We start from the raw sequence: 43565 nt of genomic DNA, 5'->3' as shown, positions 1-43565 counted from the left end.
ACTGATCGAAGGCCATGCATGTCCCGGCTTGGCCGGGACATTCTCCGTGGCATGGGTCCGTCACATGTCCGCTATCACCGAGATGGGCCATACGAACGAAGGGCCGCGACGTCTCAAACTGGCCGTAGACGGGCGATCGTGGGTCGCCTGGCCGGCAGCGACCACGGATTTCCGCTTCCGACCCTTCTCGGCCGTTCGGCCCCGAGCAGTCCCAATGGCGGCTTCCGAGGTGCAACGGACATCTTTGCGGAAATGTTGGCCGGCAAGTGCTCGACCTTTGCGGACGGTCGCGAAGAGGTGCCCGCATTTCACCGATAGCCGCCTTGGGGCTATGCCTCAACTGGTGCTGTCGGCCAAGAGCTGCCATTCGATGCTTGGCTACCGAAGCCCGCATCACCGCAAGCGCAATGACTGCTCGCCGCGAAGCCTCCGGCTAGGGGGGGCGAGTATCTGGGGCGAAACGCTTGCGAAGCCGAAATCGGAATCGAGTGCTGTCGCATGCTGCCTCGCGCCCCTCTGGCGGGAAGCGCGTCCGAAGCCGCGCGGGGCTAGCGAGGCTGCGGATGTGCTAGGAAGAACCGCACCATTTCGGCACTGGCATCCGGTCCCTTGGCATCGGTGAACGAGCCGCGGCTGCTGCCTCCTGCCCAGGCATGGGGGGCGCCGTGGATGAGCCAGTATTCGGCATCGACGCCGTTTGCCGCCGTCACGAACTGGCGGGTATATGCGTGTCCACCCCCGTCGCTGCTTCGTTCAGTTCGCTTTAGCGCCTCGCCGACCTCGAAAGGCGCGATCATGCGACTACCGTTGGAAGGATGCACGGTGTGGTCCGTATCGCCGTGAAACACGATAACTGGCCGTTTCGGCTGGGCCATAAACGCTTGGGCGTCGACGCGCGATGCGCCCTTGCGCTTGCCACCTTTCATTGCCGCTAGCGCGGAGGGCAGGTCATGCGCACAGCCCTGCGGCAGGCCGGAGTGAATCCCCGCGGCGGCATACAGTTCGGGATAGCGATGGATCATCACCGCCGCCATGGCGCCGCCAGCGGACAGGCCCGCGATATATACGCGATCTGCATCGACATTGTGGGAGGCCATGACCTCGCGGGTGATGCCAGCGATCAGCGAAGGCTCGCCACGCCCGCTTTGCTGGTCGCCAGGCCGGAACCAGTTCCAGCACTTGGAAGGGTTCGCCTCGGTCGGCTGGATCGGGTAGAGGACCAAGAAGCCATGTAGCTCGGCGAGCGCGTTCATGCGGGTACCCGCCGCAAAATCGTCCGCGTCTTGGGTGCAACCGTGCAGCATCACGATGAGCGGCACCGGCTCGTTCCGGTAACTGGAGGGCACGTAGAGCTTGTAGGCGCGCTGGCCCGCGTGGTTGGCGAACGTCTTCAGGCTGAAATGGCCGCGGACCTCCACATCGGATGGCGAAGGAACCTTCCGCGCCTGGCCGGGCAGGGGAGACGCAAATGGCGTCTTTGCGAGCGGCACGTCGTTCCTGAACAGTGAGCCGCCCGCTGGCAGCAACGCTTCGACAACTTGCGCCGGCGCAGGGCTCCCTTCTTTACTGCCACAAGGCGAGCTGGTCCGGAGGGCTCGCTGGATCGCCTCCGTTGCCTCCAGCGGGCCGGCGGTGCGCAAGAGCTCCATGGCCTCGCGCATGGAGGCGAGGAACGCGTCGTTCATTTTCATGATGGGTTTCCGGATGGGGCAGGGGTTGCGTGAAATTGCGTGAATTACCTGATGCGCCCGGCCAGAGCGGCCTTGACGGCGGTGGAGGCGTGGAAGGCGCCCAGCACCACGACTGACTGAATCGTGGCAAGAGCGAGCTCTGGACTGACGTCGGATGCAATGCTGGCAAGACCCAGCACATGGATATCGAGAAGCTGGTTGGCCGCCTGCGCGGCCTCCAGGTCCTGCCTGGAAAAGTGCTGCAGCCCAAGAACGAGCGCGCGACGGGTCACGGTCTCATTGACCGCCCGCGCATGCACTGCCAGTTGATTGCGAATGGCCGTACGAATCAGATCCGTGCGATTCGAATAAAAACCCTCTTCCACCAGAAGATCGATCTGGCCCAGGTCGACGGGGCCCAGATTGATCGTGATTTTTTCGGTGTCACCGCCTTTCGATCGGGGCACCAGCACAAGTGCGCCTTTTCCGACTTTCATATGTTTGCCATCCTCATATCATCTCTACACCATCCACGTGGATGGTTATAGAATGTTGCGATGCAGCAGTCAAGGAACTTCAGCGGCGACATCGAGAGCAGCCTGGGACAGGAGCCCCAATCCGGCCAACAACAGCCGGAACGGGGCCAGGCGAGAAACAGGTGTAGGGCACAGACGAAAGTATTAAGCAGGCCGCCCACCAGGACGCTTGGCAGCAGCAAGGCCAGCAATGTCAAATTGGTGCGCTCTATAGAAAACAGGATTTACACGCCGTCGATGCGCGAGCGCCACGCAGATAGCGTTTTGGCGGCGTCGACCGCGACGGCCTTCACGGCCCCTTCACGGCCCATAGCAAGGGCCAACAACGGCCGTTAGAATGGGCCAGTTATGGTCTCGCTGTCACTCGTTCGTTTCTCATCCCACGAGCGCTCGAAAATGTGCGCGACCACGAGGTCGACACGCCCATACAACGCATAGTCAATATGCATCAGCTTGCGCTGGATGACATCGGGCTCGTCGAAAGGCGTGATGTGGAAAACCAGATCCGCCTCCCGACGCGCAAGGTTGTAACGGCGTGAATTGGTGACGAGCTCCACCTCTCCGTGCTTCGGCTTCCTACATTCGTTCGAGGAGGGCGAAGCTCCCGCGCGATGTATGGCTTGACCCCCAGGTCATTAGCGACAGCAAGACGGTCATCGACTTTGAGCTACTGTTCCTTGCCGAATGGCATGACCATCGATGAGCTGCATGGCAGCATCCAACGAAGAGCCGCTGTCAGCGGTAAAGACGACGTTCGAATGTCCGGGCGTGGGCCTGAACGAACGTCCGTCGGTGGCCGAATGCGGCCACCCGCCAGGCACGGACGCCGGTCGAGGGCGCGCACAATTCAGCGATTCTTTGCCAGGCCCTAACCAATCCGTCAAGTGACGAATCTGGTGTGAGCGATGTGACCGCCGCCCGCACCAAGCGGTCCAATGGTGTCCATAAACACCGTTTCTAGCGCACATGCTTTCGCTACATAGCGCCCCTCGGGCAGCCGCGATTGCTGCAATCTAATGGGCCTGCCCGGACCGCCTGCCGATGAAACGCACCACCACCATTCCCACGCCGCCGCCCGATGCCGCGCACCTCCTGGTGCCGGCCGACGCGCCGGCCGGCAATGGCTGCGCCGACGACCGCAACTTCGTCACGGCGCTGGCGCGCGGCATGGAGCTGTTGCGTGCATTTGGGCCGCAGGACGATTACCTGGGCAATGCCGAGCTGTCGCGGCGCACGGGCATTCCGCGCCCCACGGTGTCGCGGCTGACCTATACGCTGGCCACCCTGGGCTACCTGACCTATATCGAAGCGACCGAGAAATACCGGCTGGGGCAAGGCGCGATGGTGCTCGGGCACCGCTATGTCGGGGGCGCCGGCATCCGCGAGATTGCGCAGCCGCTGATGCAGTCGCTGGCGTTCGCGACGGATTGCACGGTTGCGCTGGCCATGCCGGACCGCCACGCCATGGTCTACCTGGAAAGCTGCCAGCCGCGCGGCGCGCTGGTGATCCGGCTGGCGCCGGGGGCACGCCTGCCGATGGCGACTTCGGCGATCGGGCGCGCGTGGCTGGCCGGCCTGGATGCCGATCACCGCGAGGCTGCGCTGGCGGAGCTGGCGCGCCACTACGGCGCGCGCTGGCCGGCCGTGCACGCAGGCGTGGAGCGCGCGCTGCGCGACCATGCGCAGCGCGGCTTCTGCGTGGCGCATGCCGAATGGGACCGCACCGTCAGTGGCGCCGCCGCGCCGCTGCGGCTGGCGGGCAGCAGCGAGGTGCTGGCACTGAATATCGGCGGCGCGGCGGTGCGGCTGTCGCCGGAAATCCTGGAAGCCAACCTGGGTCCGCGCGTGCGCGAGCTGGCGCAGACCCTGCAGGCACGGCTATGGCAGCCCGGCGGCGCGCGCGCGACCGCGCGCTTTGCCTCCGCGCAGCCTGAGCCCGACCCCGGTGCGGGGAACCCCGCCTGACATGCCTGGCCGCTGACGCCGGCATCCCAATTCAACGAGGAGACAACCCATGGAAGTACGCAACAAGACCGTCGTGGTGACCGGCGCGGCCACCGGCATCGGCCGTGCGCTGGCATTGGCCTTTGCGCAGGCCGGCGCACGCGGCGTGGCCGTGGCTGACCTAAACGCGGCCGGCGCGGCCGCGGTGGCCGCCGAGGTCCAGGCCGCCGCGCCCGAATGCCAGGTGTTTGCCCAGCCGGTCGACGTGGCCGACGCGGCCGCCGTGCAGGGGCTGGCCGATCTGGCCACGCAGCGCTTCGGACAGGTCGACATCTTCTGTTCCAACGCCGGCATCATCCTGCGCAAGGGCCTGGACGCCAGCGCCGGCGACTGGCAGCGCATCTGGGAAATCAACGTGATGGCGCACATCCATGCGGCGCGCGCGGTGCTGCCGCAGATGCTGGAGCGCGGCGACGGCTATTTCGTCAACACGGTATCGGCTGCGGGTCTGCTGTCGCAGATCGGCTCGGCACCCTATGCGGTGACCAAGCACGCCGCCATTGGCTTTGCCGAGTGGCTGTCGATCACCTACGGCGACCGCGGCATCAAGGTCAGCTGCATCTGTCCGCAAGGCGTGCAGACCAACATGCTGTTCGGCGAGAACGGCGAGCGCAAGGGCTTCCTGCAGGAAGGCTCGGTCACCGCCGAGCAGGTCGCGGCCGTGACGCTGGAAGGCGTGGCGGACGAGCGCTTCCTGATCTTGCCGCACCCCGAGGTGCTTGAGTACTATCGCCGCAAGGGCCAGGACTATGACCGCTGGCTGCGCGGCATGCGCCGCCTGCACGACAAGGTGATGCAGGAGTTCGGCGGCATCGCGGTCTGAAGCCGCGGGCCGTCTGGCAGGTTCCGGCGGCGGCATTGCCGCCGCCTTCACAATGCGCGCGGCCACGCAGCCGCGCGCAACCGGAGGAGCATCCCATGCGTTTCGGTACCGTTGCCGCGGCTACAGTGCTTGCCGCATCCATCCTGTCGAGCCCGCCCGCAGCGCAGGCACAGGGCTATCCCGCCAAGCCCATCCGCATCGTGGTGGGCTTTCCTACCGGCGGCGCGCCCGACACGCTGGCGCGCATCGTCTCGGAGAAGATCTCGCCCGCCTGGGGCCAGCCTGTGGTGGTCGACAACAAGCCGGGCGCAGGCGGCAATATCGGCGCCGAGGCGGTGGCCCACGCGCCGGCCGACGGTTATACGCTCGCGCTCGGCACCGTCGGCACGCATTCGATCAACGGCGCGCTCTACAGCAAGATGCCGTATGACATGGTCAAGGACTTCGCGCCGGTGGTCCTGATCGCGTCGACGCCCAACGTGCTGGTGGTCAACCCCGGCGTGCCGGCGAAGAACGTGGCGGAGCTGATCGCACTGGCCAAGGCAAAACCGGGCGGCCTGACCTTCGGCACGCCGGGCATCGGCACCTCGCCGCATGTGGCGGGGGAAATGTTCAATGCCATGGCGGGTGTCAAGATCACGCATGTGCCGTACAAGGGCCGCGCCATGGCCATCCCCGACCTGCTCGGCGGCCACATCACCATGATGTTCGACAACCTGCCCTCGGCCCTGCCAGTGGTGCGCGAGGGCAAGCTGCGCGCGCTGGGCATCACCAGCGCCAAGCGCTCGGCGTCGGCGCCGGATATCCCGACGCTGGCCGAGCAGGGCCTGCCGGGCTTCGAGGCGGATTCGTGGTTCGCGGTGTTCGCGCCGGCGAATACGCCGAAAGAGGTGGTCGGCAAGCTGAACGCCGAACTCAACCGCATCTTCACGCTGCCCGAGGTGCAGGCGAAGCTGAAGACGCTGGGACTCGATCCGGTGCTGGGCACGCCGGAAAAACTGGCCGCGTACCAGCGGCAGGAAATCGCCAAATGGGCGAGGGTGGTGAAGGAGTCGGGGGCGAAGGCGGAGTAGTCGCAGCGCTGGCGCGCCGTGTTGGCGCGCCGGCTGTTTGCGCTCTCTCCCGCAAGCGGGAGAGAGCACCCAAGCGGTATCAGATAGTCAACAGTGCCGCTGGCCCTCGCCTGCACGCCGCGTGATCAGGCATCCGGCTCCACCGCTCCCCGCACCGACGTCTCGCCACTGGTCTCACGCAGCCGGCTCAGGCTGATCATCGCCCCCAGCGCCGCCACGCCCGCCGCCACATACAACGCCATGCGCGCCGCACCGGCCGGAGACAAGCTGAACAGCAGCGCCACCAGGGCAGTGCCGGTGGTCTGACCCAGCAGCCGCGTGGTGGCCTGCGCGCCGCTGGCGCCGCCGCTGCGTTCCGGCGGGGTGGCGCCGATCATGGCGCGGTTGTTGGGGGACTGGAAGAAGCCGAAGCCGGTGCCGCACATGGCCATGCGCCAGGCGATGTCGAAGCTGCCGGCATCGGGCCCCAGGGTGGCCAGGCCGACCAGCCCGCCGCCCAGCATGGCCAGGCCGATGCCGGCCAGGATGCTGGCCGGGTAGCGGTCCGACAGACGCCCCGACACTGCCGCCATCACCGCCACCATCAACGGCCACGGCGTGATCAGCAAGCCGGTCTCCTGCAGCGAGCGGCCGAGCTGGTATTCGAGATAGAACGGCAGCGCGATGAAGGACAGCATCTGCGTCATGAACGAGCAGAACGACGTGCCCACCGCCAGCGTAAAGGCGCGGCTGGCGAACAGGTCCACCGGCACCAGCGGCGCGACGCGCCCGCGCTGGCGCCGCACCAGCAGCCAGCCGAGCCCCACCGCGAGGGCCACGCCCGCGATGCCGGCGAGGCGCCAGCCGGCGTGGCCGAGGCTGTCGACGCTAAGAATAAACATGCCGAATACCAGCGCCGACAGCAGCGCGCTGGGGTAGTCGAAACCGCGCGGCTGCGGCGGCGTTGCCGGCAGCGCGGTGCGGCTCAGCGCCAGCGCGGCGATGGCCACCGGCACGTTGACCGCGAACAGCCAGGGCCAGCTGGCCACGGCCAGGATCAGCGCGCCCAGCGACGGTCCCACGGCAATGGTCACGCCCACCACCAGGGCATTGAGGCCGATGCCGCGGCCCAGGCGCGTGGGCGGGTAGATAAAGCGCACCAGCGCCGTGTTGACGCTCATGATGCCGGCGCCGCCGATGCCCTGCAGCACGCGCGCCGCCACCAGCATCGGCAGGTTGACCGCCAGCGCGCACAGCAGCGATCCCACCAGGAACGTGGCAAGCCCGGCGCGGTAGACCCGCTTGTAGCCCAGGATGTCTCCCAGCGACGACAGCGGCAGCAGGCACACGGTCACCGTCAGCTGGTAAGCGTTGACGACCCAGATGGTGCTGGCCGGATCAGCCTGCAGTTCGCGCGAGATCGACGGCAGCGCGATGTTGGCAATCGAGCCGTCAAGCACGGCCATGATCAGGCCGAAGAAAACGGTGAGGATCGCCCAGGTGCGCTGGGGCTGGGGAAGGCCTTGTTCTGGCTGCATGGGGGAGACATTGGAGACAATGCCGCGCCCGGAGCGGAGCGGATCGGCCCTGGCCAGGCAGGCTACGGCGCGGCGTTGCCATTATGGTCGCGCGTGGGGCTGCTCGCAAATCCGCCAATTGTGGTAAGGCAGCTGCTAGGGTACGGCCGCGGCACCCGGTGCGTAGCGCTGCAGCCGCCGGTACAGGGCGTTGGCGGCCTCGGTCATGGCCGGGGTCCAGGCAGGTGCCGCTTCGCACAGTGCCTCCAGCGTCCGGCATTCCCTGACCATGGACTGGCGCCGCACGATCATGAAGGCGCCCGCCGCGGCGTGCGCCCAGTGCCGCAGGCCTGGCAGGTCCTGGTGCGCGACGATGCGCGCCAGCCCTGGCAGGTCTTCCCGCAGTTGCTGGCGCAACATGTCTTCGTAGCGGCGGCGCGGGCTGGCCTCCACTGCGGTGGCCGGCGCGCCATGATGCGCGGCTGGGGCGGCGCGGTTGCCGCGGCGGGGCAGGTCGCGCAGGCAGGCTTGCAGGTCCTGCAGCGACGCGGGCTTGGCGAGGTAGCCGGTGAAGCCGCGCAGGCGCCAGTCCTGCTCGGGCTCGCTGCAGGCCACGGCGCTGAAGGCCAGCACCGGCAGGCCCGGGTGCTTTGCCTGCACGGCGCGCAGCAACGCGTGGCCGTCCATTCCCGGCATATGCAGATCGGTCAGCAGCGCGTCGACGCGCGTGCGCTCCAGCACCGCCAGTGCCTGCCTGCCGTTGCCCGTGACGATGGGGTGGCAGCCGAGCGCCTGCAGTTGCTCGGCGATCAGGGACTGGTTCAGCGGGTTGTCCTCGGCGACAAGGATGGTCAGGGGCGACGCCGCGGGCGCAGGCAGCGCAGGCGTTGCGGCGGGCGGCACAGGCATCGGCGCCTGCCGCGGCGCGCCGGTGGCGGCCGCCACGGCGTCAAGCAGCGCGCGATGGCTGAACGCCGAGGTCTCCACCATGCCAGGGCCGCGCTGGCGCGGGCGATGCGGGCCGTCGGCCGTCAGCCACACCACCGCAAGCGGCGTGGGGCGGCGCAGCGCATCCAGCGCCGTCGGCGGAAAGTCTTCGGTGGCGACTACGGCTGCAGGCGCGTCGCGCTGCACGGTGTCCTGCGCCGCTGCCAGGGACGCCACCCCATCCGTGCGCCAGCCCGCGGTCTTGAGCCACGCTTCGATCGAGGTGCCGGTGCGTTGGTCCTGGGACAGCACCAGCACATGACCGCTGCGCGCCACGCTGGCCGCCGTGGGCGCCTGCCAGTCTGCATCGGCCGCCGGCAGCAGCGGCACCGATACCGTGAACGCGCTGCCCACTTCGGGCACGCTGTCCACCACGATGCTGCCGCCCATCAGTTCGCACAGCCGTGCGCAGATCGACAGTCCCAAGCCGGTGCCGCCATAGCGGCTGGCGGCAGCGGCATCGCCCTGGACGAACGGCTGGAACACGCGCGCCGCCAGCGCTGGCGCCATGCCGATGCCGGAATCGCTGACGCGGCACACCAGCCGCGGCATGCCCTGGGCATCGGCCCGCAGTTCACCGCTCAGCGTGATGCGGCCGCTGGCGGTGAACTTGAAGGCGTTGTTGAGCAGGTTATTGAAGACCTGCACCAGCCGCGAGCGATCCCCCGCGACTTCCGTGTCCAGCGTTGGCGACAGCTGCAGGCAGAAGCGGATCGGGCGGCCCGCCACCATGGGCGCATAGGCCAGCGCCAGGCTTTCCAGGGCCTCGACGGGACGGAACGGCGCATTGACCAGCGCCAGCTGGCCCGCATCGACCTTGGAGAAGTCCAGCACATCGTTGACGATGCGCCGCAGTGACCCGGCCGCGGTCTCCAACGCGCGCAGCCGCGCCGCATGCGGCGCCATGCCGCTACTGTGCGCCAGCAGTTCCAGGTTGCCCAGCAGCGCGTTCAAGGGGGTGCGGATCTCGTGGCTCATCGCGGCAAAGAAGGTGGAGCGCACCCGCAGCATCGCTTCGGTGGCCTGCTGGGCGGAGCGCAGCTGCCGCTGCAGCGCCTCTTGCGCGGTGCAATCCTGGACCGCGCAGAACAGCACGGCTTCATCGCGGTAGCGCGCGGCGGCATAGGTGACCTGCAGGAAGCGTGGTGCCGCTTCGGCAAGACCGGTCGGCTCAGGGGCCGCGACGGTGACGCTGGAGACGGATGCGGGCCCGCTGCCGGTGCCGCACGGCGGCCGCTCCAGCGCCTCGGCCACCGCCGCGGGCAGCGGTTGGTGCTGCCGCGCTGGCAGCAGCGCTGCTGCCAGCGGATTGCACGCCAGTACGCCGTAGTCGCGCTGGCGCACGATGCACAGGCCAACCGGCGTGGCACTGACCAGCACCTGGTTCATCAGCTCGCTTTCCAGCGCACGCCGGGCTTCGGCATGCGAGCGCCGCAGCAGCTGCCGGCTCCAGTAGCGCGCGGCCAGCACGATGGCGCCGGTCAGCAGCAGCATGGCGCCGCCGATCACTGCCAGTTCGGCCGCCAGCGCGGTTCCCAGCAGCCGGTATGGCAGGTGGTAGACCAGCAGGCCGAAGCCGGGCTGCATCGGCTGCGCCAGCACGACGCCCGAGGGCGTCACGCGCAGCGCGTGGTGCGGCAGCCCGCGCACCCCTGCGGCGATGTCGCGGGCGCTGGCCGCGGTGAAGCTGCCGGCATGCGGCCACACGTCGATCACGCGATCCGCGTCGTTCAGCAACGCCAGGCCGGCGTCGTCAGTTGGCGGCGGCAGCGCGGCCAGGAACGCCTGCACCGGCACGCAGGCGGCCACCAGCATGGTGGGGGTATCGCCGGCATAGGCGGCGCCGGCCAAGACCATGATCGGGGTGTCATCGACGGGGTCGCGCAGCGGGCCTAGCCAGACTTGCTGGTCGCGCGCCGGCACCGCGTGGCCGGTGCGGTCCAGCAGCGCGCCGGTCAGCTGCGTGCGCAAGCGCGGGATCAGCGTCGGCTCGAGCGCCAGCGGCGCGCGCGCGCCGGCGTCCGGCTGGCGGATTACGATCGCGCTGTCCTCGTCCAGCGAGACCGCGTAGGCGCCATGGTCCAGGTCGAAGGCCTGCTGCGCCGCCACCGCGGCCAGTGCGATCTGCCGCAGCCGCGCATACTGCGCCGGCAACCTCGCGCCCCAGTCATGGCGGGTGGCGCCGGCGGCCAGCAGGTGGTAGTCCTTGCCCACCGCCTCGACATGGGCGCTGGCCGCGCCGGTACGGCGCAAGGCAGCGAGGCCGCTGTCGCGCGACGGGTCCCCGGCGGCGTCCTGCGGATAGCGGATGCTCAGCGCGGTCCGGCGCAGGAACGACGCTTCGTTATGCAACAGCTGTGACACCGTGCTGACGTAGTGCGAGACCAGGCTGCGGCGATAGTGCAGGTGCTGGTCCGCGGCCAGCCCCGCCAGCAGTGTGCCGGCGCACAGCACCAGGACGATCAGGGCCGCGATGGTGGCCGCGTACAGGCGTTGCTGGCGGCGCGCGTGGTCGGCGAGCGCATCGAAGGTGCTGGCCAGGGTATCGCGGGTGTAGTCGAGCGCTTGCTGCATGGTGCCCGGGCGGTCAGATCAACCCGTTTTCATAGGCGTAGCGGATCAGGCCGGTGTTGGTCTGCACCCCCAGCTTGCGCATGGCCACGGTCTTCTGGCTGGAGATGGTACTGACCGAGCGGCCCAGCTTGGCGGCAATCTCGGTCAGCTGCGCGCCCTGCGCATAGAGGCGGATGACCTCGAGTTCGCGCTGGGTCGGCTCCCGGGCTGGCGTGCCGGCCAGCGCCGCGCGCTGCAGCGCCGCCTGCACCGCGGGGGAGCAGAAGCAGCCCCGGCCGAACGCAGCGTGGGCGCAGGCGCGCACCACTTCCTCAAGCGGATCTTCCTTGCTGACAAAGCCGCGCACGCCCAGCTTCATGGCGCGGCGGACGATGGCGGCGTTGGAGCGGGCGCTGATCACCACCACCCGCGTGGCGGGATGGCGCCGCGCCAGGCGGCTGAGCAGATTGAAGCCGTCCAGCGACGCATCGCCGTGGCCCATGCAGAAATCGGTGATGGCGATATCGGCGGGATGCCGCGCCAGCGTGCCCAGCAACTCGGTGCCGTTGCGGCATTCGCCGCTGATCTGGACGCGCGCGCTGCGCTGCAGGCAGTCGCGCAGCGCGGCCACCACCAGCGGGTGGTCGTCGGCCAGGGCAACGCGCAGGATGGGTTCGTTCATGGGCAATCTCCGGGTAAGACGGCAACCGGGTGCGTGCCGGTGGCGCCGCGCGGTGGCGTTATCACAAGACTCGGATTCTGGCGAGATTCGGCGCCTCGCTGAATCGGAATTCCGCTAGTTCCTGGAACCCAGCGAGGCGCACAGGTGGCCGGTTATGGCCAATGTCATGACATGTCTGGAAGATCGGCGGCATGCCGCACCGGCTTGACCCTGGTTTGTGCAGGAAACCTGCGCTTGTCTTGCGATACACCCATTGCGGGAGATCAATGCAGGGTAAAGTGCGGCTGCGACGACATCGGCGGCCGCATGCTGGTGGACCGGAATCTTGGCGCTTGGCGGACCATGCCGCTGTCCTAGAATGAAGCTGACACGCGCCCCGCGGCGTGTGCACCGCGTGGGGGAAAACCATGCCCGTCTATCAATACCGCTGCGAGAAGTGCGGCCATGTGTTCGAAAGATCCGAACATCTCGCAGAACACGCCTCTGCCCATCCACCGTGCCCGAATTGCGGCAGCCAGTCCGTCCAGCACGCGCCGGCCCCGTTCGTGGCGGTGACCCAGCGCAAGAGCTGAGTTTCGAACAATAAGATCCCAGGAAGGTACGGACGCGCCGCCGGCCGGATACCGGGGCGCGTCCTGCTTGATGCGTGGCGCCTGCGGTGCCACGCACGTTCGCGCTGCGCGCAAGCGGCGATCTCAACCTTGACGGAGGATGCCATGGCAACGAGACCGTTCACTGAATTTCCCGCCGACGAGCAGCAGCAGGTCGTGGACGCATGCAGGCATGTCGGGCTGGCGGCGGAGATGTTCGACATTACCGACGAGCGCGACGGCGACGACGCGCGGCGCGTCAGCGTGCGCCGCGTCGGCACCGACAAGACCAGCGTCTATGAGGCCGGCACCGGAACGGCCTGGATGGAAGAGTTCGAGAGCGACCTGGAGTGCGGTCTGTACGGGCCGGTCACGGTCTAGCGGTGCGCCGGCGCGGCTCAGTGCCGTCCGCGCTCGCCGGTGCGCGACACCACCGACGCGCCGGCGATCAGCTCCTTGAGCAGCGCCAGCGAGGCCGCGCCGCCGGTGCGGAAGGGGTCCAGCTCGGCGCGCGCCGAGAACTTCAGCAGGGTGGCGGTATTGAGCCGCGCCGCATTGACCTGCCCCATGGCCCAGCCGGCAAAATCGCGCGAGCAGGTTTCCTCGAAATGCAGCAGGGTCACGTCGTGATGGCGTGGGTCGCGTGCAATCGACTGGAACAGCTGCGACACCTCCAGCCGGTCGCCTTCCAGCGCCTGCAGGAAGATGCCGTTGCCATGGCACAGCAACCCGGTGATGCCGTGGCGCGGATTGCGTTCCAGGCTGGTAACCAGGATGGCATCGAGCAGGGCGGCATCGATGGCCTGGCGGGCACGGCTGGCATAGAGCAGGCGGACAAGCATGGTCTTGGCGCTCCGTGGTGGCGGCCGGCTCAGGCGGCTAGCCGCGGTTATGGTTCAGCAGCGTGAGGAATTCACGGCGCAGGCTGTCGTCCTTCAGGAAGGAGCCGCGCATCACGCTGTTGGTCATCTTGGCGTCGGTGTCGCGCACGCCGCGCCAGTGCATGCAGAAGTGCTCGGCCTCCATCACGATGGCCAGGCCGTCGGGGCTCATCTTTTCCTGCAGCAGGTCGGCCACCTGCGCCACCGCCTCTTCCTGGATCTGCGGGCGGCACATGATCCATTCGGCCAGCCGCGCGTACTTGGACAGCCCGATCAGGTTGGAATGCTGGTTCGGCATGACCCCGATCCAGAGCTTGCCGATGATGGGGCACAGGTGGTGCGAACAGGCGCTGCGCACGCGCAGCGGGCCCACGATCATCAGTTCGTTGAGCTGGCCGATGTTGGGGAATTCCGTCACCGGCGGAGCCTTGGCATAGCGGCCGGCAAAGATTTCCTTCAGGTACATCTTGGCCACGCGGCGCGCGGTTTCCTGCGTGTTGTGGTCGTTGTCGACGTCGATCACCAGCGCCCGCAGCACATCCTGCAGCCGGGCCTGGACTTCGGCCTGCAGTTGCTCCATTTCGCCGGGCTCGATGTAGCGGGCGATATTGTCGTTGGCGTGGAAGCGCTCCTGCGCGGCTTCCAGCCGCGCGCGGATGCGGGCGGAGACGCTGCCGGCGGGATGGCTGGCTGCTGCGCCGGCGTTACTGTCCTGGGTGCGGTGCGCGGCGTCCTTGCTGGTCATGGATGGGCGTGGTGATGGCGTGAATGGCGGCGCAGCGGGAGTGTGCCGGATTCACTATATGGCAGATGCCGGGGCCTCACAACCCGCACTGGCGCTGGAAGCCAGCTTCGCGGTAGGCCGGATACGCCACAACCGACGCGCCTTCCATGAAGAGTTCATGACATCGCTCAAGCCCGCAACGCACGGCGCCGACAAGCCCACATAATGTCTGCACAACGCCAGGCAGCCCGTTGCAGGCTGCCGGCACCCGGCCGCGGCATGCGCGGCCTGACGCTTTGTCGGGGACCCACCTCATCATGCCGATCGCCTTTCCGTGCAGCAGCCTGATGTTGCTCCCTGTGGTGACAGTGCCGGTGCCGGCTACGCCGGTGGAAACCGGCGTGGCGGAACACCACGCCAGCGCCGTGCGCCAGGGCGCGCTCGGATTGCGACGGCCCCTGTCACCGGCGCCGCGCAGCGCCGCGGCCCAGGTTCCCGCCAGCGGCTGAAGGCCGCGTCTAAAGCAGCAGCAGCGCCAGCGCCGGCAGCATTGCCGCCGGCATGACCACCGCGCCCACGCGCAGGAACTGGCCGGCGCTGACCATATGCCCCTCGCGCCGCAGCGCCGTGAGCCACAGCAGCGTGGCGAGCGAGCCGGTGACGGACAGGTTGGGGCCCAGGTCGATGCCGACCAGCACCGCGCCGCTGACCGCGTGCGAGGCCTGCCCGGCCGCCAGCGCCGAGGCCGCGATCAGCCCGGCCGGGAGGTTGTTGGCGACATTGCCCGCCAGCGCCACCACTGCGCCCACGCCCAGCAGTGCCAGCGCGCCGCCATCGCGCGAGGCGGCCGCGACCGCGTCGGCAAGGTGCCCGATCGCCGCGGTCTGCTCCAGCGCCGCCACCAGTACGAACAGGCCCGCCACCATCGGCAGCACACTCCATGAGACCTCGCGCAGCGTCGGCAGCAGCAGTTCGCGCCGGGTGGCGCAAACCAGCAGCAGCGTGGCCACGCCCGCGGCGCAGGTGGGCCAGCCCAGCGCGTTGCCGCGCAGCGAGGCCACCAGCAGCACCAGCCCGGTCAGCACGATGCCCAGTGCGCTGAGCCACGCCTGCCGCGACAGCGGCGGCACCGGCACGTCATCGGCGATGGGCTCGGCCAGCGCCGCGCGCTGGGTCCACCACAGCGCCGCCAGCGTGGCCAGGATCGCGGCCAGCGACGGCAGCGCGAAGCTCGCCAGCCAGCCGGCCAGCGGCGGCATGCGCTCGCCAAAGATCACCAGGTTGGCGGGGTTGGAGATCGGCAGCACGAAGCTGGCGGCGTTGGCGATAAACGCGCAGGCGTACAGGTAGGGCAGCGGCTGGCGCACGCGCGCGGCGCGGGTGGCGGCCAGCACCGCGGGTGTCAGCACCACGGCGGTAGCGTCGTTGGACATGAACGCCGTCACCAGCGTGCCAAAGCCGTACACCAGCAGAAACAGCCGCGGCGCCGAGCCGCGCGCCTGCCGCACCGCAAGCGCGGCTACATGGTCGAACAGGCCGGTTTTGCGCGCCAGTTCCGAGATCAGCATCATGCCGGCCAGGAACAGGTACACGTCGTAGCCGCGCAGCACCGCGGCGAACGCGTCGGGCAGCGCCATCAGGCCGGTGGCACACAGCAGCAGGGCGCCGGCGGCAGCCCAGAAGGCTTCAGGCAGGCGGAACGGGCGGAACAGGACGCCCGCGGTGGTCAGCGCGGCGACCGACCAGATCAGCAGCGGGCTGTGGCTGGACAACATTGGATTCAGCAGGGAAATCGTGGAAGCGGCAGTCTACAGCGGCGCGTCGGCCGGCGCTGCCGGCGTGGCGGCGCCTGGCGCGTTGCTGGTAACGGGGGTTGGCGCGGCCGCGTCCGCAGCCGTCGGGGCTGGGCCGCCCAGGTTGCTGGCGACCGGATCACTCGGTGGCGGGCTGGCTGGCGCAGGCGCGGCCGGCGGCGGGAAGCCGATCGCGGCGATGCCGTGGCTGCCATCGGCATGCTCGGCGTAGATCCAGTCGCCGCCCGCCTGCACCACGCCGGCGGGCGCGTGCGCGTCGGCCACCGGCACGCCGGCCAGGCGGCCCTCCATGTAGGCGGCCCACACTGGCAGCGCGGTGGTCGCGCCGAACTCATGCTCGCCCAGGCTGCGGCTGTCGTCATAGCCCATCCACGCCACCGTGACCACGCCGCCGGCATAGCCGGCGAACCAGCCGTCGACCGAGTCGTTGGTGGTGCCGGTCTTGCCGGCCACGTCGTCGCGGCGCAGGTAGCGGCGCACGCCGGCGCCGGTGCCGGTGTCGACCACGCTGCGCAGCAAGCTGTCCATGACGAAGGCATTGCGCGCGCTGATCACCGACGGTGGCGCGGGACGATCCCCCGCCTCCTGATCGGCGGTGAAAAGCACGTTGCCTTCGCTGTCGGTGATGCGCGCGATCAGGTAGGGCTCGATGCGGTGGCCGCCGTTGGCAAACACGCCGTAGGCCGCGGCCAGGCGCAGCGGCGAGGTGGTGCCACTGCCCAGCGCCAGCGGCAGGTAGCGCGGCAACCGTCGGGGCGAGAAGCCGAAGCGGCTGGCGAATTCCACCGCATAGGGGATGCCGATCGCCTGCAGCGTGCGGATCGCCGGTAGGTTGCGCGATTCGGCCAGTGCCTGGCGCACGGTGATGGGGCCGACGAAGCGGCCGTCGTCGTTGGACGGCTGCCAGCGCGATCCATTGGGCAGCGGCGCGTCGTTGACCAGCGTGCCGGGCGACACGCCGCGCTCCAGCGCCGCGGCATAGATGAAGGGCTTGAAGGTCGAGCCGGGCTGGCGCTGCGCCTGGGTGGCGTGGTTGAAGCGGCTGGCGGCGAAATCGGCGCCGCCGACCATGGCCTCGATTGCGCCGGTGCTGCTGTCGAGCGAGACCAGCGCGGCCTGCGGGCCCTGCGACAGGTCCTTGACGAACTTGCGGTGGCGGCGCGCATAGCCTTCCAGCCCACCGTGCACGGCATCGTAGGCCAGGGTCTGGCGCACCGACGACACCGTGGTATAGACGTTCAGGCCGCGCGTGTAGGCCTCGTCGCCAAAGCGCTCGCGCGCCAGCTGGCGCGCCAGTTCGGCCACATGCTCCGCATGGCCGGCAAAGCTGCCGGGGCTGTCGTCGGTGATGGCCAGGCGCGCGGCGCGGGCCTCGCGGTAATCGTCCTGGCTGATCATGCCCAGCGCCAGCATGCGTCCCAGCACATACTCCTGGCGCCGCTTGGCGCGCGCGAAATTGACCACCGGGTTCATTGCCGAGGGCGCCTTCGGCAGGCCCGCCAGCATCGCGGTCTCGGCCAGCGACAGCGAAGCCAGCGGCTTGCCGAAGTAGGCATGCGCGGCGCTGCCGAAGCCATAGGCATGCTCGCCCAGGTAGACCTGGTTCATGTACAGCTCGAGGATGCGGTCCTTGGATAGCGAGTGGTCGATGCGCCAGGCCAGCAGCATCTCATACCATTTGCGCGCCAGCGTCTTCTCGCGCGACAGGTAGAAGGCGCGCGCCACCTGCATGGTGAGGGTGGAAGCGCCCTGGGCGTAGCCCTGGCCGAGGTTGGCCAGCGCGGCGCGGAACACGCCGGGGATGTCGACCCCCTCGTGCTCGTAGAACTGGTCGTCCTCGGCCGCGAGCAGCGCCTGCACCATGCGCCGCGGCATCTGTTCGAAGGGGATGAACTCGCGGTGCTCGCTGCCGAACTCGCCGATCTGGACGTTGTCGCTGGTGTAGATGCGCAGCGGGACATCGGGCCGGTAGTCGCGCAGCGCATCGACGGGGGGAAGCTGCCGCAGGCTGACCACGGCGGCAAAGCCGGCCAGCAAGGCACCGGCGGCAGCCAGCGCCAGCACGGCGCCGCCTGCCTTGACTGCGAATTTTTTCATGGGCCGCATTTTACCCGCTGCGGCCGGCCGGATCAGCGGCTGGCAGCCAGCGGCAGCGGATTGCCCAGCTCATCATGGTCGACCGGCTGCGGTGCCGCGGCGGCTGGCGCTGCCGGCCGCGCCGCGGGCTGCGCGGGTGCCGGCTCGGGCTGGGCCGCCGCCACGCGCAAGCGCGCCTGGCTGTGCTGGCGGGCGAATTCGCAAAGCGCCAGCCAGGTTTCCTCGCGTTCGATGATGGTGAAGTGATCGGTATCCGGCACGGTCTGCAGCGCCACCGGGCCGGGCCAGGCCGCCATGAGCCGCTCCGAGCAGACGTGGGGCACCACTTCGTCGCTCGCGGCCAGCAGCACCTTGGTGCTTTGCACGACCTTTTTGCAATGCGAGATCGAGTCGAAGTGATGGCGCATCAACTGGCGCAGCGGCACCAGCGGAAAGCGCTTGCGCACCAGTTCGAGCAGCGAGTCGTAAGGCGTGATCAACTGCAGGCTCTCGAAATCCTGCAGGTCGGCCAGCTGGATCGCCACGCCGGTGCCCAGGCTGCGGCCCACCACGTGCACGCGGGTTTCGGGAAACACACGCCGCACGTGCAGCAGGAACTGGCTGGCGTCGGCGACCGCGGCGCCCTCGGACGGGCGGCCGTCGGAATGTCCCAGGCCGCGGTAATCGTAGGTGGCGAAGGCCATGCCGGCAGGCAGCCAGCGCGCGTATTGCAGCGTTTCCAGCACATCTTCGCCGCGGCCCGGCAGGTAGAACAACAGGTCGCGCACGGTATCGCCGGGGGCGTGGTAGATGTAGCCGCGCACCACGCCACCGGGGATCCGGTGCGAATAGCCGATGATGCCGTCGGGCAGGTCGCGCGGCGGACGCCGGCGCGCGTCAAACAGCAGCCGGTCCTGGTTCAGGGTCAGGTAGGTCCAGTAGCAGGCGAAGCCGCTGGCGGTCATCAGCGCGGCTGCCAGCGCGCGGCGGGTGTTCAATGGCATGGCGTTCATCAGTGGCCGCGGCCAGGCGTTGCGCGTGTGCGCAGGCCTTGCCGCCCAGCCGCGCAGCCTACCTTATTTTTGCCGGCGGCGTGGCCGCGGCGCAAGCCGGCCGGCGCAGTTCTTGTACGATATGCCTCATTCAGGCGTGCGCACCCCACCGAGACGACGCGCCTTCAGGGAGCCAACCGGCATGAACGAACAGAAGCATGAGCAGTACCGCGCCGAAGAGGCGCAGGCGATGGAGCGCGTGGTCGCTGCCACGCGGCAGGTGCAGGTCGCCTTCACGGCGCTGCAGGCCCACTATCCGCCGCAGGGCAGCGGCAAGCCGTCGAAGCTGGCGCTGCAGACCTTCGACGCGGCGCTGCAGGCGCTGGAGGATGCCCAGGGCGCGTTCGACGAAATCCTCAACGACCTGCTCGACGAGAAACGCTGAACCGCGGCGCTGAACCGCGGCGCTGAACCGCCCGGCATTACGGTTCCGGCTGTTCCGCCAGCCACGCGGCCTCTGTGTCGCTGAACAGCTCCGAGCGCGTCAGGAACCGCCTGCCGGTGCGTCCCTCCAGCGAAAACATGCCGCCCGCGCCCGGCACCACGTCGATCACCAGCCGCGTGTGGCGCCAGTATTCGAACTGCGCGCGCGTCATGTAGAACGCGGCGCCGCCGATCTCGCCCAGGCAGACATCGCCCGGGCCCACCAGCAACTCGCCGGCGGGATAGCACATCGGCGCGCTGCCGTCGCAGCAGCCGCCGGACTGGTGGAACATCAGTGGGCCGTGCCGCGCGGCCAGTTCGGCGATCAGCGCGAGCGCCGCCGGCGTTGCCACCACGCGCGCGACCGCCGCCGAAGCCCGCGCGGAGTCCGGGCCCGCCATGGTCAGAAGAACCCGAGCGCGTTGGGGCTGTAGCTCACCAGCAGGTTCTTGGTCTGCTGGTAGTGGTCGAGCATCATGCGATGGTTCTCGCGGCCGATGCCGGACTGCTTGTAGCCACCGAACGCGGCGTGGGCGGGATAGGCGTGATAGCAGTTGGTCCACACCCGCCCGGCCTGGATGCCGCGGCCCATGCGGAACGCGCGCGCGCCGTCACGGGTCCAGACCCCGGCGCCAAGGCCGTAGAGCGTGTCGTTGGCGATAGCCAGCGCCTCCTCCTCATCCTTGAAGGTGGTAACCGAGACCACCGGCCCGAAGATCTCTTCCTGGAAGATGCGCATCTTGTTGTGGCCGGCGAAGACGGTCGGCTTGACGTAGTAGCCGCCCGCCAGGTCGCCGTCCAGCACGTTACGCTCGCCGCCGGCAAGGCACTGCGCGCCTTCCTTGCGGCCCAGGTCGATGTACGACAGGATCTTTTCCAGCTGTTCGGCCGACGCCTGCGCGCCGATCATGGTGCCGGTGTCGAGCGGATGGCCCTGGCGGATCGCCGCGACGCGCTTGAGCGCGCGCTCCATGAAGCGGTCGTAGATCGATTCCTGGATCAGCGCGCGCGACGGGCAGGTGCAGACCTCGCCCTGGTTCAGCGCGAACATGGCAAAGCCTTCCAGCGCCTTGTCGAAGTAGGCGTCGTCGGCGGCGAGCACGTCTTCGAAGAAGATGTTGGGCGACTTGCCGCCCAGTTCCAGCGTGACCGGGATCAGGTTCTGCGAGGCGTACTGCATGATCAGCCGGCCGGTGGTGGTCTCGCCGGTGAATGCCACCTTGCTGATGCGCGGGCTCGATGCCAGCGGCTTGCCGGCCTCCAGCCCGAAGCCGTTGATCACGTTGACCACGCCCGGCGGCAGCAGGTCGCCGATCACTTCCATCAGCACCAGGATCGAAGCGGGGGTCTGCTCGGCGGGCTTCAGTACCACGCAATTGCCGGCGGCCAGCGCCGGCGCCAGCTTCCAGGTCGCCATCAGCAGCGGGAAGTTCCACGGGATGATCTGGCCGACCACGCCCAGCGGCTCATGGAAGTGGTAGGCGATGGTGTCGCCGTCGATCTCGGAGATGCCGCCTTCCTGCGCGCGGATGCAGCCCGCGAAGTAGCGGAAATGGTCCACCGCCAGCGGCAGGTCGGCGGCGCTGGTCTCGCGCACCGGCTTGCCGTTGTCGATGCTCTCGGCCACCGCCAGCAGCTTCAGGTTGGCCTCGATGCGGTCGGCAATGCGGTTCAGGATGTTGGCGCGCTCGGTGGTGGAAGTGCCCGCCCACGCGGCCTTGGCGGCGTGCGCGGCATCCAGCGCGGCGTCGACGTCCTGCTGGCCGGAGCGCGGCACGCGCGTGAACGGCTTGCCGGTGATCGGCGTGATCGACTCGAAGTACTCGCCGCCGGCGGGCGGCACCCACTGGCCGCCGATGTAGTTGTCGTACTGCTGCTTGTAGGGGTTGCTGACGCCCAGCTGGGCAATTTCCGCCATGTTCATGTCTCGCTCCGTTCGAGGGATCTGTGTGGTGTCGTCACGGCCCGGGCCGTGCGCACGGGAGCAGATCGCAAGAGGTGTGCCGGGGGGAGCGGGGGGCGGAAAAGCGGGATGAAGCGAGCATCGGCCGGGAAATCGGGCCGCAGGTGTGCCAGTGCGTGACAGTGGTTGTTCCATATTGGAACACTCGCTGTACTGCCGCCGCGATGCGATAGCGCATGCCATGGCCGCCCTCTCTCGCTAAGCGAGAGGGGCGGGATGGTTTGCGCGGCTGGCAGTACGCCTAATGCCCCCGCCCTGCCGCGCGCAGCGCCTTCACATCGCCTGGCTTTACATCGGCCGGCTGCCCGCCCCACGTAGCCCGCAGGTAATTGGCCAGTTGCGCGAGCTCCTCATCGCTCATGCGCGCGGCAAAGCCCGGCATGTCCTGCATCGCTTCCACGCCGGGAAAGCGCTGCGCCTCGATGCCATCGAGCATCGACACGATCAGGTTGCGTGCATCGGCGTTGCGCACCGTCGAATTGCCGGCCATCGACACCGCCACGTGCGGCTTGCCTTCGCCCTCGCGGCCATGGCAGCCGGCGCAGACCGCCACGTAATGGCGGCGCCCCGGGGCGAGCTGCGCGGCATCGGCGTGCACCGTCTTCACGGGTTGCGGCGCGGGCGGCTGGTCACCCAGCAGGTAGGTGCTCATCGCGGCCAGGTCGCCCGGGTTCAGGTACTGGCTGCTCAGATGCACCACCGGGTACATCTCGCCAAAGGCCGAGCCTTGCGGCGCGATGCCGGTGGCGAAGAACTGCTGCAGGTCGCTGGCGGTCCAGCCGCGCGCGGCCAGTCCGGCGGGCGTGATGTCGGGCGCGCCGACGCGCGCCAGCGCGGCCCCGGCCAGCGGCTTCGACAGGTCCAGGCGGCCGAAGGCCGCGCGCGGCGTGTGGCACTCGGCGCAATGGCCGAGCGCGTTGGACAGGTAGCGGCCGCGCTGCCATGACGCCGAATTGCCGGTGGAGGCGTCGGGCAGCTTGTCCTCGAGGAACAGCAGGTTCCAGCCCGCCAGCGCGAAACGCAGGTTGTAAGGGAACTGCAGGTCGTGCGGACGGTTGGCCACCGCGGCCGGCTTCACCTGCATCAGGTAGGCGTACATAGCATCGGCATCCGCGCGCGACAGGCCGCGGTACGAGGTGTATGGCATCGCCGGATAGAGCTGCTTGCCCGGCGCCTTGCCGTCATGCAGCGCCTGGTAGAAGTCGTCGGCGCTCCAGTTGCCGATGCCGTGGGTCTTGTCCGGCGTGATGTTGGTGCCGTAGAACTTGCCGAACGGCGAGGCCAGCTCGACGCCGCCGGCGAACGGCGCGCCTTGCGGCGCGGTATGGCACGCGGCGCAGTCCGCGGCGCGCACCAGATAGCGGCCGCGCGCGATCTGCTCGGTGGCGGAGAGTTGCGCCTTGGGCGCGTGGTCGGTGGCGGGAGGAATCGCTTCGGTGCGGCTGCCGCAACCGGCCATGATCGCGGCCGCGGCAATCGCTGCCAGCGCGGCGCGCGTTGCCATCATCAGGGGCGTGCGCTGCATCACTTGTCGCTCCCGCTGTCCCGGATCAGGCCAGGCGTGCTGGTGATCACGTCCTTCACCGCCTCGTAGTAGCGCACGTAGCCGGTGCAGCGGCAGATATGGCCGTCCAGGGCCTCGGTGATGGTGGCCTCGACCTGTTCTTTCGGCACCGGGTTGCGCTGGAGCTTTTCCACCAGGATGGTGGCGCCGTTGACGAAGCCCGGCGTGCAGTAGCCGCACTGGAAGCTGAAATGCTCCAGGAACTTCTGCTGCACCGGCGTCAGCTCGACCACCTCGCCTTGCGCGTTGCGCCTGCCGTGGCCTTCCACGGTGCGGACCTTGCGGCCCTGGAACCAGTGCGCGCCGGTGATGCAGCTGCGCACTTCCTCGCTGGTGCCGTCGGGCTTGTCGTGGATCACCACGCAGGCGTGGCAGATGCCCTGGCCGCAGCCCAGGCGCGAGCCGGTCAGGTCCAGGTACTCGTGCAGGAAATCGATCATCATCAGGCCTTCGGGCACGTCGACCGGGCCGACGTCCTTGCCATTGATGTTGAGCGTGATGGGTTGGGTGGCAATGCTCATGCCAGTACCTCCTGGATCTTGGCCGCCGTCACCGGCAGGTCGGTAAAGCGGTGGCCGATGGCATGCGCAATGCCGTTGACGATGGCGCCCACCACCGGGATCATCACCACCTCGGCGACGCCCTTGGGCGGGTCGGTTTCCGAGACCGGCGGCAGCACCGTGCCGGTCTGGGTCCACACCGCCACGTCGCTGGCGCGCGGCAGGTGGTAGCGGTTGAAGTTCCAGGTGCCGTTGCCGGGACCGTCCTCGTAGAGCGGCAGGTATTCATGCAGCGCGTGGCCGATGCCCATGGCAATGCCGCCCTGCAGCTGGCCGGACACCAGCTGCGGCGACAGCTGCGTGCCGCACTCCATGATCGAGTGGTGCGACAGGATGTCCACCTTGCCACTGGCCTCGTGCACCGACAGCTCGACGAAGGTGCCCACCGCGCTGTAGTAGGTCACCGCGGCGTTGTTGCGCTGTGTCGGGGCGATATAGACCTTGCTGCGATCCAGCACATGCCAGCCGCCCGGGGTGCGCATGCGCGCCTTGCGCGCGGCATCGGCACCGTCGCCGTAGCGCACCGAGAGGCCGTCCACCGGCAGGCGCGCGGCCTGCCCGTTGATGTCGAAATCGGCTTCACTCCACTGCCAGCGGTTGAACACGTGCACGGTGGCGCCGGTCACCAGGCCCAGCTCGTGCGCCTTGGCGGCGACCTGTTCGAACGGCAGCGCCTGCAGCCCGCCGGCGCTCAGCTTGCCGTCGACCCAGCGCGCGTCTTCCACGCGGACCACCAGCGAGGCCGCCTGGCCGCCGCCGATGCCCTGGCGCCAGATCGCCAGCGCCGCCGGCCACAGGCCGTGCATGAAGATGACGCGCGCGGCCTCGCGCGTGCTGTGCGTGAAGTAGTAGGCCGAGTTGGTGGCGCTGGCCGGCGACGCATAGGTCGGCGACCAGCGCGGGTTGGCCGACAGCTTGTCCTGCTCGGCCTGGCTCATCAGGTAGGGATCGCCCGAGGTGGTCACCGGCAGGTCGGCCCAGTCGGTGACGGAGGTGCGCACCTCGCCCGCCGGCTTGCCCAGCCAGCGCGCCACCGCGGCGGCCTGCGAGGTCGACATGCCGGTGCCGATCTCGGCGCCGGAGTGATGCAGCACGATGCTGCCGTCGGCCTTCAGCTCGACCTTGGCGAACGACGCTTCCGCGCCGGTGCCGAAGTCCTTCTGCACGCAGGCAAAGCCCACCCCATAGCGGCGGCCAGGGTTGGCGGACTCATATTCCGTCTTCTTGGTGGCGCGTTGCGTCCACAGCGGATAGGCCCGGGCCGCTTCGAGCACCTCGTCGACGCGGATCGCGCCGGCGGGAATCGCGCCTTGCGTATTCTTCATGCCCGAGCGCAGCGCGTTCTTCAGCCGGAACTCGATCGGGTCCAGCTTCAGCTGCTCGGCGAACTCGTCGACCATCATCTCGGTCGCGGCCATGCTCTGCAGCGTGCCGTAGCCGCGCGCCGAGCCTGCGTCGACGGCGCGCGAGGCGAGCGCCACGGCGGTCAGGTCGTTCTTCGGGAAGTAGTAGATCGATTGCGCCGCGGTGGCGCCGACCATCGCCACCGACGGCGAGAAGTTGGCGCGCCCGCCGCCGTTGGCCTCCAGGTCGCCCTGGAAGGCCTGGAACAGGCCGGTCTTCTTGTCGACCGCGATGCGGTAGCGCATCCTGAAGGCATGCCGCTTGATCGAAGTCTGGAACTGCTCGAAGCGGTCGTTGGCCAGCCGCACCGGCTTGCCGTCGGCGTAAAGCGCCGTGACCAGGCCGTAGAACGGGAAGTTGTAGTGGTCCTTGGAGCCGTAGCCGACCGTATAGCAGGGGTGCAGGAACACCTGCTTCACCGGGAACGCGCCCTTGGCCTTCGCCAGCATCTCGGCCGCGCTCTCGCCGACTTCGATCGGCGATTGCGTCGGCACCACCAGGTGCAGCGCCTGCGTGGACGGGTCGTACCAGCAGTTGGCGTTGTCGGGTTCCAGCGCGGCGGTGTCGACCGACTGCGACTGGTACTCGCGCTCCAGCACCAGCCAGTCATCGGACGGGCTGGCCAGTTGCGCGCGGATCTGGCCGGCGTGGTACATGCCCTGCTGGCCGAGCTGGCCGTGGTCCTTGCCGTCCGGCCATACCGGCTGGTGCTTGCGCATCATGCTGGGGAACACCGGCGCGTCTTTCAGGCTGGAAAACACGTCGTCCGCGTAGGGCGTGGCGCCGCCCACGCGCACGAATCGGAAGGTGCCCCACGGGTCGCGTTCCAGCGGGCCGGTTGGCTCGCCGTAGCGGATCACATCGTCGCGGAACTTGAGCTTGTCCTTGGCAAAGCGGAAGCGCGCGAAGTCGTGGTAGATCAGGATCGCCACCGCATGGCCGAGGTAGGCGGGCGTCTTGCCGGCGGGCAGCAGCATGTCGTCGCCGTAGAAGGCGGGGAAGGCGACGGCGTCGCGTGCCAGGTCGGCGGCGGTGACGACACGGTCTGGCCTGAGTTCGTCGCCCAGCACGCCGAGGTCGAAGCCTTCATAGCGGCGGTCGGCCCGGGTTGCGCGCAAGATGAAGGCGTGCGACTGCTGCTGGGGCCAGTGCGGCATGTCGCGCGAGCGGATATCGCGCGCGAACACCTTGGCGCCCGTGACCTTGGCGATGCCGTCGATACGGAATCTGGGGGCGCCGGCCTTGGCGTCCCACTGCACGGGGGTCAGGATCTTGTCTTCGAACAAGGCCGCGAAAGCCTTGCCGCCGAGGGGCGCGATATAGACCGACACCCCGGCCACGACGCTGGCTTTGATAAAGGTGCGTCGTGAAGGGTTGAAGCTGGGCATGGGTTTCCTTGGGGATTGCGCAAGATTGCGCGGCAAGGGCAGCCATCCGCGGGCCAGCCTGGGTGAGCTGGCGCGGATACGGTTCAGGTGTTCAGGGAGCGCGGCCGCGATGGTGCGGCCGCTGCAGGGCATGGCGTGCCGCCAGTCACTACGGCTGCGGCGCGGGTGAATCGGGGCGGGGCATGGTTGTCATGGTCCTGGCGCTGAACGGCTGCGCTGACCCCCGCGATTGTCGCCGTGGCCTAGGGTTTACCTCAAGGCGGGGCCTTGAATAATGGTTATCAGCCGGCGCGAATGTCTACCGCCCGGCCGCGGGTTCAGGCCTTCGGCCGCGCCGATGCCGGATCGTAGGGCGCGCGCAGGTGCACGCGCGCGGGCAGCAGGGCGCCGGCCAGGTCGACGTGATAGGTGCCGGCTTCCAGCCACGCCGCATCGGCCGGCCCGTCCTCGCGAGCCAGCAAGGCCATGCCGACGGGGCAGCCCAGGGTATGGCCGAACGCGGCGGAACTGAGCGATCCCACTGCGCGCGTGCTGCCATCGGGGCCGGTGCGCAGCACGGCTTCGCCGCCCCACAGCATGGCATCGCTGGCGCCGTCCACCGTTACCACCACCATGCGCCGCGCGGGCGCGCCCGCCTGGCGCAGCCGCAGCAGCGCCTCGCGGCCGCGGAAATCGATGCCGCTGGCCAGCTTGCAGGCGAACGACAGTCCCGCCTCGAACGGGTTGACCGATGGCGACAGCTCGCGGCCCCAGGCGCGGTAGCCTTTTTCCAGCCGCAGCGACTCGATCGCGTAGTAGCCGGCGTTGACCACCCCGAGCGTGCGGCCCGCCTCGTGCAGCGTCTCGTACACGCCCACCGCGAATTCCACCGGCACGTACAGCTCCCAGCCCAGCTCGCCCACATAGGTCAGCCGCGTCGCGCGCACGGTGGCATAGCCGAGGTCGATCTCGCGCGAGCTGCCGAAGGGAAAACCGTCATTGGAGAAATCCGCGCGCGACACCCGCTGCAGCAGTTCGCGCGAGCGCGGCCCCATCACCGCCAGCACTGCGTACTGGCCGGTGACATCGACGATCACGCAGCGCTGGTCGCCTGGGATCAGCCGCTCGATATAGCTGAAGTCGCGCGTGGCCTGCGCCGAGCCGGTCACCACCAGGTACTGGTCGTGCGCCAGCCGGGTCACGGTCAGGTCGGACTCATAGGTGCCGCGCTCGTTGAGCATGGCGGTGTAGACGGTTTGCCCCGGCGGCACCGCCACGTCATTGCTCATCACGTACTGCAGCACCGCCTCGGCATCGGCGCCCTTGACCAGGTACTTGGAGAACGAGCTCATGTCGAACAGCGCCACGCCTTCGCGGCAGGCGCGGTGTTCGGCGCCGCTCCATGGCAGCCAGTTCTGCTGGCCGAAGGCGTATTCGATCTGCGGCGCGATCTGCGGCGACGGGCCCGGCGGCGCGAAGAAGTTGGGTCGCTCCCAGCCCATCTTGCTGCCGAAACTGGCGCCGGCATCGCGCAGGTGCGCATACAGCGGCGAGCGGCGGAATGGCCGCGCGGTTTCCAGTTCGCGATTCGGCCATGGCATCGCGTAATGCAGCCCGAGGGTTTCCTTGATGCGGTCGTGCAGCCAGCGCTGGTTGCCGTTGAAGCCGGCGAAGCGGCGGATATCGACCGGCCACAGGTCCATGGTCGGCTCGCCCGCAACGATCCATTCGGCCAGCGCCATGCCGGCGCCGCCGGCTGAGGCGATGCCCATCGAGTTGAAGCCCGCGCCGACGTAGAAATTGCGCAGCTCGGGCGCTTCGCCAAGGATGAAGTTGTTGTCCGGCGTGAAGGATTCCGGCCCGTTGTAGAACTGCTTTACCTGCGCGGTTTCCAGCGCCGGCACGCGCACCAGCGCGTTTTCCATCAGGATCTGGAACTGGTCCCAGTCATCGGGCAGCAGCTGGAACTCGAACGGTTCGGGAATGCCCTGCATGCCCCACGGTTTGGCGTCCGGCTCGAAACCGCCCATCACCAGCCCGCCCACTTCCTCCTTGAAGTAGATAAAGCCATCTGGGTCGCGCATCACCGGCAGGTCAGGGTGCACGCCGGCAATGCGCTCGGTGACGATGTAGTAGTGCTCGGCTGAGTGCAGCGGCACGGTCACGCCGCACATCTGCCCCACCTGGCGCGCCCACTGCCCCGCGCAATTGACCACGATCTCCGCTTCGATGCGGCCTTCGTCGCCGGCCTTGTTGCGCCAGCTGACGCCGGTGGCGCGGCCATCGCGGGTATGGACCGCGGTAATCTTCGTGTCTTGCGCAATGCGGGCGCCGCGGCTGCGCGCGCCACGTGCCAGCGCCTGCGTCAGGTCGGTCGGGTTGGCCTTGCCGTCGCCCGGCAGCCACACCGCGCCCAGCAGGTCGTCGGTGCGCATCGCCGGCCACAGCTCGCCGGCCTGGGCGGGCGAAATCACCTCGCATTCCACCCCATAGGCGCGCGCCACCGCCGCGGTGCGGCGCAGTTGCGTCATGCGCTCCGCGGTGCGCGCCACCGACAGCGAACCGCATTGCTTCCAGCCGGTGCCCAAGCCCGTTTCCGCTTCCAGTTCGCTGTACAGCTGCGTGGAGTAGCGGATCAGCCGGGTCATGCTTTCCTGCGAGCGTAGCTGACCGACCAGGCCGGCGGCGTGCCAGGTGGTGCCGCACGACAGTTGCCCTTGTTCCAGCAGCACGACATCGGTCCAGCCCAGCTTGGTCAGGTGGTAGGCCACGCTGCAACCGATGATGCCGCCGCCGATGATGACGATGCGGGTTTGGGAGGGAATGGCAGGGGACATGGTGGTCAACGCGCAGGGCGAAAGCGGTGGGAGATGCGTGCCATGGTATGCCACAAAACGCCAATAAACAACGCAAAAAGCAACATGCGGTTTATCGTGCCAATTGCAGTGTCACGATGCCCAGCAGCACGAACGCGGTCGCCACCACGCGGCGGCGGTCGAAGGCCTCGCGCAGCAAGAAATATCCCAGCAGCGCGGCGAAAATCACGCTCGACTCGCGCAGCGCCGCCAGCTTGGCCACCGGTGCCATGGTCATCGCCCACAGCATCAGCGCATAAGAGCCCACGCGGTTGACGCCGCCGATCCACGCGCGCTTCCACTCCGTGCGCAGCAGCGCCACCAGCGCCATGCCGCGCCGGGCAAAGGCATAGCTGGGCATGAACACATGCGACATCGCCTGCAGCCAGACGATGTAGGTCAGGACCTCGCCATGGCGCTTGACCGCGGTGCCGTCGATCACGGTGCCGCCCGCCAGGCAGGCCCCGGCCAGCAGCGCAAAGCCGAGCAGGTCTGCCGGCTGCCGGCGCCAGTGCACCAGGCTGACCAGGCCGCAGCAAATGAGCGCGATGCCGGCATAGCCGCCTGGCCCCAGCCGTTCGCTGCCGGTCAGCAACAGCAGGATCGCCACCATCATCGGCGCCGAGCCGCGCATCAGCGGATAGGCCTGGCTGAAGTCGCCGCGGTTGTAGGCGGCCACCAGCGACAGCTTGTAGACCACCTCAAGCGCCACCGTGGCCAGCAGGAACGGCCACACCTGGGGCGCGGGCGGATGCACCAGGAACAGGAAGGGCAGGGCCACCAGCAGGCAGAAGGTGTCGATCAGCGCCATCGACGAGAGGCGGTCGCCGCCTATCTTGACGATGGCGTTCCACGACGCGTGCATCAGCGCCGACAGCATCACGGCGGCAAAGGCGAGGCCGTGGAAATCGGGGGGGAGGGACATGAAAAGAGGTTGTTCTTGTGGTCTGCTGGTGCGTTGGCACGCCCCACCGGTTTGCTCCCCTCTCCCGCGCGCGGGAGAGGAGAGCTTGCTGCTAGCGTGGGAGAACTAGCTTGTTGTCATGCTGCCTCCGCCAGCGGCGCCTGCATTGCGATCCCCATTTCCCGCAGCACTTCCCCGATCGCCGTCACCACGTTGCGCATCTCGTTGTCGTCGATGGCGCCGATGCAGCCCACGCGGAAGGTTTCCACCTGGGTCAGCTTGCCCGGATACAGGATGTAGCCGCGCTCGCGCACCTTGCTGTAGAACGTCTTGAAGTCATAGCGCGCATCCGCCGGCGCATGGAAGGTGACGATGATCGGCGCCTGTACCGCCGCCGGCAGGAAGGCGCGGAAGCCCAGCGCCGCCATGCCTTGCACCAGCGTGTCGCAGTTGCGGCGGTAGCGCGCGCCGCGCACCGGCTGGCCGCCTTCCTCCAGGAACTGGTCCAGCGCCGCGCGGAACGCCGCGACTACGTGCGTGGGCGGCGTGAAGCGCCACTGGGTGGTCTTCTGCATGTAGACATACTGGTCGTAGAGGTCGAGCGCCAGCGAGTGGCTGTTGCCCTGGCTGGCTTCCAGCACGTCCTGCCTCATCAGCACGAAGCCCATGCCGGGCACGCCCTCGATGCACTTGCCGGTGGCGGCCACCAGCGCGTCGAACGGCATGGTGCGGGCATCGATCTCGATCGCGCCGAACGAGCTCATGGCATCGACGATCAGGCCCTTGCCCAGCCGCTGGCACAGCAGGGCGATGTCCTGCAGCGGGTTGAGCACGCCGGCGCCGGTCTCGCAGTGCACCTGTGCCACGTGCGTGATCGACGGGTCGCGCCGCAGCGCCTCTTCGATCAGCGCGGCGCTGGCGGGCTGGTCTTCCGGAATCGGCAGTTCCACGCTGGGGCGCCCCAGCACCTTGCAGATCTTCAGGATGCGCTGGCAGTAGGCGCCGTTCTGCGGCACCAGCACCTTGCCGTCGCGCGGCACCACGTTGGCGATCGCTGCTTCCACCGAGAAGGTGCCGCTGCCCTGCATCGGCACGCAGACATGGGTGCCTTCGCCGTGGACGATGCGCACCAGATCGTCGCACAGGCTGCGCGTGATGGCGTTGAAGGCGGCGTCCCACGAGCCCCAGTCGCGCAGCATGGCCTGCTTGGTCGCGAGCGAGGTGGTCAGGGGGCCGGGGGTCAGAAGGATCGGGTCGTTGCCGCGGATCATGGTGAGCTCCTGATTGGGAAGGAGGGAAAGAGTAAAGATCAGTCGTTGCCCTGGCCCTGGCGCCAGGCTTGGGTCTTGCAATCGAGCACGCGTTGCAGCAGGTAATAGAGCAGGCAGGCGAAGGCCGAGGTCAGCACCACCAGCGTGGCCATCGCCGCGGCCGGGCCGATGTCGCCGGACTCGTCCAGGTTGACGATCTCCACCGAAGCCAGCTTGGTGTCGGCGCCGTACAGGAACACCACCGCCGAGACCGTGGTCATGGCATTGATGAACAGGTAGCGCGAGATCTCCAGGATGGCGGGCAGGCAGGCCGGCACCGTGACCTTGAAGAAGGTCTTGTAGAACGGCACCTTGAGCGACGCCGACACGGCCTCGAACTCGCTGTCGAGCTGCTTGAGCGCGGTCACCGCCGTCAGGTGGCACGACGCGTAATAGTGGACGATGGTCACCAGCACCAGGATCCCCAGGGTCTGGTACAGCCCGTGCATGGGGTTGGCCTGCGGCACGAAGAAGAAGATGTAGCCCAGCCCCAGCACCAGCCCCGGCACGCCCATCGGCAGCACCGCCATCAGCCGCACGAAGCTGCGCAGCCAGTCCATGCCACGGCTCTTCTCCAGCAAGTAGGCGGTGGCGAAGATGAACACCGGCCCGATCACCGCGGCCAGGCCCGCCATGCGCACGCTGTTCAGGTAGGAATCGACCACGCCGCCCTCGACCAGGCCCACCCGGTAATGGTTCAGCGACAGCGAGAAGTTGTACGGCCACAGCTTGACGAAGGACGCGTACACCGCCATGCCCATCACCGCCAGCATCAGCGCCGCCATCAGCCAGCAGAACACCGCCATGGCCAGGTCGTAGCGCGGGCTGCGGCGCGGCACATAGGGCACCGAGCGCGCCGACATCAGCGCCATCTGGCGGCGTTGCACGCGTGCGTCGACCCAGTATGTGACCGCCACCGGCACCAGCAGCATCAGCGACACCACCGCGCCTTGCGAGAAGTCCTGCATGCCGATCACCAGCTTGTAGATGTCGGTCGCCAGCATATGGAAGTTGCCGCCGATCACCTTGGGGATGCCGAAGTCAGAGATCGCATAGGTGAACACCACCATGGCGGCGCTGACCAGGCCGTAGCGCGCACCCGGCACGGTGATGGTGACGAACTTGCGCACGGTCGAGGTGCCGAGCGCGTCGGCGGCCTCGTACAGCCGCGCGTCGGTCAGCGACAGCGCCGTGATCAGGATCATCAGTGCGTGCGGAAAGGTGGCGAACACCAGCGAGGCGACGATGCCCAGCGGCCCGTAGATCTGCGTGCTGCCCATCCACGGCTTGAACAGCCCCTGGTTGCCGAACCAGAAGATGAACGAGATCGCCGCCAGCAGCGAAGGCGCCAGCAGCGGGATCAACGCCAGGTTGCGCAGCAGGCCCTTGCAGGCGATGCGGCTGCGCGTGAGCGCGTAGGCAAAGCCGAACGCCAGCGGCACCGTGATGCAGGTGGCAAGCGCCGAGACCCACAAGCTGTTCCACACCGAGCGCAGCAGCGCGGGCGACTTGAAGTAGGCGCGGAAGTGCGCGATGCCGGCCAGGCTGCCGTCGCGGTTCTGCACGCTCTTGGCCAGGATCATCACGATCGGCGCCAGCACGAAGCAGGCCAGCGCCAGCGCGGCCAGCGCCAGCAGCAGGTGGGCAAGGCGGTCGGTCCAGTGCGCGCGCACCGAGGTGGCGGCCAGCGCCGCTGGCGCGGGCTGCGCGCCGTGGCTGGCAGGCCCTGGCGGCACGCTGGCGGCGGGGGTGGCGGTGTCGGTAGCCGGCATGGTGGCAGACGTAGTGGCCGGCGCCGCAGTGAGGCTCATGCGCATGCGTGGCGGAAGATGCGAAGTCGGTCAGCGGGAATGGCCAGGCGCAGCCGGTCGCCGGTGTGCGGGCGCAGCTCATGCAGGTCATTGAGCGAAAGGTCGGCATACAGCGCGCTGCCCGTTGCGCCGGCGCCGCCTGGTGCCGCGGGCGCGGCGTCCGGCAGCCGCAGCGTCAGGCGCGAAAACGCGCCGAGAAATTCGATCTTGTCGACGGTGGCCTCGAGCACATTGGGGCCATGCTGTTCGATGCCGCGCACGCAGACGTCTTCCGGGCGGAAGAACACCTGCACGTCCTCGTCGGGGCAGCAGCCCACGGGCGCGGCGCAGCGCATGCGCACACCGCCCAGGTGCAGCTCGCCGTCGCCGCAGATGCGCGCGCCCAGCATGTTGGTCTTGCCGACGAAGTCCGCCGCGAACGGCGTGGCCGGACGCTGGTAGATCTGCGCCGGAGTGCCGACCTGCTCAATCGCACCCTGGTTCATCACCACGATGCGGTCCGCCATCGACAACGCCTCTTCCTGGTCGTGCGTGACCAGGATGGTGGTGATGTTCAGCCGCTGCTGCAGCGCGCGGATCTCGCTGCGCAGCCGCACCCGCACGCGCGCGTCGAGTGCCGACAGCGGCTCGTCCAGCAGCAGCAGGCCGGGCGAGGTGGCCAGCGCGCGGGCAATTGCCACGCGCTGCTGCTGGCCGCCCGACAGCTGCGCCGGGTACTGGTTGCCGCGGTCCGGCAGTCCCACCAGGGTCAGCAGCTCGGCCACGCGCGCGCGGCGCTGGTCGCGCGGCATGCGCCGGTTGACCAGGCCGTAGGCCACGTTGTCGGCCACCGTCAGGTTTGGGAACAGCGCGTAGGACTGGAACACGATGCCGTAGTCGCGCTCCATCGGCGGCAGCGTGGAAATGTCGCGCCCGCCCTGGCGGATGGTGCCGGCGCTCTGCGATTCCAGCCCGGCGATGATGCGCAGCAGCGTTGTCTTGCCGCAGCCCGACGGGCCCAGGAAGCACAGCAGCTCGCCCTGGCGCACGTCGAGGTCGATATGGTGGAGCGCGACAAAGGCACCGCTGCTGCCGCCGAAGCGCTTGTGGATGCCTTTCAGGCTGAGGTAGGTCTCGGCCGTGGATGTGGAGGTCTGCATGGCGTGGGCCTGTGTGTTCTGTTAGGGGACCCGGCGCCGCCTGCCCGCAAAACGGGCCGGCGGCGCCTGTACAGGACGGCGCTCAGGGCTGCTTTTCCGACTTGCTGGCGTAGCGCTTCTGCCATTCAGTCAGCACCCGCTCGCGGTTCTTGGCGATGTAGCTGAAATCGTTCTTGACCAGCATCTGCTCGTAGTTGGCCGGGATGGTCTCCACTTTGCGCGCCACGCCCGGGTAAGCCACGATGGCCCAGTCCCTGGCGAACAGCTGGTTGGCTTCCTTGCTGGCAAGCCAGTCCAGGTAGCGCTGCGCGGCCTCCATCTTCTTGGTGCCCTTGACGATGCCGGCGGCCTCCATGTCGTAGCCCAGGCCCTCCTTCGGGAAGATCATCTCGATCGGCGCGCCCGAGGCCAGTGTCTTGTGCGCGCGCAGCTCGAACGAAACGCCGATCGGGAATTCGCCGGCGCCTGCCTGCTTGCAGGGCTTGGAGCCGGAATGCGTGTATTGCGCGATGTTCTCGTGCAGCGCGTCCATGTATTTCCAGCCGTCCTGCTCGCCGAAGAGCTGCAGCCAGGCGGTCACGTCGAGGAAGCCGGTGCCGGAAGAGGCCGGGTTGGGCATCACGATGGCGCCCTTGTAGACCGGCTTGGCCAGGTCCTTCCAGGTTTCGGGGCGCGGCAGGTTGCGCTTCTTGGCCTCGACGGTGTTGAAGCAGATGGTGGCACCCCAGACGTCCAGGCCCACCCATGACGGCGGATTGGCCTTGTCGCTGTAGTCGCGCGTGAGCTTCTCGAAACCCTTGGGGGTGTACGGCGTCAGCATCCCTTCCTGCTTGAGCAGTTCCAGGCTCGACGCCGCCAGCCCGGCGATCACGTCGGCCTGTGGGTTGGTTTTTTCGGCCAGCGCCTTGGCGGTGATGACGCCGGTGGAGTCGCGCACGTATTTCAGTTCGATATCGGGCGCCACCTTGGCAAAGCCCTCGGCATAGGGCTTGAGGGTCTCGGTCTCCCACGCCGTGTAGACGGTCAGCGTGGTCTTCTGGGCCAGCGCGGTGCCGCTGGCGGCTAGCGCAAGCACGGCGGCGGCGGTGCGCAGGGTGTTGGTGAAGGACGGTTGCATGGGGACTCCTTCCGGCATTGTAGGTGGAGAAATGTGTCAATGTGGTGAATCTGTTGCAATGCCATGGGGCGCGCTGCACAACATTGAATCACCATAAAACCCTTGTGCTACAACACTTGCAAAACATATGCCCAACTTCTTGCCGGCTGCGTGCCACCCGTTGCTCTGCGCCGATGTCTTGATTGTTGACAATATACAAACCGCTTGCTTTAATGGCAATAAGGATTTTCGATATTGCTGAATCCGTCACAAACGGGAGTTTTCATGTCACGCCAAGCGCCGCTGGCGAGCGAAATCACCATCCTGCAGAGCCAGTCCCTGACGACGCTGGTGCAGCGGGAACTGGAGTTGCGGATCATGTCGGGCGAGCTGGCACCCGGGGCCAAGCTCAACGAGATCGAAGTCGCGGGGCAGCTCAATGTGTCGCGCGGGCCGGTGCGGGAAGCCTTCCGTGCGCTGGAGCAGGCCGGGTTGCTGCGCACCGAGAAGAACCGCGGCGTATTCGTGCGTGCCATCTCGGTGGAGGAAGCCGATGAAATCTATGAACTGCGTGCCGTGCTGGATGAGTTCATCGGCCGGCAACTGGCTGCCCGCATCACGCCCGAGGACTTGCGCGAATTGCGCGCACTGGTGGAGGCGCTGGATGCGGCCAGCCAGGCGCGCGATGTCGATGAATACACGCGCCTGAACCTGGCGTTCCACGACCGCATGGTCGCGCTGGCCGGCAACCGCAAGCTGCTCGACACCTACCGGCGCCTGGTCAAGGAGCTGACGCTGTTCCGGCGCGAGGCGCTGTCGCGCAGCCACGCCGCCATGCCCGATTCCACCCGCGAGCATCGCGCCATCGTCTCGGCGATTGCCGCGCGCGACGGCGAACTGGCCGCGCGGCTGATGCGCGAGCACGTCGAGCGCGGCCGCGCGCGCATGCATGCCGCGGTGGCCTCATCCGGCACCGATGCCGCCGCCTGAACCTGACCGAATCCACTGCCGCTACCGCCTTACCGACCGCGATCCCGCACAGGAACCAACCATGCCTGAGACCAACGCCCGCACTATTACCGTCAACCAGCGCAGCTACCGCTGGATGCAGCAGCCCGTCGTGGTGGTCTGCGTCGACGGTTGCGAGTTCGATTATCTCGAAGCCGCCGCCGCCAGCGGCCGCGCCCCTTACCTGAAGCGCCTGCTGGACAGCGGCTCCGCCTTCCGCGGCGCCTGCGTGGTGCCGACCTTCACCAATCCCAACAACCTGTCCATCGTCTGCGGCGCGCCGCCGGCGGTGCACGGCATCTGCGGCAATTACTTCTTCGACCGCAGCGCCAATGGCGGGCGCGGCGAGGAAGTGATGATGAACGACCCCAAGTACCTGCGCGCCGGCACCATCCTGGCCGCCTTTGCCGAGGCCGGCGCCAGCGTCGCCGTGGTCACCGCCAAGGACAAGCTGCGCCGGCTGCTGGGCCACGGCATGCGCGGCATCTGCTTCTCGTCGGAGAAGGCCGACCAGGCCACGCTGGCGGAAAACGGCATCGACGGCGTGCTGGAACTGGTGGGCATGCCGGTGCCGGATGTCTACAGCGCCGAGCTGTCCGAATTCGTTTTCGCCGCTGGCGTGCGCCTGATGGAGACGCGACGCCCGGACCTGATGTACCTGTCCACCACGGACTATATCCAGCACAAGTTCGCGCCCGGCTCGGATGGTGCCAATGCTTTCTACGCGATGATGGACAAGTACCTGGCGCGGCTGGACGAACTGGGCTGCGTGGTGGCGCTGACCGCCGACCACGGCATGAATGCCAAGCACGACGAGGCCACCAAGGCGCCCAACGTGATCTACCTGCAGGACCACCTGGACGCCTGGCTTGGGCGCGGCGTGGAAGACGGCGGCGCGCGCGTGATCCTGCCGATCACCGATCCGTACGTGGTCCACCACGGCGCGCTGGGTTCCTACGCCACCATCTACCTGCCCGACGATGCCGACCTGGCCGCTATCCAGGCGCGCCTGTCAGACCTGCAAGGCGTGGAGAGCGTGCTGACCAATGCCGAGGCCTGCGCGCGCTTCGAGCTGCCGCCCGACCGCGTCGGCGATCTTGTTGTCACCAGCGACCGGCACGTGGTGCTGGGCACCAGCCGCAGCCGCCATGACCTGTCCGGCCTGGACGCGCCGCTGCGCTCGCACGGCGGCGTGTCGGAGCAGACCGTGCCGCTGGTGTTCAACCGCGCCACCGCCGGCATTCCCGGCAAGGCCGTGCTGCGCAATTTCGACATCTTCGATGTCGCGCTGAACCACCTGCACTGAACGCGTGGATCGTATCGAGCGGTTCGGGCACGCAGCTTGAGTCTGCTGTTCGAGCCGCTGTCTGAGCCTGTATTGACCGGAGGAGACTCATGAACGCCCCCCAATTTCCCGCTGGCGCCGTCAGCCCCCACTTCCGCGCCGAGGCACTGCGCATCGATGGCCAGAAGATCGTGCGCGAGCGCGTGATCGAAGTGCGCAATCCGTTTGACGGCGCGCTGGTCGGCACCGTGCCGAAGGCCACGCTCGAGGACGTGCGCCGCGCCTTCGAGGTGGGCCAGGCCTACCGCGCCACGCTGACGCGCTATGAGCGCGCCGCCATCCTGAACCGCGCCGCGGCCCTGCTGCGCGAGCGTACCGAGGAGGCGTCGGACCTGATCACGCTCGAGTCCGGCCTGTCCAAGAAGGATTCGCTGTACGAGATCGGCCGCGTCGCCGACGTGCTGGGCTTTGCCGCCACCGAGGCGCTGCGCGACGACGGCCAGCTATTCTCGTGCGACCTGACGCCGCACGGCAAGAAGCGCCGCGTGATGACCCAGCGCGAGCCGCTGATGGGAGTGATCTGCGCGATCACGCCGTTCAACCACCCGATGAACCAGGTCGCGCACAAGGTGGCGCCTTCGATCGCCACCAACAACCGCATGGTGCTCAAGCCGTCGGAAAAGGTGCCGCTGTCGGCGTTCTACCTGGCCGACCTGCTGTATGAGGCGGGCCTGCCGCCGCAGATGCTGCAGGTGGTCACCGGCGACCCGCGCGAGATCGCCGACGAGCTGATCACGCACCCCGCGGTGGACCTCGTCACCTTTACCGGCGGCGTGGCGATCGGCAAGTACATTGCGAGCAAGGCTGGCTACAAGCGCGTGGTGCTGGAACTGGGCGGCAACGACCCGCTGATCGTCCTGGACGACGCCGACCTGGAGCGCGCCTCGGACCTGGCGGTGCAGGGTTCGTACAAGAATTCGGGCCAGCGCTGCACCGCGGTCAAGCGCATGCTGGTGCATCAGGCCGTGGCGGGTCGCTTCACCGAGCTGGTGGTGGAGAAGACCCGCGCCTGGAAGTATGGCGACCCGATGGACCGCGGCGTCGACATGGGCACCGTGATCGACGAACAGGCCGCGCAGCTGTTCGAAGCCCGCGTCAACGAGGCGGTGGCGCAGGGCGCGCGCCTGCTGGCGGGCAACCAGCGCAATGGGGCCAGCTACTCGCCCACCGTGCTGGACCGCGTCGATCCGTCGATGACGGTGGTGCGCGAGGAAACCTTTGGTCCGGTATCGCCGATCATCACCTTCCGCGACGTCGACGACGCCATCCGGATTTCCAACGGCACCGCGTTCGGGCTGTCGTCCGGCGTATGCACCAACAATATCGAGGCGTTCACCAAGATCGCCAATGCGCTCCATGTGGGCACGGTCAACCTGTGGGAAGTGCCTGGCTACCGCATCGAACTGACGCCGTTCGGCGGCATCAAGGATTCGGGGCTGGGGTACAAGGAGGGGGTGCAGGAGGCGGCGAAGAGCTTTACCAATCTGAAGACGATTACGCTGCCGTGGGGGTGAGGCGCCGGAAAGCGTGACAGCTACGGCCGGTTTGCTCCCCTCTCCCGCAAGCGGGAGAGGGGAGCATGCAAGCGGTTGTTCGGGGCACGGCGCCTTGGCACGCCAAGGATAGGCTGCGCTAGAATCAGCCCCCAAGTTCCCGATCCTCCCGGAGTCACCGTGCTCGCCGAACAACGGCAGAAATACATCCTCGACCAGCTCTCCGCGACCGGCGCGCTGGCCATCAGCGAGCTGGTGAGCGAACTCGACGTGTCGCGCGAGACCATCCGGCGCGACCTCAACGCGCTGGCCACGCGCGGGCTGCTGGTGCTGACCCATGGCGGCGCGCTGGCGCCGGACCGCACCGAGCCCGATACCCAGACGCGCGCGCTGGTCAATGCCGAAGGCAAGCGCGCCATCGGCGTGCGCGCGGCCGAGCTGGTGCGCGACGGTGCTTCGCTGATCCTGGACTACGGCACCACCACGCACGCGGTGGCGCAGGCGCTGCATGGGCACCACAACCTGCTGGTCTACACCAACGATCTCGCCATCGCCCAGCTGCTGGGGCGGCGCAACGGCAACCGCGTGATCGTGCTGGGCGGCGAGCTGCAGGACAACGAAGACGCCACGCACGGCTGGGACACCATCGAGCAGCTGTCGCGCTACCACACCGACTTTGCCTTTATCGGCATCGGCGGCATCACGCCGCGCGGCGAAATCTGCGATTTCTCGCGCGCCGCGGCCGAGCTGCGCAGCCGCATGCTGCTGGCCGCGGACGTGGCCTGCGTGGTGGCCGACCATACCAAGTTCGGCCGCAACACCGGCATCACGATCAAGCACGCCGAACTGGCGGCCTGGGTCATCACCGACATGGCGCCGGAGCCTGAGCTGGGCGCGGCCCTGAAGGAACGGGGCAACAAGCTGCTGATTGCGTAACGACGTCGCTGCCTCAGCCCGGCGGCATGTCTATGTCCGCTGATCGCACGGAAATCCCCTTGCTGTCGCACCAAAATGCGGCTTTGACGCCGCTGTCACAGGTGTTTTGACTGTCGAGTGCCCCACACCGGTGCTAAAGTGCTGAGTTGTCGGACAGGCATGGCCCGCCCTGGTTGTCCTAACAATGCGGAGGCGACCCACCTTCCATCGGCGCAACGCCAGACGGCACCGCAGACCGGCACCCAGCCGGCAAGGCTGCCGGATCACTGCCACTCCAGCACAGCAAGAGACATTCGTGAATTCTCCTTCCCTTGACGCATTTCTGGCGGGGGTTGCCCGCCGCGACCCCAATCAACCCGAATTCCTCCAGGCCGTGAAGGAAGTCATGATGACGCTGTGGCCCTTCGTCGAGCGCAACCCGCGCTACGCCGACCAGGCCCTGCTCGAGCGGCTGGTGGAGCCCGAGCGCGTGATCCAGTTCCGCGTGGCGTGGACCGACGACCAGAACCGCGTGCAGGTCAACCGCGCATTCCGGGTGCAGCACAGCTCGGCGATCGGGCCGTTCAAGGGCGGCATGCGCTTCCACCCGACCGTGAACCTGTCGGTGCTGAAGTTCCTGGGTTTCGAGCAGACCTTCAAGAACGCGCTGACCACGCTGCCCATGGGCGGCGGCAAGGGCGGCTCGGACTTCGATCCCAAGGGCAAGTCCGACGGTGAGGTGATGCGCTTCTGCCAGGCGCTGGTGACTGAGCTGTACCGCCACCTGGGCCCCGACACCGACATCCCGGCCGGCGACATCGGCGTGGGCGCGCGCGAAGTCGGCTTCATGGCCGGCATGATGAAGAAGCTGTCGAACCAGTCGGCCTGCGTCTTTACCGGCAAGGGCCTCGCCTACGGCGGCAGCCTGATGCGCCCGGAGGCCACCGGCTACGGCACGGTCTACTTTGCGCAGGAAATGCTGCACCGCCGCGGGCGCGGCTTCGACGGCCTGCGCGTGCTGATTTCCGGTTCGGGCAACGTAGCGCAGTATGCGGCCGAGAAGGCCATCGAGCTGGGCGCCAGGGTGCTGACGCTGTCCGACTCCGGCGGCGTGCTGCACTACCCGCAGGGCATGACCACCGAACAGGTGGCCGAAGTCATGGCCTTCAAGAATGAAGAACGCGGCCGCCTGTCGGACTTCGCCGCGCGCCACGGCATGACCTTCGAGGCCGGCCGGACGCCTTGGCACGTGCCCGCCGATGTGGCGCTGCCGTGCGCCACCCAGAACGAACTGGACGGCAACGACGCCGAGACCCTGCTTGGCAACGGCGTGATCTGCGTGGCCGAAGGCGCCAACATGCCGTCGACGCTGGAAGCGGTGGATCGCTTTGTCGACGCGAAGATCCTGTATGCGCCGGGCAAGGCCAGCAACGCCGGCGGCGTTGCCACCTCGGGGCTGGAGATGTCGCAGAACGCCATGCGCCTGTCGTGGCACCATGCCGAGGTCGACGAGAAGCTGCACGCGATCATTAAGGACATCCACCAGAACTGCATTCACCACGGCCAGAAGGCGGATGGCTACATCAACTACGTGGAAGGCGCCAACATCGCCGGCTTCGTCAAGGTGGCCGACGCCATGCTGGCGCAAGGCGTAATCTGACCTGCAGTAGCGGCCGGCGCAATGCCGGCCGACATATACCTGCGGCGCAAGCGACGGATGGCGTCAGGATCGGTCAGCTTTGCTCCCCGGCCCGCTGGCATAGCAGAAACGACAGGCACAGGCTCAGGAACACGCCTGCGAAGGCCTCGTAGAACGGCACCCGCGGCCTGGCTGGCATCAGGAGGGTGAAGATGCAAAGGTTTAGCAGCAAGAGGCCGGCGACTGCCCCGGCCGCCCGGCCGTACCGGCGCCGAAGGATCGATGGTGCCAGCAAGTACTTCGGCGCCAGGATGCCGAGCACGATGGCTATGTAGCAAAGCATGGCAATGCCGCAGGCATTGATTTGGAAATCGGAAAGCATCAGCGTCCCTGCCATCTGCGGCGAACCTCGTTGTTGTAGTAGCCCGGATAGTCCCTCTCGACCTTGCAGCACAGCAGTGCAAACCAGACACTCATGACGGGGCCGTAGCACGCCTCGTAGAGCGTTGGCACCCCGTCGCCCGCGAAGAAGCCCCTGAGAACAAAATAGTTGGCGGCAAATACCGCGCACAGTGAGATGAGCGTCCAGAGATAACGCTCGCCATAGACGAACGGAAACACCAGGAGTCTCGGGACAAAGTAGAAGAAGACAAAGCAGGAATAGACTGCCTTGAGCTTCTCGTAGTCAGTGATGCCATATTCCATCGCCGCCCCTGTGATTGGCCGGCGCCAGGTGCCACCGGCCTTGTGGTGGTCTAACCCTTCAGCAAGCCAGGCCGGCGGCCCCGCATTTTGTCCGCGTCGGCTCGGGAAGCATGGGGATAAAGGTCGCGGCGCCGGTGGCGAGCATGGCTCCTACTGGCGGCATCGTGGCCGCAATGCTTCCGACGACACCCGCGGTGAAGCCGGTGCCGGCGGTCCAGACGAGGCCTCCTGCGGTTGGGTTGGGGGTGTTCACCCAATAGGTGGCGCCATTGGCAATCGCGCCGCTCACTGCCGCAACGCCGGCAATGACCACCGGCGCAACCGAGCCCTCAACCGATTCCATTTCGGTCACCGACAACTGGCTGATATGCATTCCCGCGGTGTTATCCATTTGCTCGATATCGCTGAACGTCACGGGCGTAGAGGCCCACGCAGCGCAGCACAGGCTAGCTAGCGCAACGGCGACCGAAACTCCAGGTATGACTCGCATCGATTCCTCTCCTTGAAATCAAAGTGTTACTGCAGACGTTCCCTTTCGGGCATCGCGCCCAGCTTCACCACTGTGCCGAGCGTTACCTGTGCACCGCCGTAGCCGCTGATATTGGCGTTGGCGCTGAGCGATATGGTGGTGCGGTCGCTGGCTCGGTAGCCCAGGCCGAAGACCAGTGCGGTTTGTGTATTGCGTTGTGACGGCAGGCTTCGCGAGCTGTCCTCGGCTTGCTGCAATTGCCAGTTGATGCCGCCGTAGAGGGTGACGGTCTCGTTTGCGGCAAAGCCGACCTGCGGCGTCAGCATCAGCACGTTGCCTGGCCTGCCGGCCTTGTCATGGCGCGGCAGGTTCAGGCGATATGAAGCGTTCAGGCTGAGCACCACCGGGTCGATGGTGCGATAGAGCGTGCCGCCGGCAGTGAAGCTGCTGAAGTACGAAGTGGCATCGTGACTATGCTCCACCGCGCCGGTTTCCAGGTAGGCCACCAGTCCGGGGCTGCCTCTCTCCTTCAGGAAGCGATGGCTGATGGCAAGCGACAGGCTGGAGAAGTTGGTGCTGTTGCTGGACTGATGATTGAAGCCTTCCAGTAAGGTCCGTTCGTTGGTATATGACC

Annotated in this window: 37 protein-coding genes and 1 pseudogene (1 of these 38 cut by a window edge); 12 read left to right on the top strand and 26 right to left on the bottom strand. The window is 67.9% G+C overall.

Going from position 1 to position 43565, the window contains the following annotated elements; all coding sequences use genetic code 11:
* Positions 1-548: 548 nt before the first annotated feature.
* The 3 genes and pseudogenes from E5S69_RS04980 to E5S69_RS04970 all read right to left on the bottom strand — a co-directional run.
* Positions 549-1691: an alpha/beta hydrolase family esterase gene (locus E5S69_RS04980; protein ID WP_171513874.1), complete on the bottom strand. Its 1143-nt coding sequence runs from the start codon at positions 1689-1691 to the stop codon at positions 549-551.
* Between the two features lie 44 nt (positions 1692-1735).
* Positions 1736-2167: a CopG family transcriptional regulator gene (locus E5S69_RS04975; RefSeq protein WP_171513873.1), complete on the bottom strand. Its 432-nt coding sequence runs from the start codon at positions 2165-2167 to the stop codon at positions 1736-1738.
* 446 nt (positions 2168-2613) lie between these two features.
* A pseudogene (locus E5S69_RS04970) lies at positions 2614-2763 on the bottom strand (LysR family transcriptional regulator); the annotation flags it as partial.
* A gap of 484 nt (positions 2764-3247) precedes the next feature.
* Here E5S69_RS04970 and E5S69_RS04965 point away from each other — a divergent pair.
* The 3 genes from E5S69_RS04965 (at position 3248) to E5S69_RS04955 (ending at position 6106) form a co-directional block, all read left to right on the top strand.
* The gene (locus tag E5S69_RS04965; RefSeq protein WP_171513872.1) at positions 3248-4171 is read left to right on the top strand and encodes an IclR family transcriptional regulator; all 924 of its coding nucleotides are present in this window, start codon (positions 3248-3250) and stop codon (positions 4169-4171) included.
* 49 nt (positions 4172-4220) lie between these two features.
* Positions 4221-5033, top strand: coding sequence for an SDR family oxidoreductase (locus E5S69_RS04960; RefSeq protein ID WP_171513871.1), 813 nt, complete (start codon positions 4221-4223; stop codon positions 5031-5033).
* Positions 5034-5128: 95 nt separating this feature from the next.
* Positions 5129-6106 (top strand): Bug family tripartite tricarboxylate transporter substrate binding protein, encoded by a 978-nt coding sequence (locus tag E5S69_RS04955; RefSeq protein ID WP_171513870.1) that lies wholly within the window; start codon positions 5129-5131, stop codon positions 6104-6106.
* A gap of 125 nt (positions 6107-6231) precedes the next feature.
* Here the strand turns inward: E5S69_RS04955 and E5S69_RS04950 are convergent, their stop codons facing one another.
* The 3 genes from E5S69_RS04950 to E5S69_RS04940 form a co-directional block, all read right to left on the bottom strand.
* Complete coding sequence (locus E5S69_RS04950; protein WP_171513869.1) at positions 6232-7623, bottom strand: MFS transporter; 1392 nt, start codon at positions 7621-7623, stop codon at positions 6232-6234.
* Positions 7624-7758: 135 nt separating this feature from the next.
* The gene (locus E5S69_RS04945) at positions 7759-11163 is read right to left on the bottom strand and encodes an ATP-binding protein (protein WP_171513868.1); all 3405 of its coding nucleotides are present in this window, start codon (positions 11161-11163) and stop codon (positions 7759-7761) included.
* A 13-nt stretch (positions 11164-11176) separates the two neighbouring features.
* Entirely contained in the window at positions 11177-11824 is a 648-nt protein-coding gene (locus E5S69_RS04940) for a response regulator transcription factor (RefSeq protein ID WP_171513867.1), read from the bottom strand.
* Between the two features lie 407 nt (positions 11825-12231).
* On the opposite strand from E5S69_RS04940, the gene E5S69_RS04935 reads away from it, so the two are divergent.
* Complete coding sequence (locus E5S69_RS04935) at positions 12232-12396, top strand: FmdB family zinc ribbon protein (RefSeq protein ID WP_171513866.1); 165 nt, start codon at positions 12232-12234, stop codon at positions 12394-12396.
* 144 nt (positions 12397-12540) lie between these two features.
* A complete protein-coding gene (locus tag E5S69_RS04930) occupies positions 12541-12795 on the top strand; it encodes a hypothetical protein (protein ID WP_171513865.1) in 255 nt (84 codons plus the stop codon).
* 17 nt (positions 12796-12812) lie between these two features.
* On the opposite strand, the gene E5S69_RS04925 is transcribed toward E5S69_RS04930, so the two are convergent.
* Both E5S69_RS04925 and folE read right to left on the bottom strand, forming a co-directional pair.
* Positions 12813-13256, bottom strand: a complete 444-nt coding sequence (locus E5S69_RS04925) for a BLUF domain-containing protein (protein ID WP_171513864.1) — start codon at positions 13254-13256, stop codon at positions 12813-12815.
* 37 nt (positions 13257-13293) lie between these two features.
* Complete coding sequence (gene folE, locus E5S69_RS04920) at positions 13294-14040, bottom strand: GTP cyclohydrolase I (protein ID WP_171513863.1); 747 nt, start codon at positions 14038-14040, stop codon at positions 13294-13296.
* Positions 14041-14366: 326 nt separating this feature from the next.
* Between folE and E5S69_RS04915 the strand changes: the two genes are divergently transcribed.
* Positions 14367-14528 carry an arsenite efflux pump ArsB gene (locus E5S69_RS04915; RefSeq protein WP_236901200.1) on the top strand — a complete coding sequence of 54 codons (162 nt, stop codon included), beginning with the start codon at positions 14367-14369 and terminating at the stop codon, positions 14526-14528.
* Between the two features lie 9 nt (positions 14529-14537).
* On the opposite strand, the gene E5S69_RS04910 is transcribed toward E5S69_RS04915, so the two are convergent.
* The 3 genes from E5S69_RS04910 to E5S69_RS04900 are packed head-to-tail and all read right to left on the bottom strand — an operon-like array spanning position 14538 to position 18913.
* Positions 14538-15791, bottom strand: coding sequence for an arsenic transporter (locus E5S69_RS04910; protein WP_171513934.1), 1254 nt, complete (start codon positions 15789-15791; stop codon positions 14538-14540).
* Between the two features lie 36 nt (positions 15792-15827).
* Entirely contained in the window at positions 15828-17930 is a 2103-nt protein-coding gene (locus E5S69_RS04905; protein ID WP_171513861.1) for a penicillin-binding protein 1A, read from the bottom strand.
* 32 nt (positions 17931-17962) lie between these two features.
* Positions 17963-18913 carry an alpha/beta hydrolase gene (locus tag E5S69_RS04900; RefSeq protein ID WP_171513860.1) on the bottom strand — a complete coding sequence of 317 codons (951 nt, stop codon included), beginning with the start codon at positions 18911-18913 and terminating at the stop codon, positions 17963-17965.
* A gap of 190 nt (positions 18914-19103) precedes the next feature.
* On the opposite strand from E5S69_RS04900, the gene E5S69_RS04895 reads away from it, so the two are divergent.
* A complete protein-coding gene (locus E5S69_RS04895; RefSeq protein ID WP_171513859.1) occupies positions 19104-19346 on the top strand; it encodes a hypothetical protein in 243 nt (80 codons plus the stop codon).
* Positions 19347-19383: 37 nt separating this feature from the next.
* Here the strand turns inward: E5S69_RS04895 and E5S69_RS04890 are convergent, their stop codons facing one another.
* From E5S69_RS04890 to E5S69_RS04840, 11 genes are all read right to left on the bottom strand, one after another.
* Positions 19384-19785: a DUF779 domain-containing protein gene (locus tag E5S69_RS04890; RefSeq protein ID WP_171513858.1), complete on the bottom strand. Its 402-nt coding sequence runs from the start codon at positions 19783-19785 to the stop codon at positions 19384-19386.
* Between the two features lie 2 nt (positions 19786-19787).
* Entirely contained in the window at positions 19788-21308 is a 1521-nt protein-coding gene (gene adh, locus E5S69_RS04885) for an aldehyde dehydrogenase (RefSeq protein ID WP_171513857.1), read from the bottom strand.
* 280 nt (positions 21309-21588) lie between these two features.
* Positions 21589-22872: a cytochrome c gene (locus E5S69_RS04880; protein WP_171513856.1), complete on the bottom strand. Its 1284-nt coding sequence runs from the start codon at positions 22870-22872 to the stop codon at positions 21589-21591.
* The gene (locus E5S69_RS04875) at positions 22872-23432 is read right to left on the bottom strand and encodes a (2Fe-2S)-binding protein (protein ID WP_171513855.1); all 561 of its coding nucleotides are present in this window, start codon (positions 23430-23432) and stop codon (positions 22872-22874) included. The genes E5S69_RS04880 and E5S69_RS04875 overlap by 1 nt, the downstream gene beginning before the upstream one ends.
* The gene (locus E5S69_RS04870; protein WP_171513854.1) at positions 23429-26263 is read right to left on the bottom strand and encodes a xanthine dehydrogenase family protein molybdopterin-binding subunit; all 2835 of its coding nucleotides are present in this window, start codon (positions 26261-26263) and stop codon (positions 23429-23431) included. Before E5S69_RS04870 ends, E5S69_RS04875 begins: the two co-directional genes overlap by 4 nt.
* Positions 26264-26580: 317 nt before the next feature.
* On the bottom strand, positions 26581-29079 hold the full coding sequence (locus E5S69_RS04865) for a GcvT family protein (protein ID WP_171513853.1): 2499 nt from the start codon (positions 29077-29079) through the stop codon (positions 26581-26583).
* Between the two features lie 91 nt (positions 29080-29170).
* Entirely contained in the window at positions 29171-30022 is an 852-nt protein-coding gene (locus tag E5S69_RS04860; protein ID WP_171513852.1) for an EamA family transporter, read from the bottom strand.
* A 116-nt stretch (positions 30023-30138) separates the two neighbouring features.
* Positions 30139-31272, bottom strand: a complete 1134-nt coding sequence (locus E5S69_RS04855; RefSeq protein WP_171513851.1) for a 2-aminoethylphosphonate--pyruvate transaminase — start codon at positions 31270-31272, stop codon at positions 30139-30141.
* A 38-nt stretch (positions 31273-31310) separates the two neighbouring features.
* Positions 31311-33128: a putative 2-aminoethylphosphonate ABC transporter permease subunit gene (locus tag E5S69_RS04850; RefSeq protein WP_171513850.1), complete on the bottom strand. Its 1818-nt coding sequence runs from the start codon at positions 33126-33128 to the stop codon at positions 31311-31313.
* Positions 33119-34261, bottom strand: a complete 1143-nt coding sequence (locus E5S69_RS04845; RefSeq protein WP_171513849.1) for a putative 2-aminoethylphosphonate ABC transporter ATP-binding protein — start codon at positions 34259-34261, stop codon at positions 33119-33121. Before E5S69_RS04845 ends, E5S69_RS04850 begins: the two co-directional genes overlap by 10 nt.
* 82 nt (positions 34262-34343) lie before the next feature.
* A complete protein-coding gene (locus E5S69_RS04840; RefSeq protein ID WP_171513848.1) occupies positions 34344-35378 on the bottom strand; it encodes a putative 2-aminoethylphosphonate ABC transporter substrate-binding protein in 1035 nt (344 codons plus the stop codon).
* Between the two features lie 264 nt (positions 35379-35642).
* Between E5S69_RS04840 and E5S69_RS04835 the strand changes: the two genes are divergently transcribed.
* The 5 genes from E5S69_RS04835 (at position 35643) to gdhA (ending at position 41778) form a co-directional block, all read left to right on the top strand.
* Complete coding sequence (locus tag E5S69_RS04835; protein WP_171513847.1) at positions 35643-36347, top strand: phosphonate utilization associated transcriptional regulator; 705 nt, start codon at positions 35643-35645, stop codon at positions 36345-36347.
* Positions 36348-36408: 61 nt separating this feature from the next.
* Entirely contained in the window at positions 36409-37671 is a 1263-nt protein-coding gene (gene phnA / locus E5S69_RS04830; protein ID WP_171513846.1) for a phosphonoacetate hydrolase, read from the top strand.
* Between the two features lie 89 nt (positions 37672-37760).
* Positions 37761-39224: a phosphonoacetaldehyde dehydrogenase gene (gene phnY / locus E5S69_RS04825; RefSeq protein WP_171513845.1), complete on the top strand. Its 1464-nt coding sequence runs from the start codon at positions 37761-37763 to the stop codon at positions 39222-39224.
* Between the two features lie 159 nt (positions 39225-39383).
* Positions 39384-40139 (top strand): DeoR family transcriptional regulator, encoded by a 756-nt coding sequence (locus E5S69_RS04820; RefSeq protein WP_171513844.1) that lies wholly within the window; start codon positions 39384-39386, stop codon positions 40137-40139.
* A gap of 295 nt (positions 40140-40434) precedes the next feature.
* A complete protein-coding gene (gdhA, locus tag E5S69_RS04815) occupies positions 40435-41778 on the top strand; it encodes an NADP-specific glutamate dehydrogenase (RefSeq protein ID WP_171513843.1) in 1344 nt (447 codons plus the stop codon).
* A gap of 73 nt (positions 41779-41851) precedes the next feature.
* On the opposite strand, the gene E5S69_RS04810 is transcribed toward gdhA, so the two are convergent.
* The 4 genes from E5S69_RS04810 to E5S69_RS04795 form a co-directional block, all read right to left on the bottom strand.
* Positions 41852-42154, bottom strand: coding sequence for a hypothetical protein (locus tag E5S69_RS04810; RefSeq protein WP_171513842.1), 303 nt, complete (start codon positions 42152-42154; stop codon positions 41852-41854).
* A complete protein-coding gene (locus E5S69_RS04805) occupies positions 42139-42462 on the bottom strand; it encodes a hypothetical protein (RefSeq protein ID WP_171513841.1) in 324 nt (107 codons plus the stop codon). Before E5S69_RS04805 ends, E5S69_RS04810 begins: the two co-directional genes overlap by 16 nt.
* A 58-nt stretch (positions 42463-42520) precedes the next feature.
* Complete coding sequence (locus tag E5S69_RS04800) at positions 42521-42877, bottom strand: hypothetical protein (RefSeq protein WP_171513840.1); 357 nt, start codon at positions 42875-42877, stop codon at positions 42521-42523.
* 101 nt (positions 42878-42978) lie between these two features.
* Positions 42979-43565: the 3' portion of a hypothetical protein gene (locus tag E5S69_RS04795; RefSeq protein WP_171513839.1), read on the bottom strand. It continues 319 nt past the right edge of the window; only the last 587 of its 906 coding nucleotides appear in the window; its start codon lies off the right edge, out of view; it ends in the stop codon at positions 42979-42981.

Origin of the sequence: Cupriavidus necator (genome assembly GCF_013141915.1) — a bacterium.
Classification (GTDB): domain Bacteria; phylum Pseudomonadota; class Gammaproteobacteria; order Burkholderiales; family Burkholderiaceae; genus Cupriavidus; species Cupriavidus necator_B.
This window is presented reverse-complemented; position numbering and strand designations above follow the sequence as displayed.

Coding starts and splice junctions, on each gene's coding strand:
- E5S69_RS04980 (WP_171513874.1), bottom strand. CDS start 1,691: ATGAAAATGAACGACGCGTTCCTCGCCTCCATGCGCGAGGCCATGGAG.
- E5S69_RS04975 (WP_171513873.1), bottom strand. CDS start 2,167: ATGAAAGTCGGAAAAGGCGCACTTGTGCTGGTGCCCCGATCGAAAGGC.
- E5S69_RS04965 (WP_171513872.1), top strand. CDS start 3,248: ATGAAACGCACCACCACCATTCCCACGCCGCCGCCCGATGCCGCGCAC.
- E5S69_RS04960 (WP_171513871.1), top strand. CDS start 4,221: ATGGAAGTACGCAACAAGACCGTCGTGGTGACCGGCGCGGCCACCGGC.
- E5S69_RS04955 (WP_171513870.1), top strand. CDS start 5,129: ATGCGTTTCGGTACCGTTGCCGCGGCTACAGTGCTTGCCGCATCCATC.
- E5S69_RS04950 (WP_171513869.1), bottom strand. CDS start 7,623: ATGCAGCCAGAACAAGGCCTTCCCCAGCCCCAGCGCACCTGGGCGATC.
- E5S69_RS04945 (WP_171513868.1), bottom strand. CDS start 11,163: ATGCAGCAAGCGCTCGACTACACCCGCGATACCCTGGCCAGCACCTTC.
- E5S69_RS04940 (WP_171513867.1), bottom strand. CDS start 11,824: ATGAACGAACCCATCCTGCGCGTTGCCCTGGCCGACGACCACCCGCTG.
- E5S69_RS04935 (WP_171513866.1), top strand. CDS start 12,232: ATGCCCGTCTATCAATACCGCTGCGAGAAGTGCGGCCATGTGTTCGAA.
- E5S69_RS04930 (WP_171513865.1), top strand. CDS start 12,541: ATGGCAACGAGACCGTTCACTGAATTTCCCGCCGACGAGCAGCAGCAG.
- E5S69_RS04925 (WP_171513864.1), bottom strand. CDS start 13,256: ATGCTTGTCCGCCTGCTCTATGCCAGCCGTGCCCGCCAGGCCATCGAT.
- folE (WP_171513863.1), bottom strand. CDS start 14,040: ATGACCAGCAAGGACGCCGCGCACCGCACCCAGGACAGTAACGCCGGC.
- E5S69_RS04915 (WP_236901200.1), top strand. CDS start 14,367: ATGTTGCTCCCTGTGGTGACAGTGCCGGTGCCGGCTACGCCGGTGGAA.
- E5S69_RS04905 (WP_171513861.1), bottom strand. CDS start 17,930: ATGAAAAAATTCGCAGTCAAGGCAGGCGGCGCCGTGCTGGCGCTGGCT.
- E5S69_RS04900 (WP_171513860.1), bottom strand. CDS start 18,913: ATGCCATTGAACACCCGCCGCGCGCTGGCAGCCGCGCTGATGACCGCC.
- E5S69_RS04895 (WP_171513859.1), top strand. CDS start 19,104: ATGAACGAACAGAAGCATGAGCAGTACCGCGCCGAAGAGGCGCAGGCG.
- E5S69_RS04890 (WP_171513858.1), bottom strand. CDS start 19,785: ATGGCGGGCCCGGACTCCGCGCGGGCTTCGGCGGCGGTCGCGCGCGTG.
- adh (WP_171513857.1), bottom strand. CDS start 21,308: ATGAACATGGCGGAAATTGCCCAGCTGGGCGTCAGCAACCCCTACAAG.
- E5S69_RS04880 (WP_171513856.1), bottom strand. CDS start 22,872: ATGCAGCGCACGCCCCTGATGATGGCAACGCGCGCCGCGCTGGCAGCG.
- E5S69_RS04875 (WP_171513855.1), bottom strand. CDS start 23,432: ATGAGCATTGCCACCCAACCCATCACGCTCAACATCAATGGCAAGGAC.
- E5S69_RS04870 (WP_171513854.1), bottom strand. CDS start 26,263: ATGCCCAGCTTCAACCCTTCACGACGCACCTTTATCAAAGCCAGCGTC.
- E5S69_RS04865 (WP_171513853.1), bottom strand. CDS start 29,079: ATGTCCCCTGCCATTCCCTCCCAAACCCGCATCGTCATCATCGGCGGC.
- E5S69_RS04860 (WP_171513852.1), bottom strand. CDS start 30,022: ATGTCCCTCCCCCCCGATTTCCACGGCCTCGCCTTTGCCGCCGTGATG.
- E5S69_RS04855 (WP_171513851.1), bottom strand. CDS start 31,272: ATGATCCGCGGCAACGACCCGATCCTTCTGACCCCCGGCCCCCTGACC.
- E5S69_RS04850 (WP_171513850.1), bottom strand. CDS start 33,128: ATGCGCATGAGCCTCACTGCGGCGCCGGCCACTACGTCTGCCACCATG.
- E5S69_RS04845 (WP_171513849.1), bottom strand. CDS start 34,261: ATGCAGACCTCCACATCCACGGCCGAGACCTACCTCAGCCTGAAAGGC.
- E5S69_RS04840 (WP_171513848.1), bottom strand. CDS start 35,378: ATGCAACCGTCCTTCACCAACACCCTGCGCACCGCCGCCGCCGTGCTT.
- E5S69_RS04835 (WP_171513847.1), top strand. CDS start 35,643: ATGTCACGCCAAGCGCCGCTGGCGAGCGAAATCACCATCCTGCAGAGC.
- phnA (WP_171513846.1), top strand. CDS start 36,409: ATGCCTGAGACCAACGCCCGCACTATTACCGTCAACCAGCGCAGCTAC.
- phnY (WP_171513845.1), top strand. CDS start 37,761: ATGAACGCCCCCCAATTTCCCGCTGGCGCCGTCAGCCCCCACTTCCGC.
- E5S69_RS04810 (WP_171513842.1), bottom strand. CDS start 42,154: ATGGCAGGGACGCTGATGCTTTCCGATTTCCAAATCAATGCCTGCGGC.
- E5S69_RS04805 (WP_171513841.1), bottom strand. CDS start 42,462: ATGGAATATGGCATCACTGACTACGAGAAGCTCAAGGCAGTCTATTCC.